General features: G+C 52.6%; 55 protein-coding genes and 1 pseudogene (2 of these 56 running past the window's edge). 22 read left to right on the top strand and 34 right to left on the bottom strand.

Annotated features, from left to right (window positions below):
* A protein-coding gene (locus tag EDF78_RS03255) for a LysR family transcriptional regulator (RefSeq protein ID WP_133822529.1) crosses the window boundary here: on the bottom strand, positions 1-254 show its beginning. 670 nt of this gene lie to the left of the window's left edge; only the first 254 of its 924 coding nucleotides appear in the window; the start codon lies at positions 252-254; its stop codon lies beyond the left edge, outside the window.
* 213 nt (positions 255-467) lie between these two features.
* On the opposite strand from EDF78_RS03255, the gene EDF78_RS03250 reads away from it, so the two are divergent.
* The 10 genes from EDF78_RS03250 (at position 468) to EDF78_RS03205 (ending at position 10,410) form a co-directional block, all read left to right on the top strand.
* On the top strand, positions 468-1,442 hold the full coding sequence (locus EDF78_RS03250) for a PDR/VanB family oxidoreductase (RefSeq protein ID WP_133822528.1): 975 nt from the start codon (positions 468-470) through the stop codon (positions 1,440-1,442).
* 20 nt (positions 1,443-1,462) lie between these two features.
* Positions 1,463-2,743, top strand: a complete 1,281-nt coding sequence (locus tag EDF78_RS03245) for an amidohydrolase family protein (protein WP_133822527.1) — start codon at positions 1,463-1,465, stop codon at positions 2,741-2,743.
* A complete protein-coding gene (locus tag EDF78_RS03240) occupies positions 2,733-3,203 on the top strand; it encodes a RidA family protein (RefSeq protein ID WP_131694138.1) in 471 nt (156 codons plus the stop codon). The genes EDF78_RS03245 and EDF78_RS03240 overlap by 11 nt, the downstream gene beginning before the upstream one ends.
* A 21-nt stretch (positions 3,204-3,224) precedes the next feature.
* Entirely contained in the window at positions 3,225-4,106 is an 882-nt protein-coding gene (locus tag EDF78_RS03235; protein ID WP_095925570.1) for a creatininase family protein, read from the top strand.
* A gap of 13 nt (positions 4,107-4,119) precedes the next feature.
* Complete coding sequence (locus tag EDF78_RS03230; protein ID WP_133822526.1) at positions 4,120-5,103, top strand: ABC transporter substrate-binding protein; 984 nt, start codon at positions 4,120-4,122, stop codon at positions 5,101-5,103.
* Entirely contained in the window at positions 5,100-5,927 is an 828-nt protein-coding gene (locus tag EDF78_RS03225) for an ABC transporter ATP-binding protein (protein WP_095925568.1), read from the top strand. Before EDF78_RS03230 ends, EDF78_RS03225 begins: the two co-directional genes overlap by 4 nt.
* Positions 5,928-5,931: 4 nt before the next feature.
* Entirely contained in the window at positions 5,932-6,747 is an 816-nt protein-coding gene (locus EDF78_RS03220; RefSeq protein ID WP_095925567.1) for an ABC transporter permease, read from the top strand.
* Between the two features lie 24 nt (positions 6,748-6,771).
* Positions 6,772-8,178 (top strand): FAD-binding oxidoreductase, encoded by a 1,407-nt coding sequence (locus EDF78_RS03215; protein WP_133822525.1) that lies wholly within the window; start codon positions 6,772-6,774, stop codon positions 8,176-8,178.
* Positions 8,179-8,328: 150 nt separating this feature from the next.
* On the top strand, positions 8,329-9,606 hold the full coding sequence (locus EDF78_RS03210; protein WP_133822524.1) for a TonB-dependent receptor: 1,278 nt from the start codon (positions 8,329-8,331) through the stop codon (positions 9,604-9,606).
* A 108-nt stretch (positions 9,607-9,714) separates the two neighbouring features.
* Complete coding sequence (locus EDF78_RS03205; RefSeq protein ID WP_133822523.1) at positions 9,715-10,410, top strand: DJ-1/PfpI family protein; 696 nt, start codon at positions 9,715-9,717, stop codon at positions 10,408-10,410.
* Positions 10,411-10,805: 395 nt separating this feature from the next.
* Here EDF78_RS03205 and EDF78_RS03200 read toward each other — a convergent pair whose 3' ends face one another.
* From EDF78_RS03200 to EDF78_RS03180, 5 genes are all read right to left on the bottom strand, one after another.
* On the bottom strand, positions 10,806-11,282 hold the full coding sequence (locus EDF78_RS03200) for a DUF1348 family protein (RefSeq protein ID WP_095925564.1): 477 nt from the start codon (positions 11,280-11,282) through the stop codon (positions 10,806-10,808).
* A gap of 57 nt (positions 11,283-11,339) precedes the next feature.
* On the bottom strand, positions 11,340-11,909 hold the full coding sequence (locus tag EDF78_RS03195) for a TetR/AcrR family transcriptional regulator (protein ID WP_095925563.1): 570 nt from the start codon (positions 11,907-11,909) through the stop codon (positions 11,340-11,342).
* Between the two features lie 281 nt (positions 11,910-12,190).
* The gene (locus tag EDF78_RS25915; RefSeq protein WP_095925562.1) at positions 12,191-12,838 is read right to left on the bottom strand and encodes a TetR/AcrR family transcriptional regulator; all 648 of its coding nucleotides are present in this window, start codon (positions 12,836-12,838) and stop codon (positions 12,191-12,193) included.
* Between the two features lie 49 nt (positions 12,839-12,887).
* On the bottom strand, positions 12,888-14,873 hold the full coding sequence (locus EDF78_RS03185) for a CocE/NonD family hydrolase (protein ID WP_208294457.1): 1,986 nt from the start codon (positions 14,871-14,873) through the stop codon (positions 12,888-12,890).
* Between the two features lie 134 nt (positions 14,874-15,007).
* Positions 15,008-16,015: an NAD(P)-dependent alcohol dehydrogenase gene (locus EDF78_RS03180; protein WP_095925561.1), complete on the bottom strand. Its 1,008-nt coding sequence runs from the start codon at positions 16,013-16,015 to the stop codon at positions 15,008-15,010.
* A 79-nt stretch (positions 16,016-16,094) separates the two neighbouring features.
* Here EDF78_RS03180 and EDF78_RS03175 point away from each other — a divergent pair, with 79 nt between their 5' ends.
* Entirely contained in the window at positions 16,095-16,475 is a 381-nt protein-coding gene (locus EDF78_RS03175) for a helix-turn-helix domain-containing protein (RefSeq protein ID WP_095925560.1), read from the top strand.
* Positions 16,476-16,489: 14 nt separating this feature from the next.
* On the opposite strand, the gene EDF78_RS03170 is transcribed toward EDF78_RS03175, so the two are convergent.
* Complete coding sequence (locus EDF78_RS03170; RefSeq protein WP_133822522.1) at positions 16,490-17,638, bottom strand: MFS transporter; 1,149 nt, start codon at positions 17,636-17,638, stop codon at positions 16,490-16,492.
* A 117-nt stretch (positions 17,639-17,755) separates the two neighbouring features.
* Here EDF78_RS03170 and EDF78_RS03165 point away from each other — a divergent pair, with 117 nt between their 5' ends.
* Positions 17,756-18,505: an IclR family transcriptional regulator gene (locus EDF78_RS03165; protein WP_119824610.1), complete on the top strand. Its 750-nt coding sequence runs from the start codon at positions 17,756-17,758 to the stop codon at positions 18,503-18,505.
* Positions 18,506-18,599: 94 nt separating this feature from the next.
* Here the strand turns inward: EDF78_RS03165 and EDF78_RS03160 are convergent, their stop codons facing one another.
* A complete protein-coding gene (locus EDF78_RS03160) occupies positions 18,600-19,496 on the bottom strand; it encodes a LysR family transcriptional regulator (protein WP_133822521.1) in 897 nt (298 codons plus the stop codon).
* Positions 19,497-19,606: 110 nt separating this feature from the next.
* On the opposite strand from EDF78_RS03160, the gene EDF78_RS03155 reads away from it, so the two are divergent.
* Positions 19,607-20,821, top strand: coding sequence for an MFS transporter (locus EDF78_RS03155; protein ID WP_133822520.1), 1,215 nt, complete (start codon positions 19,607-19,609; stop codon positions 20,819-20,821).
* 66 nt (positions 20,822-20,887) lie between these two features.
* Here the strand turns inward: EDF78_RS03155 and EDF78_RS03150 are convergent, their stop codons facing one another.
* Entirely contained in the window at positions 20,888-21,421 is a 534-nt protein-coding gene (locus EDF78_RS03150) for a GNAT family N-acetyltransferase (RefSeq protein WP_133822519.1), read from the bottom strand.
* A gap of 488 nt (positions 21,422-21,909) precedes the next feature.
* Between EDF78_RS03150 and EDF78_RS03145 the strand changes: the two genes are divergently transcribed.
* Entirely contained in the window at positions 21,910-22,455 is a 546-nt protein-coding gene (locus EDF78_RS03145; RefSeq protein WP_119824616.1) for a cysteine hydrolase family protein, read from the top strand.
* Positions 22,456-22,628: 173 nt separating this feature from the next.
* Here EDF78_RS03145 and EDF78_RS03140 read toward each other — a convergent pair whose 3' ends face one another.
* Positions 22,629-23,048 (bottom strand): helix-turn-helix domain-containing protein, encoded by a 420-nt coding sequence (locus EDF78_RS03140; protein ID WP_233432938.1) that lies wholly within the window; start codon positions 23,046-23,048, stop codon positions 22,629-22,631.
* A gap of 87 nt (positions 23,049-23,135) precedes the next feature.
* Between EDF78_RS03140 and EDF78_RS03135 the strand changes: the two are divergent.
* Positions 23,136-23,951, top strand: a pseudogene (locus EDF78_RS03135) (SDR family oxidoreductase); the annotation flags it as partial.
* Between the two features lie 603 nt (positions 23,952-24,554).
* Here the strand turns inward: EDF78_RS03135 and EDF78_RS03130 are convergent.
* The 3 genes from EDF78_RS03130 to EDF78_RS03115 all read right to left on the bottom strand — a co-directional run bounded on the left by EDF78_RS03130 (position 24,555) and on the right by EDF78_RS03115 (position 26,977).
* Entirely contained in the window at positions 24,555-25,070 is a 516-nt protein-coding gene (locus EDF78_RS03130) for a GNAT family N-acetyltransferase (RefSeq protein ID WP_133822518.1), read from the bottom strand.
* A 111-nt stretch (positions 25,071-25,181) separates the two neighbouring features.
* Positions 25,182-25,634: a GNAT family N-acetyltransferase gene (locus tag EDF78_RS03125; RefSeq protein WP_205948433.1), complete on the bottom strand. Its 453-nt coding sequence runs from the start codon at positions 25,632-25,634 to the stop codon at positions 25,182-25,184.
* A gap of 425 nt (positions 25,635-26,059) precedes the next feature.
* Positions 26,060-26,977, bottom strand: coding sequence for a LysR family transcriptional regulator (locus tag EDF78_RS03115; RefSeq protein ID WP_133822517.1), 918 nt, complete (start codon positions 26,975-26,977; stop codon positions 26,060-26,062).
* 104 nt (positions 26,978-27,081) lie between these two features.
* Here EDF78_RS03115 and EDF78_RS03110 point away from each other — a divergent pair, with 104 nt between their 5' ends.
* Positions 27,082-28,290: an MFS transporter gene (locus EDF78_RS03110; protein ID WP_133822516.1), complete on the top strand. Its 1,209-nt coding sequence runs from the start codon at positions 27,082-27,084 to the stop codon at positions 28,288-28,290.
* Positions 28,291-28,485: 195 nt separating this feature from the next.
* Here the strand turns inward: EDF78_RS03110 and EDF78_RS03105 are convergent, their stop codons facing one another.
* From EDF78_RS03105 to EDF78_RS03045, 14 genes are all read right to left on the bottom strand, one after another.
* The gene (locus tag EDF78_RS03105) at positions 28,486-28,938 is read right to left on the bottom strand and encodes an alcohol dehydrogenase catalytic domain-containing protein (protein WP_095925551.1); all 453 of its coding nucleotides are present in this window, start codon (positions 28,936-28,938) and stop codon (positions 28,486-28,488) included.
* Positions 28,939-28,972: 34 nt separating this feature from the next.
* A complete protein-coding gene (surE, locus tag EDF78_RS03100) occupies positions 28,973-29,887 on the bottom strand; it encodes a 5'/3'-nucleotidase SurE (protein WP_243839412.1) in 915 nt (304 codons plus the stop codon).
* On the bottom strand, positions 29,841-30,110 hold the full coding sequence (locus tag EDF78_RS03095; protein WP_095925549.1) for an HPr family phosphocarrier protein: 270 nt from the start codon (positions 30,108-30,110) through the stop codon (positions 29,841-29,843). The genes surE and EDF78_RS03095 overlap by 47 nt, the downstream gene beginning before the upstream one ends.
* Before the next feature lie 39 nt (positions 30,111-30,149).
* Positions 30,150-30,989 carry a class II aldolase gene (locus EDF78_RS03090; protein ID WP_095925548.1) on the bottom strand — a complete coding sequence of 280 codons (840 nt, stop codon included), beginning with the start codon at positions 30,987-30,989 and terminating at the stop codon, positions 30,150-30,152.
* A 5-nt stretch (positions 30,990-30,994) separates the two neighbouring features.
* On the bottom strand, positions 30,995-31,738 hold the full coding sequence (locus tag EDF78_RS03085; protein WP_133822515.1) for a GntR family transcriptional regulator: 744 nt from the start codon (positions 31,736-31,738) through the stop codon (positions 30,995-30,997).
* A 180-nt stretch (positions 31,739-31,918) separates the two neighbouring features.
* Positions 31,919-32,953, bottom strand: a complete 1,035-nt coding sequence (locus EDF78_RS03080; RefSeq protein ID WP_095925546.1) for a zinc-dependent dehydrogenase — start codon at positions 32,951-32,953, stop codon at positions 31,919-31,921.
* 3 nt (positions 32,954-32,956) lie between these two features.
* Positions 32,957-34,453, bottom strand: coding sequence for an FGGY family carbohydrate kinase (locus EDF78_RS03075; RefSeq protein ID WP_133822514.1), 1,497 nt, complete (start codon positions 34,451-34,453; stop codon positions 32,957-32,959).
* 84 nt (positions 34,454-34,537) lie between these two features.
* Positions 34,538-35,941, bottom strand: a complete 1,404-nt coding sequence (locus tag EDF78_RS03070) for a PTS transporter subunit IIC (protein ID WP_133822513.1) — start codon at positions 35,939-35,941, stop codon at positions 34,538-34,540.
* Between the two features lie 14 nt (positions 35,942-35,955).
* Complete coding sequence (locus EDF78_RS03065) at positions 35,956-36,237, bottom strand: PTS sugar transporter subunit IIB (protein ID WP_095925543.1); 282 nt, start codon at positions 36,235-36,237, stop codon at positions 35,956-35,958.
* A gap of 49 nt (positions 36,238-36,286) precedes the next feature.
* Complete coding sequence (locus EDF78_RS03060; RefSeq protein WP_133822512.1) at positions 36,287-36,751, bottom strand: PTS sugar transporter subunit IIA; 465 nt, start codon at positions 36,749-36,751, stop codon at positions 36,287-36,289.
* A gap of 230 nt (positions 36,752-36,981) precedes the next feature.
* Entirely contained in the window at positions 36,982-37,155 is a 174-nt protein-coding gene (locus tag EDF78_RS25530) for a hypothetical protein (RefSeq protein ID WP_165772370.1), read from the bottom strand.
* A 251-nt stretch (positions 37,156-37,406) separates the two neighbouring features.
* Positions 37,407-38,879, bottom strand: a complete 1,473-nt coding sequence (locus EDF78_RS03055) for an aspartate aminotransferase family protein (RefSeq protein ID WP_133822511.1) — start codon at positions 38,877-38,879, stop codon at positions 37,407-37,409.
* 18 nt (positions 38,880-38,897) lie between these two features.
* Positions 38,898-40,280 carry a diaminobutyrate--2-oxoglutarate transaminase gene (locus EDF78_RS03050; RefSeq protein WP_207391101.1) on the bottom strand — a complete coding sequence of 461 codons (1,383 nt, stop codon included), beginning with the start codon at positions 40,278-40,280 and terminating at the stop codon, positions 38,898-38,900.
* Positions 40,281-40,794: 514 nt separating this feature from the next.
* Entirely contained in the window at positions 40,795-41,208 is a 414-nt protein-coding gene (locus EDF78_RS03045) for a hypothetical protein (protein WP_229921219.1), read from the bottom strand.
* Between the two features lie 321 nt (positions 41,209-41,529).
* On the opposite strand from EDF78_RS03045, the gene EDF78_RS03040 reads away from it, so the two are divergent.
* Positions 41,530-42,519 (top strand): aldo/keto reductase, encoded by a 990-nt coding sequence (locus EDF78_RS03040; protein ID WP_133822510.1) that lies wholly within the window; start codon positions 41,530-41,532, stop codon positions 42,517-42,519.
* A 48-nt stretch (positions 42,520-42,567) separates the two neighbouring features.
* Here EDF78_RS03040 and blaRAHN read toward each other — a convergent pair whose 3' ends face one another.
* The 7 genes from blaRAHN to EDF78_RS03005 all read right to left on the bottom strand — a co-directional run bounded on the left by blaRAHN (position 42,568) and on the right by EDF78_RS03005 (position 51,429).
* On the bottom strand, positions 42,568-43,455 hold the full coding sequence (gene blaRAHN, locus EDF78_RS03035; protein ID WP_133822509.1) for an RAHN family extended-spectrum class A beta-lactamase: 888 nt from the start codon (positions 43,453-43,455) through the stop codon (positions 42,568-42,570).
* A 125-nt stretch (positions 43,456-43,580) separates the two neighbouring features.
* Positions 43,581-45,251 (bottom strand): methyl-accepting chemotaxis protein, encoded by a 1,671-nt coding sequence (locus EDF78_RS03030; RefSeq protein ID WP_133822508.1) that lies wholly within the window; start codon positions 45,249-45,251, stop codon positions 43,581-43,583.
* A gap of 204 nt (positions 45,252-45,455) precedes the next feature.
* Positions 45,456-47,042: an ABC transporter ATP-binding protein gene (locus tag EDF78_RS03025; RefSeq protein ID WP_133822507.1), complete on the bottom strand. Its 1,587-nt coding sequence runs from the start codon at positions 47,040-47,042 to the stop codon at positions 45,456-45,458.
* Positions 47,039-47,863 carry an ABC transporter permease gene (locus EDF78_RS03020; protein WP_133822506.1) on the bottom strand — a complete coding sequence of 275 codons (825 nt, stop codon included), beginning with the start codon at positions 47,861-47,863 and terminating at the stop codon, positions 47,039-47,041. Before EDF78_RS03020 ends, EDF78_RS03025 begins: the two co-directional genes overlap by 4 nt.
* An 18-nt stretch (positions 47,864-47,881) precedes the next feature.
* On the bottom strand, positions 47,882-48,820 hold the full coding sequence (locus tag EDF78_RS03015; protein ID WP_131694168.1) for an ABC transporter permease: 939 nt from the start codon (positions 48,818-48,820) through the stop codon (positions 47,882-47,884).
* A gap of 94 nt (positions 48,821-48,914) precedes the next feature.
* Complete coding sequence (locus EDF78_RS03010) at positions 48,915-50,456, bottom strand: ABC transporter substrate-binding protein (RefSeq protein WP_205948439.1); 1,542 nt, start codon at positions 50,454-50,456, stop codon at positions 48,915-48,917.
* Between the two features lie 61 nt (positions 50,457-50,517).
* Positions 50,518-51,429 (bottom strand): homocysteine S-methyltransferase family protein, encoded by a 912-nt coding sequence (locus EDF78_RS03005; protein WP_133822505.1) that lies wholly within the window; start codon positions 51,427-51,429, stop codon positions 50,518-50,520.
* A 601-nt stretch (positions 51,430-52,030) separates the two neighbouring features.
* On the opposite strand from EDF78_RS03005, the gene fhuE reads away from it, so the two are divergent.
* The 5 genes from fhuE to pqqC form a co-directional block, all read left to right on the top strand.
* On the top strand, positions 52,031-54,253 hold the full coding sequence (gene fhuE, locus EDF78_RS03000; protein ID WP_243839411.1) for a ferric-rhodotorulic acid/ferric-coprogen receptor FhuE: 2,223 nt from the start codon (positions 52,031-52,033) through the stop codon (positions 54,251-54,253).
* Between the two features lie 685 nt (positions 54,254-54,938).
* Positions 54,939-55,976 carry a dipeptidase gene (locus tag EDF78_RS02995; RefSeq protein ID WP_133822504.1) on the top strand — a complete coding sequence of 346 codons (1,038 nt, stop codon included), beginning with the start codon at positions 54,939-54,941 and terminating at the stop codon, positions 55,974-55,976.
* A gap of 169 nt (positions 55,977-56,145) precedes the next feature.
* Positions 56,146-56,217, top strand: coding sequence for a pyrroloquinoline quinone precursor peptide PqqA (gene pqqA / locus EDF78_RS02990; protein ID WP_013578120.1), 72 nt, complete (start codon positions 56,146-56,148; stop codon positions 56,215-56,217).
* Between the two features lie 57 nt (positions 56,218-56,274).
* Complete coding sequence (pqqB, locus tag EDF78_RS02985) at positions 56,275-57,186, top strand: pyrroloquinoline quinone biosynthesis protein PqqB (RefSeq protein WP_133822503.1); 912 nt, start codon at positions 56,275-56,277, stop codon at positions 57,184-57,186.
* Between the two features lie 12 nt (positions 57,187-57,198).
* Positions 57,199-57,671, top strand: the 5' portion of a protein-coding gene (gene pqqC / locus EDF78_RS02980) for a pyrroloquinoline-quinone synthase PqqC (protein WP_133822502.1). Its footprint extends 295 nt past the window's final position; only the first 473 of its 768 coding nucleotides appear in the window; its start codon is at positions 57,199-57,201; the stop codon falls past the right edge of the window.

Genomic DNA, 57,671 nt, shown 5'->3' with positions numbered 1-57,671 from the left:
TCGAGCTGTTCCAGAACGCGCGAAAAATCCTTTTTCCAGTTACTGGCGGCATGCAGCAACAGCTCACCGGCCGCCGTCAGCCGCAATCCGGTGGGGTGCCGTTCAAACAGCGGCATGGCGAGTTCTTTTTCAACCCGCAGTATCTGCCGGTCAATCGACGATGCGGCAACGTGCAGGGTTTCGGACGCCTTACGAAACGATCCCTGGCGGGCAACCTCAGTGAAGTACAGCAGAAACCGGGAGAATGCGAACATAGTGAGTGCTCTCTTTTATGCAACGGGACGTGCGAATCAAAGCGCTGGACGCAACAGTTTTATAACAATAACGTAGCTTTCATTGCAACGGGAACAATCGTTTCACCGCTCATCAGGCTGACTCTGCGCAGTAATGCGCGTTAAGACAGCGGGTTATGCGGCAAACCGGGGGATCCCCCTTTTTATGAATGTCTCATTCAGCAAATACGGTAAATGACGATGAAAGATGCCGGATCCATTCCTGTCACGATAAAATCAATGGAAATAAACGGAACAGGGAATATTTCATTGCAGCTTGTTCCGCAGCAGAACGGGTTATTACCGCCTTATTTACCCGGCGCGCACATTGACGTTTTCATTCCGGAAACCGGCCCGCGGCAATATTCACTTTGCAGTGAAAACAGCAACGGCGAATATTATGAAATCTGCGTAAAACTGGCGGATAATTCGACCGGTGGCTCACACTATATTCACCATCATTTCCGCCCCGGCGATAACCTGACCATTTCGCCTCCGCGCAATCATTTCCCGTTGCCCGACGCCGGTAAATATCTGTTCTTTGCCGGTGGCATTGGCATCACGCCGCTGCTGGCGATGGCTGAAGAGATTGCACATCAGGGTATTGAATTTGAACTGCATTACTCTGTTTCAGACAGTGAGCAGATCGCGTTTCTGCCGCGCTTAACGGCGCCTGCCTTAGCGAAAAATGTCTTTATACATGACAGCGGCGCAAACGATTCCCTGCGCCATCACACACCGCTGAGCTTATGTCAGCCGGATGAGAATACGCGGGTAATGGCCTGCGGCCCGGACGGATTTATTCAACGCCTGCAGGAAATTATGCGGACCCATCACTGGCAGGAAAATCAATTATCTTTCGAGCGGTTCAGCAATACGGGAATGAATAATGACACCGCCGGAAATGAATTTCACATTCAGCTCAGTTCTACCGGCCAACGTTATTTAGTGGGCCGCGACCAGACCATCGCCGAAGTCTTATTAAGCGCCCGGGTCGATATTATGCTGTCGTGCGAACAGGGTATTTGCGGCTCCTGTATTACTGATGTGTTAGACGGTATTCCCGATCACCGGGACTGCGTGCTGACAGATGCAGAGAAAGCGGAGAATACGCAGATAACGCTGTGCTGTTCGCGATCCAAAAGTCCTGTTCTGGTCCTCGACCTGTGATGTCAACGCGGAGCGACACAATGAACCTACCGGATCCCACCACACCGCTGAACGGCATTGCCAACGCTCGTCTGCCCGCGTGGCTGCTTCCCGCCGGATGGCCTTTGCAGGCAGGCGAACCGGTTACGGCAGATCTGCGTTTTGACGCAGGCATAATTGCATCCGTGACGCCTGCTCAGCCGGATCAGGCTGACCTGTGGAACGCGCACGGCGCGCTGGCATTGCCGGGGCTGACGGAACCCCACGCGCATCTTGATAAAACCTTCACCCTCCACCGCAGCCGTCCGCCGAAACCCGGTCTGCTGGCCGCCATTGAAACGCTGCATCAGGACCGTCAGCACTGGACCGCCGATGATCTTCGCCAGCGCGCTGCAAAAGGCATGGCGTGGGCGTCGGCTAACGGCGTGACCCACTTGCGCACCCACATTGACTGGTTCGATGTGGTTCCGCCGCTGGCCTGGCGGGAGCTGGCCGATATTGACCAGCCGGGCGTCACGCTGGAGCGCGTCGCACTGGCACCCCTGAGTGTTTTTGCTGATGAACACGCGGCAGACCGCATTGCCCGTGCGGTCGCAGAAAGCGGGAAACACTGCCTGCTGGGTGGATTTATCCACTCCTCAAACTGGGATCCGACGGCGATGACCCATCTGATGCGCAGCGCCTCACGCTGGCAGCTGAATCTGGATCTGCATATCGACGAGGAGCTTTCCCCGGTGGCACACGGTCTGAGCTGGCTGGCGGATTACCTGACAGAGAATACATTCAGCGGTCACATCTGTTGCAGCCATGGCTGTGCGCTGGCCTCCGGCAGTGAACAACAGGCCCGGGACGTGCTGAGTGTGCTGGCGGCGCAGCGCGTTACGCTGATTGCCCTGCCGATGACCAATCTGCTGTTGCAGGATGCGGTGACCGGCCGTACGCCGCGCCAGCGGGGCATCACCTTGCTCAAAGAAGCGCAGACGGCGGGTGTTCCGCTGCTGCTCGGCTGCGATAACGTGCAGGATGCCTTTTGTCCGGCAGGCAGTTATGACCCGCTGGATACGCTGACCTGCGCCCTGTTCGCGCTTCAGCTCGATAACGTCTTTGACCGGCAGTCGCGGCTTATCTGCGATGTCGCCGCCCTGACCGGTGATGATCAGGGCGGACTGCCGCTCGCCCCCGGCAGCGACGCCAGTCTGGTGATCTTTCCCGGCAGCGACAGTCTGACCTGGCCTTTACACAGCGCGGCCCGCCTGGTTATTCACCACGGCAGGCTGATGCATCAACGTACCTGGAATCAGGAGTTATCCCATGAGTCTTGAAGCGGGAGCGGGAAAACCGCTCGCCAAATATGCCGCGTGGCGTCGCGCCGGTGATTTCGTGTTTCTCTCCGGCATCATCCCCGTCAACCCGCAAACGGCAACCATCGTGCGCGGTTTTCAGGACATTCCCGCCGAAGCGCGTCTGCTGCTGGGCGAAACCGGTGAGTTTTCCACCGACGCCAAACAGGGGCCGATCCTCGCCCAGAGCTGGTATGTACTCGAAAGCATCCGCCACACCATTGAAGACGCGGGCGGGCAAATGAGCGATGTGATCAAGCTGGTGCAGTATTTTCGCAACCTTGATCACTTCCCGTATTACAGCCGGGTCAGGAAACTCTTTTACGCCGGGCAACCGCCGGTCTCCACGGTGGTGCAGGTCAGCGAGATGCTGCCAAGCGCCGACGTGCTGATTGAAGTGGAAGCCACGGCCTGGTTACCGCAATCCCGCTTAACCCAATAATGTCCGACCACGAGGCACAGCATGATTAACGGCTATCTTCCCGCAGACCGATTTCTCCCTTTCCTGAGCTGGACAGCCATTGCTGCCCTGCCCGATAAAGCCAATACCGTGATCGTCCTGCCGACCGGCGCGATTGAGCAACACGGGCCGCATCTGCCGTGCTCGGTGGACAGCGTGATCTCTTCCGGCGTGGCAGGTCATGCGCTGGCGCGTTTGCCAAAAGACATTCCGGCTTACGCCATTCCTCCGATCACTTACGGCAAATCGGACGAACATCTGAATTTCCCCGGCACGCTGACTTTAACCGGTGACACCCTGTTGCAAACCGTTTTGGAAATTGCCGAATCCCTGTACCGCGCCGGATTTCGCAAGTTGCTGATGATCAACGGTCACGGCGGACAGCCGCAGGTGCTGCAAATGGCCTCGCGTGAAATGCGCCTGCGTCACGGTGACATGATCATGATCCCGCACGACGTATTCCGTGTGCCAAATGTCGAAAACCAGTTCCTGAGCGCACAGGAGCAAAAAATGGCGATGCACGCCGGTCACAGCGAAACCGCAGTGATGCTGGCGCTGGCACCCGAATGCGTGCACATCGAACACGCAGTCGCCAATTATCCGCCGGAATTCCCGTGCCCGACGCTGTCATCGGGTCGTCCTGCCGCCGCCTGGGCGTCTTATGATTTTGGCCCGAGTGGCGTCATCGGCGACCCGACCGGCGCGACCGCTGAACAGGGCCACGCGATCCTCGATTCGCTGGCGGCGAGCTGGGCGCAGGCCATCACCGAAATCCATCACATGGAATGGAAAGTCCGCAGCGAACCGACATGGGGAAAACACCACTGGAACGGTTTTGTGCAGACCAGCTTCACTCCTCCTTCGTCTTCTCTGGCCTCTGAATAAAGGAATTCTCACCATGAAAAAACAGCGTCCCTTCACTTACAGCCTGCTGGCCGTGCTGCTGGCCGGGGTTTCTACCACCAGCATGGCGGAAGAGAAATTTACCTTCCTGACCAACTGGTACGCGCAGGCGGAGCATGGCGGCTTTTACGAGGCGCAGGCCAAAGGGTTGTACAAAACCGCCGGTCTGGATGTCAGCATCAAAATGGGCGGCCCGCAGGTCAACGTGATGCAACTGATGGCGGCCGGACAAGCTGACTGCACGCTTGGCGATAACGGCCAGGCGCTGGAAACCTGGCAGGCGGGCGTACATGCGGTGACCGTCGCAACGGTGTTCCAGCATTCGCCGACGGTGTTTATCAGCCATGACAAAGTGGAGAAAGGTCAGGAGCTGAAAGACAAAACCTTCCTGCTGGCCACCGAGGCGTACACCTCTTTCTGGCCGTGGGCGAAGAGTGAACTGGGTCTGGCGAGCGCCAAAATCCGCCCGTACACCTTCAGCGTACAACCCTTCCTGGCGGACAATAATCTGGTGCAACAGGGTTATGTCACCTCCGAGCCTTTCTCTGTCGAAAAAGGCGGCAAACCGTTCTACGTCTACATGCTCAGCGACTGGGGTTATCCGCCGTACGGCAACTCGATTATTTGTATGGCCGACACCGTTAAAAAACGCCCGGCGGCGGTGGCTGCGTTCGTGAAAGCTTCGATGCAGGGCTGGAAGGAATACCTGCAGGATCCGACGGCGGGCAACGCGCTTATCACCAAAGACAACCCGCGTATGGGTGCCGATCAGATTGCTTTCGGCATCGCGCAGATGAAGAAGTATGAGCTGGTCACCGGCGGTGACGCACAGACCGGCGGTATCGGCATCATCACTGAACCGCGTCTGAAAAAGACCTGGGACATGCTGGTGAAAAACAAGCTGATCGACGCGGACAAAGTGCCGTTTGAACAGACTTATACCCTCGACATGATCAAAGACGCGAAGGTTATGCCATGAATTCAGCCCCTAAACTGACCGTGATGAGCGATATCCGCTCAGCCAATCCTCCGCCGGTTCCGGCTATTGAAGTGCTGTCGGCGGAGAAAATTTACAGTAACGGCACGCGCGCTCTTTTGCCGGTCAATCTGACCATCAACCAGGGGGAATTCGTCACCCTGCTCGGCCCGTCCGGCTGTGGCAAAAGTACCTTGCTAAAAATGGTCGCCGGGCTGACAGAACCCAGCGACGGCAAGCTGGTGCTGTGGCGTCGCGACAGCCGTGAAAAAACGCAGGTGCCGCTGTCTTTCGTGTTTCAGGAAGCCACGCTGATGCCGTGGAGCAATGTGCAGAATAACGTGCGTTTGCCGCTGGATCTGGCGGGCGTGCCGCGTGCCGAAGCCAACACCCGGGTCACCGAGGCGCTTGAACTGGTCGGGCTGGGGAAGTTTGCCCACGTCCTGCCGCGCGAGCTGTCAGGCGGCATGCAGATGCGTGTGTCGATTGCCCGCGGGCTGGTGACGCGCCCGAAACTGTTGCTGATGGATGAACCCTTTGGCGCACTCGATGAAATCACCCGCAACAAACTCGACAGCGACCTGCTGCGCCTGTGGCGGGAACAGGGGCTGACGGTGGTATTTGTCACGCACTCTATCCACGAAGCGGTGTTTCTGTCGCAGCGGGTGATCATGATGGCTGCCCGTCCGGGACGCGTGGTGGAAGATATTGCCATCACTGAGCCTTTCCCGCGCAGCGAAGATTTCCGCGTCAGTCCGGCGTTTTCACGTTATGCGAAGCAGTTGCAGGACAGCCTGCTGCAAGCCAGCCAATCAGGCAGGGAGTAACAGTATGCAAACTCAAAAATCCGTTCCGTGGATCAATAACCCAACGTTCCGCAAGGTGCTGTATCCGGCCGTGGTCGCCGTGGTGGTGATTTTACTGTGGCAGGGCTGGGTCAGTTATTTCAAAATCCCTCAGTTTCTGGTGCCTTCGCCGGGTGTGATGCTGCAAAGCCTGTGGACCAATTTCGGTTCGCTGATGATGTCGCTGCTGTTTACGCTGAAAATCACCCTGATTTCGTTTTTACTCTCGATTGTTATCGGCGCTGCCGTGGCGTTCGTGCTGGTGCAAAACCGCTTTGTCGAAACCGCGCTGTTCCCGTACATCGTGTTTTTGCAGGTGACGCCGATTGTGGCCATCGCGCCGCTGATCATTATCTGGGTCAAGGACACCACGCTGTCGCTGGTGGTGTGTTCGACGCTGATGGCAGTGTTCCCGATCATTTCCAATACCACGCAGGGCCTGCGCAGCGTATCGCCGGGTCTGCTGAGTTATTTCCAGCTTAACCGTGCCAGCCGTCTGCAAATCCTGATCCGCTTACGCATCCCTTCTGCCCTGCCGTATTTTTTCGGGGCGCTGCGCATTTCCAGCGGCCTGTCGCTGATCGGTGCCGTAGTCGCTGAATTCGTGGCGGGCACCGGCGGCAATAACACCGGTCTGGCCTATCAGATATTGCAGGCCGGATATCAGCTGGACATCCCGCTGATGTTTGCTGCGCTGCTGCTCATTTCACTCACCGGTATCGCGCTGTTTGGCGTGATGTCGTGGATTTCGCGCCGCGCCCTGAGCGCCTGGCATGAAAGCGAAGCCGTGCAATCTCATTAACCTCATCACTCAGGCAGGAAAAATATGGACAGTGAACAACGTCAACACGCGCTTGCCCTGATACAGCAGGCGCTCCCTGATCTCGACTGGACGTTACAGGCGCCCAAAGTGAAACGCCTCTCACGCGACTTTCACTGGTTCAGCCCGGTGCTGAAGCGGCAACTGGAAGATAAACAGGCCGACGCCGTGGTCAAACCGCGCAGTGAAGAAGAGCTGAGTTTACTGGTGCAGGCCTGCGTTAAACACCAGTTACCGTTGATTTTACGCGGCGGCGCGACCGGCAACTACGGCCAACTGGTCCCGCTGGAAGGCGGAATTCTGGTGGATATGACCGGCTTTAATCAGGTGTGTGAACTGGGCAACGGCGTGGTGCGGGCACAGGCGGGGATCCGCCTGGCCGAGATTGAAACCCTGACCCGTCCGGCGGGCTGGGAACTGCGCTGTATGCCGTCAACTTACCGGCTCGCCAGCCTCGGCGGCCTGTACGGCGGCGGCTTTGGCGGCATCGGCTCGATCAACTACGGTCCGCTCGGCGCGCCGGGCAACGTGCTCAGCGTCAAGGTCATGACTATGGAAGCCGAACCGCGCATTCTGCACGTTCCGGCTCCGCAGGCGCTGTTACTGCATCACGCCTATGGCAGCAACGGCATTGTGCTTGAGGTCGAACTGGCGCTGGCACCGGTTCATCAGTGGATTGAACGGCTGGATGTATTCGATGATTTCACCGATGCGCTGGATTACGCCAACGCCTTTGCCCGCTCGCCGGGGCTGGTGAAACGGCAGCTTGCGCTGTTCGCCGCGCCGATCCCATCATATTTCAGCCATCTGAACGGACATTATCTTGCCAGTCAGCACGCGGTAATCAGCGTGATTGCGCAGGAAAGCGAAGGGTTTTGCGCCCCTCTGCTGGAAAAATATCGCGGGCACAGCGCGGTGCGTCAGTTTGCCAGTGAAGCACGCGAGGCCAATGCTTCACTGATGGAATATTGCTGGAACCACACCACGCTGCACGCGCTGAAAATTGACAGCACGCTGACCTATCTGCAAACGGCGTTTAATTATACCCATTATCGTCAGCAGATTATCGATATGGCTGAAATGTTTGGCGACGAAGTTATTTCTCATATTGAATTCCTGCGTGACAATGACGGTAATATCACCGCCAGCGGTTTGCAATTAGTACGTTATTCCACCGAAGAAAGACTGAACGAAATAATGATGACCTTCCGTGATAATGACGTAAAAATAAATAACCCTCATGTCTTTCAGATAGAAGACGGCAAGCAGGGAGAAATAAAGCCCGACGTTGTTTCCGTCAAAAAATGTCTTGATCCCAGCGGGTTACTTAACCCCGGCAAGCTGCGCGGCTGGGATATGCGCGACACGCTGGAATTAGACAGCGATCCTCTTTTATTGACGGGTAAATATTGACTGTAAAATAAAAATAACTATTATCCTCCCCGCTTATTGATAACAACAAAATAAACGGGAAGGCAGCCGTTTGCGTGCGCCCTCATAAAAACAATTAACGGCAGTTTTGCTGCCGGAGAAACTTATTACATTTTTGACAGGAAGAGATTAATGAAAAGTAACACCTTCAACTTTGCGCTCACGTTAAGCGCAATTGTCGTGTCACAAGCGTTATTCATGAACCACGCGGTTGCGGCCATACCGGTCACGTCTGACTGCGGCACAGGCGCGGCAGATTCCCTGACCGAAATGTTCACCTGCGGCACGGTCAGCGGCAGCCTGCGCACCCTGTATTATTCCACCCATAATGCGTATTTCGTGCCGGGCTATTCTCAGGACACGGTCAGCTACGGCGGCAGCGTGAAATACGCCACGGCAGAATATTACGGCCTGAGTCTGGGCGTCAGCGGTATTCTTCAGCGCGGAATTTCACACAACGACGACCATCTGATCACCGAACTGGGTTCTAACCAGACCGGCGTGGGCGAAGCTTATCTGAGCTACCACTATCAGGACTTCCGCATCACCGCCGGTGATCAGCGTATTAATATTCCTTTCATCGGCGACTATGACTGGCGCATCACGCCGATCCTGTTCCGGGGTATCGACAGCAGCTACGGCGACAGCGACAACTTCCTGCATGCCACCAAAATCACCCGTTATAAACCGTGGGGCGACGATGAGTTCCTGAACACTACCGCTTATACCGACGCCGACGGCACCACCAACGGCATGTGGGGGATTGGCGGCGGCCGCGCCCTTAAATTTGATAACCAAAAACTGAACAGCCAGTTGTGGTACGAGGAGTATCACAACTACACCAAAATGGTGTACGCCGACAGTTTCCTGTCGTGGACGGACAGCCCTGCTCAGCCGAAGATCGGCATTCAGTTTATTCGCGGTGTGAGCGAAGGCAAGGCGCTGGCGGGCAACGTGAACAGCACCAGTTACGGCGCGCAGTTCGCGATGAATTTCACGCCGGTGCTGAAATGGTCACTGAATTACAACCATATTGCCGCCAATGGCGATGCTTACGGCAACGGCGCACTGGTGACACCTTACGCACATAACACCTCTTCCGGCCCGTACTTTGCGCAACCCTTCTTCACCAGCACACAGGATCTGGGCAGCGGCAACGCCTATTCAACCGATCTGAACTGGAGCGCGACCGACAGCATCTCTCTGGGCAGCCGTTATTCCTTTATGGATTTAACCCCGTCCAAAGGTGCCTCAAGCAGTAATCAGTCTGAATATCTGGTGTACGGTACCTACAGTTTCGGCGGCGTGCTCAAAGGGCTGAGCCTGACCGACTTTGCCGGTGTGCAAACCACCTCCACCTCCGACAAATCCTTCTGGCAAAACCGTCTGGCGCTGGAATATGATTTTTAAATAACGCTCAGCTTGCCTGCAAAACAAGGTGCACGTCTCTCCGCTCAACAAATGGTTGCCTTTGTTGAACGGAGAGACATTATATCCTTTTAAGGTTAAAGGAATTTTATGAGTGATTCTGCATGCACATCAATCGGGCTGCTCCTGTTTCCGGCTCTTACTCAGCTTGATCTTACCGGCCCTTATGAAGTTTTCGTAAGAGCGCCAAACACAAAGGTTCATCTCATCTGGAAAAACCTGGACCTCGTGGTTTCTGATCGTGGTATGGCTATACAGCCAACAACCACATTCAACGCATGTCCCGAACTGGATGTCATTTGTATCCCGGGTGGTCCAGGGCAGATTGACCTGATGGAGGACGAAGAAGTCCTTTCGTTTATCCGGACTCAAAGTCAACATGCAAAGCTGGTGACTTCGGTATGCACCGGGTCGCTTGTGTTGGGCGCAGCAGGGCTTCTGAAGGGATACAAAGCCACTACGCACTGGGCATCTCTGGATCAGCTCGCTTTGTTAGGTGCCGAGCCAGTAAGTGAGCGTGTAGTTCGTGACCGAAACCGTATAACTGGCGCAGGTGTGACTTCAGGTATCGATTTTGCTCTCAACGTCGTGTCAGAAATCTACGGATGTGATATCGCTCAGAATATTCAGCTGCATATGGAATACGACCCCGCACCTCCCTTTACCTGTGGCTCACCCCGCACGGCCTCTGAAGAACAGCTAAAAAAAGCACAGGAACAGGCTGCGCCATTTATTGAAAAAAGGCGGCAGGCTACTTTAAGAGCAGCAGCCAGACTTCAGAAATAAGGGCATAGCGGAAAAAGGTTATTTTCCTCTTCATTTTTCAACTTTTGACTTTGGCTGTGAGTTTAACCGATGGATGCAACACACTGATTGAACCGCTCAGCAGATTATTCAGCAAGGCATAAATAGCGGTGAGTTTAAAATAAAGAATGCTGAGATTGCAGCAGGAGTTGTACGTGATGCGGTAACCCTATTTGTCCATCCTGCATGAGTTGCTGAAGCTTCTCGTGCAGGTCTGAATAGGGAACGTCCACTGAAATACGTAATGAAAACGTTGATTATAGTTTTTACTCAGGGTTTAACTTATTGAATTTTCCGGGGTAATCGGGATAGCTTTTGAGTCAAAAAACCCAAGCTAAGACAGTAGCCCTGGGCTTCTGGCGAGATAATCGTCAAATTTACAGACCCAGCTCCGACAGACCCGGATGGTCATCCGGGCGACGCCCCAGGGGCCAGTGAAACTTGCGGTCACCTTCTTTGATAGGCATGTCATTGATACAGGCGAAGCGACGGTGCATCAGGCCATCTGCTTCAAACTCCCAGTTTTCATTCCCGTAAGAACGAAACCAATTACCTGAGTCGTCACGCCATTCATAAGCGTAGCGAACAGCAATGCGGTTGCTACCGAACGTCCACAACTCTTTAATGAGACGATACTCAAGTTCTTTGTTCCACTTACGTGTGAGGAATTCTTTGGCTTCTTCACGATTATTTGCAAACTCTGTTCGGTTACGCCATTTGGTCTCCATTGAGTACGCCAGCGATACTTTTTCGGCATCGCGGCTGTTCCAGCCATCTTCAGCGAGCCGAACTTTCTCAGTCGCCGATTCGTAAGTGAAAGGTGGAAGTGGCTGGCGAGTGTGTGTATCGGACATGGTAAAGCCTCCCGTAGAATTGGATATATAAATAGAAACAGTTGTGTTACTCAGGACTTAAGGAGAGACCTGTTCCAGCAAACGTTCCGCAACTTCCCTTGCACTGTCGGCGGCGCTGCTATCGCCCATCACATAGGCTATGGTGATTGCGCCCTCTATCAGAATCAGCAACTGTTTGGCCAGAACGACAGGTTGCTCAATGTTTAATTGCTCCGTGAGATCGAGCGTGTAATCCAGCAATTTTTGTTTATGCAGCTTTGCTATCTGACGAATGGGGTCGTTATGATCACCAACTTCTCCGGCTGTATTTATAAAAGCACAACCACGAAAGCCTTCTGAATCAAACCAGCCCCTGAGCACACTGAACATATTCAAAATGCGCTTCTGAGGAGTATCACCTTTATCAGATTCAGTTCTGAACCAGTGCATCCAGCGTTCATCACGTTCATTCAACGCGGCGGCTGCCACGTCATCCTTGTTCGCGAAATAGCGATAAATACTTTTCCTTGCTACGCCTGAGGTCTTGACCAGAAGGTCCATGCCTGTGGCATGAATTCCATTCCGATAAATCAATTGCTCAGCGGTAGTCAGGATTTTTTCGCGGGTATCTGTTGGCTTCTTGTTCATGAGACGAAGGTAGAACGATCGTTCTTCATGGTCAACAGTTTTCTTAAAAACAGGTATAAAAATGAAAAATACAGTCTTTGGGGGTTAAAGAACGGGTACCCATTTATGAATAAAGCGTGATTTGAAAATGTACCCTTTTGGCACAAAACTGCCCTGGCACCAGATAGGGCAGTATTGAGCGAGGAGCAGACCGTCACCAGAGGCTTGATTCCAGCAGCCCTGGATGGGCTATAAACTGCCGATAGCGCGCAACCGCTGCACTTATGCGACAGGTCATTGGTTCAGGAATGTTCAGAGACGACGAACAGACGTATAGCTTCATCAGCAATATCAGAGGAAAGAGAGGTGGATTGAGGGGCATCTGGATCGATCAGACCGGGAGTGATCAAAGGCAACGAAATTGCTGAAATCATCAAAGCAAAAGTCAGTGAGGGTTGATGACTTCTGATGATGCCTTTCTCCATCGCCAGTCTGATGACAGGCAGGCAGCTGTCACGAAACGGCGTAACCAGATGCAGGAGAAGGTATTCAAGCCGTTCGTCGCCCCTCGCCGCCTCGTTCAGCAGCAGCGAGGGAAACTCTGGAATTTCCACGCTGATAGCGGTCAGGTGACGGATAAACCGGCGAAACCCTTCGGCAGGATTGATACTGAACGAGTGTTCAATTGCACTAATTTCTTCAAGATGATGCCGTTGCTTATCCAGCAGATGTTCAAGAACCGCATTCCAGAGATCGGATTTTGAACCGAAAAGGCGCGCCACCAAAGCCATATCCACACCGGCTTCAGCTGCGATTTTTCGTAAAGATGTGCCGTCATAACCGTTTCGGGAAAAAAAACGTGTAGCGACGGGAAGAAGCGCTTCCCGCCCTGAAACTGCCCCGCCGGGGCGGCGCCCCCGTACTGAAGGTCTGTTGTCTTGTGAGCTCATGTGATTCCATTTTTGATAAGCATCGGACCGGACCGGTGCTTTTTACTGATCAAAATACCATGCCCATTTTACTCACAACCGGGATCTGAAGATAACTGTCATATTTTCCACCAAAATGAATGATATGCCGGCCTGCATTCCGGCTCACCGGGGTAGCTACCTGCTGTTCACTGACAAATGGCAGAAGCGTTGACGCCGGACCGCCGAGGGAAATACGTTTAATTTTCTCACCTGGCATAAAGGTTCCTCCGGAAGCTGGCAGTTCAATGACGGCAGAGCCAAACCCCATGTCAATACTTGTGGGTATTGGGCGGTGAGCGGCAATGGTCAGCACCAGTTTTTCACCTGCATGATAAAGCATGCTCATCGGCCAGATACCTATTTCCACAGGTACAATCTCCCCAGCGTGCAGCTTCTCTTCACGGATGTGCGTGTGGAACGGCTCTGTTTCAGTTGACAGCGTGGGATCAAGCGCGCGCTGGGAAACCCTCAGTAGACCTGATGCGACCACCGGTCCCTTCACGCCTTCTCCCAGCAGACGTTCAAACGGTTTTCCGTCTTTACTTCGTTTCTCAACGCCAATCTCAAGCTCCATATCATCAGCCCCCTGGGCTTCCACCCAGAGCTTCAGTTTCATGTAGCCTGTGAGCTCTGTATCCTGCGTGAAGGTAAAGTGAAGCTCCGTTTTTCCTTCACCGGAAACGTCATAGGACAGAGACGCCGGTATGTTCTGACCCAGAGGGCTGAGCTGCGCGCCGGAAGTAATAAACATTTTTTTCAGCTGAGTATGGGGCAGTGGCCAGCTGTCTTCAGTCCGGTCAACAATATCTGTACCGCCATCATCCAGAACGCAGATACGCACGCGGGGGGTGTTTTCCCAGCCGTTTTTTTGGCCCTTGAGATAATGGTCAAAAAACGCCAGAAGTTCCTGCGAATAGGCGGGCGTATAAAAATCCAGCCATTCGTTTGTGTTATTAACCCGCAGCCATTTTTCTTCTGAAGCTATCTGACGGTAACCGGCAAACGATCCGTGGGTATGAGCGTGATTGGTATAGCTTGCGACAACGTACGCCGGGATGCTGATACGCTCAAGCTTTACCTTTTTGTCTTCCCAGTAGCCATCCATCAGCTGTTTTTCCATAATCATCCGGGGCTGATCTTCGACAAGGTTCTCGCCGGCGAAAGATTTCAGTATGACTTCAGGAAATGCCGGCGCAGGTATTCCTCCGCGATTACCCGTTTCTCTGAAATGATCGACAAACCCTTCCCAGGGCGCGATAGCCGTGAGATGGGGAGGCTGCTCGGCTGCAATAAACCACTGCGAGACGGCAAGCCAGGAGTTCCCCGCCATACCCACTTTTCCACTTGACCATGACTGCTGCGCGGCCCATTCAATAAAATCATAACCGTCTTCAGCCAGCTGCCGCCCCCAGTAAGAGATATCACCTTCAGATTTATAAGCCCCACGTGGATCTGGATTCAGAATAACGTAACCTTCATTGACCCAGAAGGCCGGATCGGGGCCTTCAAACTTCTGAAGTTCTGAGACCCACTCCAGCGGCACGCCGGAGCGCTCGTGTATATCATCCAGCCACTGACCGCCTATCTCTTTTCCATAGGGACTCCATGCTACCAGAGCCGGGTATTTTCCTTCCGCTACCGGCCGAAAAACATCCGTATAAATGGTTGTTCCATCACGCATTTTAAGAGCCACGTCCTGCTCAAAGATGATGTCGCAGGGCAGTGGTTTTGCCCCTTCACGCCGGACGGTCCCTTTTTTGAGCAGAGTCGTGCCCGGAGCAAAACCGGGATAGCGAGCGCGGGGAGCATTAAGAGGCAGCGGACGCCGATACCAGACAGGATAAGCGCTGTCGCCATAAATTTTTGTATTTTGCACGATACGATTCCCGTTTGTACTGCCGCTCTGAGCAAATGCCAGTCGCGGCAACATCATATGTGTCACGGCCATTCCCACTGCACCCGCCAGTAGCGAGCGTCGTGAAACTTCCAGGCCAGCTGGTTTCATTTTATTCATCACACTCCCCATAAATCATCAGTTGATGATTTAATTTTAAAGCGCATTGTCTACAAGTCAATCTGCTTGGTGCCGGAACACGACGAGACCGCATTTTGTGCAAAAAAAAAGCCAGCTTCCGCTGGCCTGACTTGTTAAATCTCTATGACAATTTTACCCGTGTGCTTACCGGCAAGCTGATGCCGGAATGCGTCCTGCAGCTCCCCGAGCGGCAAAACTTTATCAATAACGGGACGTACATCAGAGGCTTCAAAAGCGCGGATCATCTCTTTCTGATGTTCACGACTTCCAACGGTGATGCCCCGGACGGTTAGCTGCTTGCCCATTATTGCCGCCGTAGGGACTTCTCCGGCAATGCCGGTAAATACGCCAATAAGCGTAATCTGGCCGCCTATGCGCGCTGCGGCAATTGACTGAGCCAGCGTGCCGGGGCCGCCAATTTCAATGACATGATCAACCCCCCGTCCACCGGTGAGCTCGAAGACTTTTTTACCCCAATGCGGCTCTTTACGGTAATTAACTACACCGGCAACACCCTGATCACGCAGCCAGGCCATTTTTTCTTCAGAGGAAGACGTGCCCCAGACCCGGGCTCCGGTCATTTTTGCCAGCTGCAGGGCAAAAACGGATACGCCCCCGGTGCCCAGAATAAGAACATCTTCCCCCGGGCGCAGATTGCCTTCGGTAATCAAAGCCCGCCAGGCCGTCAGTGCTGCGGTAGGGAGCGTTGACGCCTCGGCATGCGTCCATCCTGCGGGGGAATGCGTGAAGAAACGGGCGGGACGGACAACGTATTCCGTGGCATAGCCATCAATGCCGTCTCCGGGCGTTCGGCTGAAACCGGCGAGTGGGCACTCTCCTTTGTCCCAATCCGGAAAAAATGTTGATACCACCGCATCCCCGGGTTGAAAATCTGTGACGCCTTCTCCGACGCTTTCGATGGTTCCAGCGCCGTCAGACATCAGGATACGACCCGCCTGCGCGGGCAGGATACCCGCAGCGACGTTGTAATCGTGAAAGTTAAGCGAGACATTATGAATGCGGACGCGTATTTCACCTTTGCCTGGCTGGCCCGGATCGGTAACGTCTGTAAAGGCGATATTATCTACGCCCGCTTCATTGCCAAGGAGTACAGCTTTCATCGTGAAGGTTTTCCCCGTATCCGATAGAGTAAACTATGACTTTAGCCTTCTTTAACGTCCAGGATAAGTACCTACAAAAATGTCTGTATTCTCTGAATCTGCTGATGTAAAAAAAAATGTGCTGGCGACCCGGTTACGCAACGGAGAAACATTTGATGCGACGTGTCCTTCCAGAAGGCTGCTCAGTCACCTGACAAGCCGGTGGGGAACCCTGACGCTGATAACTCTCATGGATGGTACTCATCGTTTTGGGGAGCTGAAACGTAAAATGGGCGGAATTACCGACAGGATGTTGATAAAAACGCTGCAGGAACTCGAAAGCGCGTCCCTGGTCCACAGAAAGGTTTATCCCGTTTTACCGCCTCATACTGAATATGCGCTCACCGCTCCGGGACGGGAGGCTGCGGCACATATTGAAAGGCTGACCGACTGGATCAGTAACCACATTGACGGCACATGAAGCCGGACGGTGAGTTATGTATAGGGTGCGACTCTGGCCGGCGCGCGAAATTTTATAAACACTGAAAATAACGCACCGATTACCGCAGCGGATAAAAATACGTTTGAAGTGGTACCCGGAAGATAAGCCATGAACGCGGACAAAAACTGCCCAAGAAAGATAGCCATTGATAGCCGTGCCAGATTTCTTCCGCGCACAGCGTTACTGCTGAGTTCGACAATAAGGTGATTTACCAGGGGAACGGAAAAACCGAATCCCAGTCCCAGTGCGATTCCCCCGGGGATAAGGAAAGGCATGGAAGTCGCAAAAGCAAAGATCAGATGAGCAAGCGCGTAAAAGCCGAAAGCAATGGATAAGGTTGAAAAATCACTGTAACGGCTTACCAGCTTGGGCATCAGCCAGGCCCCACAGACGGCAACCAGAGAAACAAATGAGAGAAAATATCCCGTCTGAGACTCGGTGTTTCCCATTTTGTGCAGGTGCAGGGGTAAGACAACAATGGCGGTAAAGAAGACAATCATGGACATCAGCGCGGCTGCCCAGGTCATCAGAACGGCTGGTGAAGTGGCACCGTGGCTGACATCCGTTTTAATCTGTTCAGACTCCGCTCTGTTGTCAGGTCGCGGAACAAACATCAGTACCATCAGCAGCATCAGCCAGGCAAATAAATAGAGCGCGAACGGCCAGCGCCACCCTGCAGCGGCAAGTAACCCGCCGATAAACAGGAATATGACGCCGCCCAGCTCAATCGACATACCCTGCCGCGCAATCATCTTCATACGTTCTGGCCCATTATAAAATACTGAAATCAGACCCGTTCCTGCAGTCATGATCAGCGCCGTCGCCCCTCCCAGCAGGAAGCGATCGGCAAAGACTGTAATGTAACCGGAAAGAAATGCACCGGCTGAACCTAACAAGCCGTACAGGAAAAGCCCGAGGCACAGTGCCCTGTAAAGCCCCGCCCGTTCCATGAATTTACCGGCAAGTGGTCCAAGCAGCACCACTCCCAGAGACGGTAGGGTAACAAGCCAGCTCTCTGCACCTTTCACGTTCAGCGCATCAGAAATACTGGTCAGTCCCGGCACGATTACGCATCCCACCATAATTGTCAGGCAGGCCACGGCCAGAAGCGTAACCCCCCCAATTTTATTTATCTGTAACATAAATCGCTCCATAATGACCGATATTCGGACGATAGCGTCCGACATTCGGATATAGTATTCTGGCTTCTATCCGATGATGTCAATGCGCAAAATGTAAGTTGAAAGTAAGGAGTCTCCATGCCGGCCAAATCTGCTGATTCAGGTACAAGTGTTATCGTTCGGGCAGCTCTGCTGCTGCGGACGCTTGAAGAACATCCTCGAGGGCTGACGATCGCCGCTTTGTCGCGTTATACCGGAATGCCGCGTACGACGGTACACCGGCTGGTCAGTTCACTGGAGGCTGAAGAACTTTTACTGAGTGCGGCAGGTTTTATCCGGCTGGGTCCTGCGCTGACAAGACTTGCGGCTTCAGCGCATACGGATGTGGTTGCTCTGGCGCGTACGCCTATGGAAATGCTGGGACGCCGGACGCGGGAAACCGTCGATCTCAGCGTTATGCGTGGTGCCCATGCGCTGCTCATCAGCCAGTATGCTTCCGATCAGGAGTTGCGTGTCATTTCACCGGTTGGAACAGCCTTCCCTGGCCACTGTACTGCTCCGGGAAAAGCGCTGCTTGCCCGTCTGGAAGACGAGCAGATAGTATCGTTTTATAGCCATACGCCTGAAATCAGGACGCAAAAATCATTAAGCAACGTGGAAGATATTCTTAATGAAGTCGCCAAAGTTCGAAAGGCGGGACATGCGGTAGATTATCAAGAACATGCGCAGGGTGTATGCGGCCTCAGCGTTCATATACAGTCTTCTCTGAGCGAGTTGTATGCTGTCTCCGTTGCCGTGCCGTCCCTGCGGTTTGAGGAAAAAAAGGAGTTTCTCATCGTATCTCTGATGAAATGCAAAGCGGAAATTGAAGCTATGATTTCAGGCTGATTATTTTATATAAGAGTGTCAGTAACGTCCGCTACTGGCACTAAGAGGACGCGCAGGCCAGGTCCGCTATAAGCGAAATTGGCACACCTTTTTATCAGCCATTTGCATTGTATATCGCTAATTCATTCGCGATAACATCGATCAGCTTTGTTACCCGACGAGGTTGAACGGGGGCTGGCGAGTAAACGATATGCAATGCAGTGGGTGAAGGGGCGTAGGCCGCCAAAACTTCGACGAGCCTGCCACAAGCAAGATCATCCTCAACATCCCAGATGGACTTTTTACACAGCCCATGTCCCTGCAATGCCCACTGTTTGATTAACTGGCCATTGTTGGTTGTCCGCTGTCCGTTAACTGAGACGGCATAGGGTGCTCCATGGTTTTGAAATGACCAAGTACGCTCGATTCCCTGCGTAAAGCGCATCATGATGCATTCGTGATTTAAGAGATCATCGGGGTGTAATGGAATGCCTTTACGGCTCAAATAATCGGGAGACCCGCAAATCAAACGACGATTTACCCCAATCGGCCTGGCTTTGAGTGTGGTGTTAGAAAATGTTCCATAACGTATGGCGAAATCGACTCCCTGACTCACCAGATCAACAAAACTGTCGGTCAGGTTGAGATCAAGGGTGACATCGGGATGACGGGCAAGGAACCGATCGAGAATGGGCACAACACGGGTTTGTCCTAAATCGACGGGCGCGGTGATTTTGATCGGGCCAGATATTTTTTGTGTTCCTGATTTGATGCGGCTTTCAAGTTCATCGGCCTCGGCCAGCAGTCGGCGTGCACCTATCGCGAAAATTCTTCCCTCTTCAGTAAGGCTTAACGAACGGGTCGTTCGCGCCAGGAATCTCGTCTCGTAATAAGACTCCAACATCATCAGACGTTCAGACACAGAAGCTGGAGAAAGTCCAAGTTCACGTCCTGCTGCTGACAGGGTGCCCTTTTCAACAATCATAAGGAACAACTTCAAATTTTCTAACATTATTCGGAATTCTCGAAATATACATTCGTTATTGCACCACTTATCAATAATTTCCGCAAGGTTTACACTCATTCTCCTTAAGAAAAAATTGAATAAGATTGGGACATGATTTGACGACACAAACGACGCTGCACCCTGACACTGCCCCCAAAATGGCAAGCTTAAAGACTTCCACTGTCATCCTGTTTGCTTTTGCCTGCGGGGCCACTACCGCGAATGTTTATTACTCGCAATCAATCGCCGGATTGATTGCAAGCAGTATGCATCTCCCGGCGAGTCTCGCGGGGCTGATTGTCACTACCACCCAGCTTGGCTATGGCATGGGTCTGTTTTTTCTGGTTTGCCTGGCCGATTTGATTGAGAACCGTCGGTTAGTATTGATGACCACCGCGGGTACTATCGTTAGCCTGATTGGCGTAGCGATCAGTTCTGGTCCCGCAGCGTTGGTGGTCACTTCGTTTTCGCTTGGAGTTTGTACCGTAGGCAGTCAGGTCCTGGTGCCGCTTGCGGTTCATCTTTCGCCGGAGCCTAAACGAGGGAAAATTATCGGCAATATCATGTTCGGATTGGTCTCTGGCATTATGCTGTCTCGCCCCTTAGCGAGTTTTTTGGCAGGCTATTGGGGATGGCGATCCATCTTTGTCTTCTCAGCGGCTTTGATGCTCGGTACCTTCGTGCTAATGATGCGCGCGTTACCGCAATGGCATCCTCAATCGAAGCGAAATTATTGGGCTACGCTGCGCTCAATGCTTAACTTACTGATAACTTCCAGAACTCTGCAACGCCGGGCGGCCTATCAGGGTACGATGTTCGGCATATTTAATATGTTTTGGGCTGCCGCTCCTCCCATGCTACATCTGCGTTTTGGTCTCGCCCAAGCGGGAATTGCTGCCTTTGCGCTGGCGGGAGCGGCAGGCGCACTTTCAGCTCCCGTGGCAGGTAAAGTTGCAGACCGTGGGGGGGCAAAAATCGGCACCGGTGTAGTGATCGGTTGCGCGGGTATTGCGCTACTGATGAGTGGCTGGGGGCACGCGGAAGATTCATTGATGATTTTGGTCTTCGCCGCAATAATTCTCGATGCCGCAACACAGGCGAATCAGGTCTTTGGCCAGCGAGCCATCCAGAGTCTGGATACCGGGGCGCGGGGAAGGCTAAATGCGGCTTATATGACCGTCATTTTCATTTGTGGTGCAGTGGGTTCGGCGCTGGGTTCATTTACTTTTTATCATGGCGACTGGAGTGCGATCGCGGTGGTCGGAGCATGTTTGGCAATGGCAATTCTGCTGGTCTTTATGACTGAACTGCTCGCAAGTAAATCTGCATAAATCTTGACTCTGCTATTGTCAGCATGCTGATTTTCTATAAAAGCGCAGATTGGCTTAAAGAAAGGCTCAGCGGGTGCTAATAACAAGCTGAGCGGCATTTTCCCAGCTGATTCTGAATACAGGGGCATTATCTGATGAAGGCATATCAGATACGGTATGCTCGGTAATAACTCCGCCCAGCCTTTGGTAAAAACTGGTTGCCCTGACGTTATCTTCAAAAACCCACAGGTAAAGCGGTGACTTAGCATCTTCGCTGCATACCCACTCTGCTGCCTGATGGAGCAATTTTTTTCCTGCACCCTGGCCTCGCAGTGCAGAACTGACATGCAGGCTGTCAATGTACGCCCCCCATTGCGTATCCTTCTTTAGCATTACACATATAAACCCTTCAATGTTCTCTTCATTTTCTGCGACAAAGACAGCCACATCTCGGTTGCTCTGATTCAACAGAGACTGCCAGTGGCAAAAGCGCTCATTTTGCGCATGATTTTCGAGAAAATCTGAAGACATCACATTTCCATAGGTATCACGCCATCCGGCTGCGTGGAGATGTGCAATTGCCCCGGCGTCACTGTATTGAGCTTCTCTTAACTGAATCACGTATGTGCCTTGTCTGAAATCATTATGAGGAAAAAGCGATTATGCCCTGGCAATTAGATGAATATTTATCGTAGAAAACAAGACGTAATTACCAAATTGTCACCATTACGGGAACGTCCGTTTCTGTCACAGGGCTGATGTTGCAGCCCTGATAACTTAAATTGCTTTCCTTTGCGGGTCAGTGGGTGCCAACAAAGCCCGGCAACATTCAGGAAACATATTTGTTGAATCCGGTAAATCTCAGTGCTAAAACAAAAGAACAGTTTTTTAAGATTCGTTGTGTTTCCTGTTCCTGATACCCAACCCATAAGAGACACTCAGAAAATGATTAAGTCAGTTCATCCAGCGACAACCGTTACCACCACCGGAACTTTCGGCGGCGTGGGCGTATCTGTGACTGGCTCCTGACAAAACAGACTCTCACTCCCCGCCAAACCGGACGGGGAAGAAAACTTCTCCGTTCATGACTTACTGAATGGAGATACATCATGATTTCATCTGGAAATGCGCTTTTAGTTATCGATATGCAGCAGGGACTTTTCCGTGGCCCTGCCTCACCGTATTTTGCAGACTCGGTTCTGTCTAACATCTGCCTGATGATTGAAAAAGCGAGGCAGGCGAAGGTGCCCGTATTTTTTGCCCGCCACACCGGACCTGATGATTCTCATTTCTCTGAGCAAAGTCCGTTAACACAACTGATACCCGAAATGAATGTGAACGCTGAGCACGACGTCGTGTTTATCAAAAAGTACCCCAACTGTTTCCGGGATACGAACCTGCAGCATCAGCTCAGCCAGCGAGGGGTTAAGGAACTGGTTATCACCGGGATGAAAACAGAATTCTGTGTGGACACTACCTGCCGGGCAGCACCGGAACTGGGATTCCGCACCGTGCTGATTTCAGATGCGCACACGACAATGGATAACAATTACCTGTCCGCAAATGAAATCATCAGCCACCACAACGTCACTCTGGCTGGCCCGTTTGTGTCGCTCGCGACAGCAAATGACTGGACCTTTCACTCTGAGAAATGAGTTGAGATTGAGAGCCGCCCTTAGGGCGACTAAGGTGCTTAAAGTCCGCTTCTGGCACTAAGCGGACATTTGTCTGCGAATTGCACGACAGGCTGGCGTGCAGTGCGAAACCGTTCCGGTGAGCGCCGCCCCCCATTTAATGGCCAATGCCTCGACCGCCATCTGCGACTCAACTAATCGTTTTCATCGTATCGCTCGCGATTCTCATGGATCAGCGAAATGTGCAGGCGTGCCCATTGGGCCAATTGGCGCACGGGTTCTGAAAGTGACTTTCCAAGATCGGTAAGCGCATATTCCACTTGTGGAGGAGAAGTAGAGCAGACTGTGCGCAATATCATGCCATCACGCTCCAGGGCCTTCAGGGTCCGCGTCAGCATTTGCTGCGAAATATTACCTACTTGACGCTTGATGTCGTTAAAACGCCGCGGCTGCTCCTGAAGTGTCACGACTACCTGCATAGTCCATCTATCACCCACGCGACTGAGAACTTCATTCACCCTACGGCAATCTGTTTGAGGATCTAACGGTGCGGTCACACTCATATGACTTAGTCCTAAAAATATGCGTTTTCGCTGTTCAACGGAAAATAACATACTTAAATCCGGTCAACAATTCTGACTGCGGTGCGACGCTTTACCAGGTACCGGACGTTATGAAACTACAACCTAGAAGGAATAAGCATGATTGCCATTACTGGAGCCAACGGTCAATTGGGCAAGCTCGTTGTTAAGGGGCTACTGAACGTCATCCCAGCCGATGAGATTATTGCGGCTGTCCGCAATCCTGAAAAATCCGACGATCTGCGCGCTTTGGGCGTTCAAGTTAGAGAAGCCGATTACGATCGCCCTGAAACATTGCTAAAAGCCTTTGAGGGGGTAGATAAGGTATTACTGATCTCTGCCGTAGTACCCGGGGAAAGGCTGCGTCAGCACAAGGCCGCTATCAGCGCCGCCAAACAGGCTGGAGTAGGCGTTCTTGCATATACAAGTATGTTGCGTGCCGATACGTCACGCATGACGCTGGCGGTTGAGCACAGAGAAACCGAACGATACCTAAAGGATTCGGGCCTGGATTTCATCATACTGCGCAACGGTTGGTATCTTGAGAACAACACCGGAGCACTTATTCCAGCGATTGAGCAAGGGGCGATTATCGGTAGTGCCGGACAGGGCCGCTTTGCCTCTGCTGCGCGTGCAGATTACGCGGCGGCGGCGGTCAGTGTACTTACTCATCCCGGACATACAAACAAGACCTATGAACTCGCTGGAGATGAATCTTTCTCAATGTCCGAGTTTGCAGAAGCGGTCTCAAAACAGGTGGGACGGACTATCGCTTATAACGATATGCCGCCAACCAAGTATGAATCAATCTTGCTTAGCTTCGGCCTGCCGAAAATAATTGTCGATGTCATCATTGATGCAGACGTTAAGTCATTGAGCGGTGAACTGAATAGTTCCTCTAATGACCTGTCTCAGCTCATTGGCCGAAGCACGACGACCCTTTCAGACGCTATCCAGGCGGCACTTACGGTTCAGCCCGCGGTCCCGCCTAAAGAGGGACTACCGGTCATTGAAATTGTAACCTTTACACTGAAACCCAGTGTGACTGCTGCCCAATTCATACTTGTCGATCGCCTCATTGAAGCCGAATATGTATCAAAATGTCCGGGTTTCCTGTCCCGCGAGTCGGCTCCAGGCCCCAATAATACCTGGCTGGCCATCATCCACTGGCAATCGGTGGGCAGTGCTGACGCCTCAATGAAAGGCATTGTGACGGCCCCTGGGGCGGATAAATTAATGTCGATGATTGTTCCCGAATCTATGGGGATGACTCTATACGGCTGGTAAAAAATCGACTATCCAAGCCAGGCGTAACCCCCGTGTGGCAGGTTCTCGTATGGGGGTTTTTTATTGCAAAAAAAACGAAGCACCTCTGGCTCTCGATGCAGAAGGGGGCCGTTTGGAAAACGGAAAAATGACCTACGCTAAGACTATTTCTTAAGCAGTATGACAGGCAATTTCGAACGAAGAGCGGAAGTTCAGAATAGTCATCGCCATTGATTATGCTCTAATGACCTTCCCATGTTACGAGGCAAGCGCTCAGGCCTTCCCCTTAGAAGATATCGGCATGCCCATTTCCAGCGCACGAACTTCAAAACCAAACTCCTCGTACAAGCGGATTGCTGCCTTGTTGAAATGCCAAACAGCCAGTCTGAGTTCCTGCGCGTTACGTGCCAGAGCCCATTCACGCACTCTGTTCATCAATACCTTACCCACTCCTTGCCCTCTGTGTGTTTCAAGAACACATATTGAGCAAATCCTGCAACCTGGGACTGGCTTCAGAAGTGGACTTGTGGGTATTGATATGTTCGCTGCAATAAACCCGATGGGAAGAGAGTCATGCAGGGCTATAAACGCAACATGATCATCAGTTTCAATAAATTCCATCCAATGGGATTCATCTGCTCCCTCATTCAAAGTCACATCAGCATAAATATCTGGCCGGGCTTTATGATGGATGATATTTAGCTCGCGAGCCAAATCACTCATGATCGCAAGATCAGAACGGATTGCTTCTCGGATACTGAGTTCCATATCCAAATTTTTAATCTCCAATAAGGATCCTCAACCATGCCTGTCAGCCAAATAGCCAGCCAGCCAGCCGGATTAACTATAAAAGCAGTTACGACGAGGATGCATTACAGCACGTTTGCACTTTTCGTTGAGTTAGTCTGGGGACCTGCATATGTTCATCCCCTTACTCAGAAGTAGTACGGTTTTATTGTAGTTACTCAGGCACCACTCATGCTTTTTGATAACCGCCGCTGGGACTTTCTCTATATCCTTGACGGGACCAAACCCCATTGATCCGTAAAAGCCTTGCAGCTCAGCAAAAGGCAAACAATAAAGAACTGAGAGACCTGAGTTCTTAATCAGGAAATCTACCACCTTACGGGCGATCCCCAGACCTTCATTGCCGGGAAAAACATAAATTCCGCCAAGCTCGCCGCATTCTGTATCGATTGTTACAACTCTACCTTGACCAACAATGTTATCGCCATCAGTCGCCAATACGATGAGTTCCCCAGCATGTGACGGAACAAAATCAATCTCAGCATAGCGCTCGTTAACGATGGCGAGATCAGCGTTGGTGGCGATTCTTAAAGAAAGTTGCATCATTCTCCCTACACCTTTTATCTGTAATTTTCAGCTTTTAATTTTAAATCCTAAAATTTTCAGTAAATATCAAATGATAAAGATCAAGAAGAATAGTAGATATAACCTAAATGTTTGAATATTTTCTGATAGATTTCACGCAATTCGAACCTAATTTATTTTTAATAGTGAATGCTAACGATGAATATATTTCCGGCCACAGGGGATCATAAGCAACGACCGCAACATTCTCAATCGGAGGAACACTATTAACAAAAAAGCTGTCCTGGGGATTGGCAATATAATGTTCCATTATTTCTTTTGCACTAAGCATAAACTAATCCCTATCGCCCCTATAATTTAGGCATGATAACGTACAGAAGATGAGATGTCTCTCAAACGTCAGTTTTTGGCTGTGAGTTCAGTTTGTTGTGGCTCTTCAATGCGGCCTACGGTACCAGAGGTTTATGGCTCAACTTCTGATATATAAAATCAATAAGTGCTCTTGTTTTCGCGGGTAAGTAACGTCGATTGGAATAGAGTGCGAACAACTGCAATGGGGCCGCCGACTGTTCAAACTCAATCTCAATGAGTCGCCCATCGTTAATATAGGGCTGGCAGGCTTGTTTCGAGAGAATTGCAAAACCTACGCCTGATAATGCCGCCCGTCCTGCCATCTCTCCGCTGTTTACCCGATAATGCCCTTTAACTGTAATTGTCTCGAACCTACCTTTTGCACTGACGAACTGCCAGGGTGTCCCTTTCAGTGCGCTTACTGTTGTAATGCAGGGTAATTCTTCAAATTGCTGGATATGAGAAGGGGTACCATAACGCTGAATGATTGAGGGAGATGCAACAATGGTACAAGGGATAGTTACCAAATGACGGGCGATATAGTCACTGTCATCCATCTGACCACGGCTAACAATGATCGCTAAATCAAGATCATCTCGCAGAGATTCTAAACCTGACAAATTTGTGACACAGCTTATCTCGACATCTGGATACTGACAGGCAAAATCGGCAATAACAGAACCCATCAATGCAGGACCTATTTCGTTGGGAATGCAGATGCGTAATGGACCTTTGAGTTGGACCTGTCCCTGCATTAATTCAGACTCCGTTTGTTCAAGCGCTTCAAGCAGCGGTTTTGCTCTCGCATAGAGTAGTTGTCCCGCCTGGGTGATCTTCATATGGCGTGTGCTGCGCTCGATAAGCTGAAGATTCAGTTTTTCCTCTAATTGAGAAATACAACGGCTCACATTTGATGTCGGCATTTCGAGGGCTTTAGATGCTCCAACGAAACTTTCGCTATCAACCACGGCGAGGAAAACTTTTAGGGTATTAAAGTCGAGTGCCGGACGCATATAAAATCCCACTTTTGATAACAATTTACGCCATTTTTACCATCTTATGCCGATTATTGATAGCAGATAAACTCTGAGCATCTTTCACTTATAGACTGCTTGCTATGTCACTGGTCACTCAGATGTTCAATCATAAAACCCTGATGCGGATAGCCATCATAATTGCCTTTATCCAGTTTACTAATGCGCTGGAATACATGGCATTAACTCCTGTTTTTTCCTTTATGGCAGAAGCGTTTTCTGTTCCGGTTTCATTTTCTGGATATGTCTCCGGTATGTACACCTTAGGTGCAGTTCTTTCTGGTGTTGCTGCTTTTTATTGGATAGACCGATTCAATAAAAAGCGATTCTTAATCCAGAACATGCTGCTGCTTGGAACACTAACGTTTGTATCCACATTTACAACAAATTTTGACACGCTATTGGCTCTTAGATTTTGCGCAGGTTTGGTGGGTGGTACAACAATGGGGGTGGGGACGAGTATCTTGATAAATTATTCCCCTGTTAACATGCGCGGGAAAATGCTGGCCACGGTAATTGCATCATTTTCAATGGTGAGTATCGTTGGTATGCCATCAATATTATTTCTTTGCACACACTATGGCTGGCATATTTCTCTGTGGTCAATCAGTTCTCTGTGTCTGCTGTCTTTACCGCTAATAGCCCTTTTTATTCCCAGGGATGTAGCTCAATCACGCGCTAAGGGCAAACTCTCTATTGATGCTCAGACCCTGCTTTTCGCCTCTTGTAATGGGGTGGTACAGTTTAGCCCAATGCTGATCATCCCCATTTTGCCCCCATTAATGACCTATCATTTAGGGGCACAACAAGACCAACTGCCTTTGCTGTTCTTAAGCGGAGGGATTGCAGGTTATATGTCTACAAAAATAACAGGAGTTCTGACATCACGCTTTTCTGCGCTGATTCTGGCTACAGTTTCAACGCTACTTTTTGTGCTTAGTTTACTGGTACCTGCAATGGGCTATCATAACGCTGTTCTATTTATTACCTTATTCTTGGGTTCTTCATATAGTCGGCTGGTTTCATCATCTTCGGTTACGCTCCAGTATCCAGCAGATGAGCAACGTGCCAGTTTTTCTTCGTTACAGGCTGCGATAATGTCCCTGATAACAACTCTTGCATTCTTTTTGTCATCCTTGTTACTACCCGACAACGGTATAACAACACTGAACTTAGACCGATTACTGGTAGTCTGCGCATTAGCTGCGACTGGTTTTCCCCTGATGGTCATGGCACTGCAAAAAAAACTGGCTAAACGTATTCACCAACGCGACCACTTTGATATTGAGTAGCATAACTTCCGCTCCTGGCACCAATAAGTCTCTCAGCCCCTGGGCAGGATAAACGCCAATCCGCGACAAAAAATATGTCTAATCAATCAATAAAAAAGGTCGCCGTTTATGGCGACCTTAAACATTGAGAGTAAAGCGACGTGCCGCCCCGCCCGGAATGTCCCCCTGCTATGCGGGCGTACCGCGCATGCGCACTTAATCCTTCACCACGATGAGGAGGGAAAGTGCCAAGGGAGAAAAACCGAGACACACAAAGTCCAACGCCTTTTGCGTTTTTTTACCTGCTTCACCGCTTATTTCGTGAAGTGATCCCTGCAGTTGATTTACCTGGAGCGCCCGACAGCAATATTCACAATTCCAACAAGGAAAACAGGGACAAGCGACCATTCTGTCACCCGATTTAACCCTTAATACACTTCTCCTTATCGCGATTACAAGACCCGCAAACTCGCGTCCGCCCGTCAATCCGGGATTATAAGAACCGATTTTGCCAAACCGCGAAATGTCAGAGGCGCATATACCTGCTGTCTGCACACGGATAATAACTTCATTATCATGCTCTCGCTGGCGCATTGGCACTGTTTCAAATCTGACATCCTGAATGCCGTATAAAGCAGGATCCTGACATTGGGTGGAAGACAGAAACATTATGAAAATTACCCGTCCTGACGGACGGGTATTATCACTCTCCGATACCGTTTTGACTTAGCCGAGCCGACAACTCTGTCCAAACCTGTTGTGAGGTCCGTTCCCAGGTAAGCGGAGTTACTGAAATAAAGCCTGCTGCAACTGCGGATACCTCTGAGTATTCCGGTAAATCTGTGACGCCGTGTTCCACGCGCAACCAGAAGTAATCCTCACCATGAGGATCGGCCGTCGGGGTAACTGTAACGCCATTTACTTTGCCTATTCCTTGTCGGGTCACTCTGACCCCCTTCACCTGCCCTGGTGGCAGGTTCGGGAAATTAACGTTCAGGCAGCATTCTACAGGCAGGCCTGTTTCGAAGAGCTTATTCAACAACGGGAGACACTGCTCTTCAGCGGTATGCCAGTCCGGTTGATCTTCAGGCCGTTTGTCCTGACTGAGCGCCACTGAAGGAATACCGAGCAGGACGCCGGTAATAGCCGCCCCGACCGTGCCTGACAATACGGTTTCAAAGCCAATGTTTGAACCGCTATTGATACCCGACAGTATCAGGTCCGGAGGAGAATCTTTCATCAGGTGCCTCACAGCAACAGCCACGCAATCCGCAGGCGTTCCGTGAACGGCAAATCTCCGGACTCCACGCGCTTCAACCCGCACCGGTTCGCGCAGGCTGATGGAGTTAGAGACGCCGCTTTTGTCAGTGGCCGGCGCGACTATCCAGACTTCATCAGCAAAATTCTCTGCTACTGTTTCAAGGATCCGGATGCCAGGAGCATCCAGCCCGTCATCGTTGGCCAGTAAAACCCGGCGAAAAGGCTTTTGGGACATAATGAGTTTCCATTTTACGGACGTGTTTCGTCCTGAAGCAGTGCCTCGTTTTAATATCATCAGTGGATATTGAGGATTATTCTTTTTCGCCAAACCCGCTGGCAAATAATCCTTTAATTTCACTCATGGCATCCAGTTCATCTGCACCGTCAACGATAATATCAATATTTGAATTACCCTTGACGCCAGCACCTAATACGCTCATTAAGCCTTTAAGAATTACAGTCTTCTCACCATTAACAAGCGTTACTGATGACTCATACTTCTTGATTGCTTTAATGAGTGTGGTCGCCGGGCGCGCGTGGAGGCCCGTGCTGTTAACAACACGTATATTTTCTCTGATCATTTTTTAATCCCGATTTTGCAGGTAAGTTTCTTACTTATATCAGGATGCGCGATTCATCATCTGAATTTTACTGAATACATCGGCTTCAACAGCTGCTTTGGCACTGTTCATCACGTGTGCAAGGTTTGCTTCGTTATTATTTTCAGTCCAGGCTCTGCCGACGGATGTGATGAAGGCTTTACGCAGGTCACTGGCAATATTTACCTTGACCACATTATATTTTACGAAGCTACGGATGATTTCTTCATCAATACCTGAACCGCCGTGTATCACCAGTGGAACGGGGCAGATTGCTGCAATTTCTTTCAGTAATGGAATATCGATGCGAGGGATATCTTCCAGGCCGTGAACGTTACCTACTGATACTGCCAACATGCTGCAGCCGGTTTCCTGGACAAAGCGCAGCACCTGCTTAGGATCCGTTTTGCAATCCGCTTCACTGACGTGGTCGTCTTCTTTACCCAGGATGGCACCTAGTTCAGCTTCCACCGGCACGCCGAATGATTTGCAGAAATCAACGGCTGCTTTAGTAAACGCAATATTTTCTTCAAATGGAAGCTCTGCACCATCGATCATGACGGAAGTAAAGCCTGCACGAACCGCCTGTTTCACATCATCGAGTTCTTTACCGTGGTCAAGGTGCAGACTGACCGGTACATCCATAGTGGCCGCACGCTTTTTAACGATTTCGTAAATGTAATCGTAACCAGAAAGCTTGGCATTGGTCGGCGCAATCTGAATGAAGTTAGGCAGACCCGAGCGCTCAATAGCATCAAGTATCGAAATAGTGGTTTCAAGGTTAGTGGTATTGAACGCGCCGGCCAGAACGCGTTTTTCCTGGATGCTGCTCAGCAGAATATTACCGTTTACTAATGGCATAATTATTACCTCTCTCTTCGTTGAAGAACTGTACCTAAATAATATTTGTCGGATTTCAGCCAGACGTTACCGAATTCCAGTGGAATGTTATTCTCGAAGTAAACGATTTGCTCCAGATGCAATACCGGCGCATCTTCATGTACTTCTAAATAGTGACCCCGTTCGGCACCAATTATCTTTGCAGCGTAACGACTTTCAGATGACGCAATTTTTTTACCTGAAAGCCGTTCTACAGTAGGGAAAAGGTTATTGCTGTTAAAATCAATATCTTCAATACCCGGGCAGTGAGCTATGTTGATACGATTTTCAATCAGCATGACTCTTTCCCCCTCCACGCTACGAACGCGCTTCAGGTATAGGATCGGGGCACCCATCTCGATACCCAGTTTTGACGCGACCAGTTTAGAGGCGACGTCAATGCGAGATTCAATGACCTGAGTTTCAAAATTCAGATGCTGGCTTTCCAGTGACTCCGCAAAGGACAGCAGGCCTTCACCGAGGGAGTAAGAGATGTTTTCGCTTTTAACGAACGTTCCCTTACCTTGTACCTGAACCAGCATCCCTTCATTAACCAGCAAGGTAACGGCTTTTTTTACCGTGCCACGGCTGACGCCCAGCATATCCATAATCTGATTTTCTGAAGGGACACGATCGCCCGTCGTCAGGTCTCCCTTGTAGATGTTTTCACGGATCCACTCTGAAACCTGAAGATAAAGTGGCACTTCAGAGTCTTTCAAAACGGTATTCATGCGATGCTCCCTAAGTAATTAAGATCGTCTATGTACGACTATGCACAAGTAACGCCTGAACATAACCTGATTTCCCGGTATTCACAAACGATCTGCTTCACAAGATCTGCACCGTCAGGGTCCTGCCATACGGCGTCAAATCAGCGAGTATCGTAAAAAATAAGCCCTGAATGAGTCGCTCTATTCGTCCATCTTCATAATGACCTTCAGTACGTCATTATGCGGGTCGGAGGCAAACTCAATTGCTTCGCCTAGCAGTGACAGCGGATAGGTATGCGTGATCATGTCATCGACATTGATACGGTTCGTACGGATGATTTCCACCGCCTCCGGCATCTCGTAGGAAGACAGCGAATAGGTGCCAATTACTGAGATCTCATCACGGAAAAAACGCCCTGCATCGATGGTAACCATATTGTTATGATCAAATGGTGAGAAGACGACTACACGCCCTCCTCGTCTAAGCATATCAATTGCTTGCGGCAGAAGTGCAGAGACGCCCGCAGCAATGACCACCACGTCAACACCGAGACCTTCGGTGATATCGCTGATACGTGCTTCCAGATTTTCGCTTGACGGATTGATGGCATGGTTAATCCCCAGACGTAGAGCAAGGTCTAGTTTGAAAGGAGACAGATCGGAAACGATGACGTTGGATGCCCCCATCATAGCCGCCAACTGAGCACTTAACAGACCGATGGTGCCGGAACCCATGACCAGCACACTGCAGCCTGGAGTTATGACAGCCTGCTTAAGGCCGTGCAGACAGCAACCAATGGGTTCCACCATGGCCGCTTTTTCCCAGGAAACTCCTTCCGGAATTTTGTGGGTCAGGTGTTTGACGTGTAGTTCCGGCAGTCGAATATACTCAGCAAATCCGCCTGGCTCGATGTTGGTAGGCTTGAACTGCTCGCAGAGGGTGAAATGGCCACGATCGCAGTAATGACAGCTATAGCATGGTACGTGAATGGCGGTCACGACACGGTCGCCCGGCCGAAACTTTGTCACGCGATTGCCGACCTTAACCACTTCAGCGGCAACTTCATGGCCGAGCACAACCGGTCCTGTTACGGTCTGGTGCTGGGCTTTATGAATGTCCGTCCCGCACAGCCCGCAGCTTTTCATTTTTAACAGAATGTCGCCGCCCTCTATTTCAGGTAAGGGAACTTCTTCAAAGCGGATCTCGTTTTTACTGTAGTAAACGCTGGCTTTCATGATTTATGTCCTGCTCATTTGATTTTCAATCTGGATCTTGGTCTCGTAGAGATGCTTGTATATCTGGTGATATACAATGCTGAAGCTCTCTGCGGATTTAGCATCTGGTGTATAGCGTATCAGTGCGTCGCCGGGCAGACCGGAATTGTCCGGTTTATAACCCGCTCCTCTTGCGCCGAGTAATGCAGCGCCGCGGCTGACTGCTTCAGGGATCTGGCATGCCACGATCTCCCGGTTGAGAATGGTTGCTTTCAGCTGGAGCCAGTAAGGATTTTGGCAGGCAGCACCGATAACCATAACGGACTTCCAGTGATTGCCGGTCAGCGTTTCATAGGTTTCCAACAGATGGCGCAGCTCATAGCAGAGGCCGTGAAACACTGCTTTCAGCAACGCCTCCGAATCGGTCTGGTCTTCCACGCCATAAACCAGCCCTTTCGCATGGATAGTTCTTTTGGGTGGTCCACTGCCGCGCAGGTGCGGGATCAGGAAGCTGTCAGTTGGGGTCTCGGCCGCACCTTTATTCATGAGCCAGAGCGTCATACTGTTAAAATCAGCTGCCGTCAGGTCGAACAGATTTGAGAACCACTCAATTGCGTAACCGGCTGAAGGCAGTGAGGCGTAAAGCGTATAGGCATCACGCAGGACGTGATGACCGTTGGACACGCGCGACTGATAATACTGTCCGGTGACTGATGGCTGGTTACGCACGACCAGCAGCCCTTCGGTAGTACCGGTTGAGTTGAGGATCTGCCCCTCTTTCTTCAGGCCGACTGCCACAGACCCGACCATATGGTCGTGTCCGGAAATCGAAATTTTTGTTTGTGAGGAGATCCCGGTTGTTGCACTGATTTCTTTCAGCAGGTCGCCGGTCGGCTCACCGGCGGTGACCAGCGGGCTGAACAGCGAGAGCGGAATATCCATGGCCGAACAAATTTCCTCAGACCAGGTATTTCTGGTGATATCAAATGCCAGTGTACGTGAGGCAAGTGAGTATTCTGCGCGTTTCACACCGCTCAGACGAAAAGCAACATATTCCGCGATGCATAACCAGTTGACTGGCTTTTGATTTTCATTATTTTCCATCAGCCATAAAATTTTATTCAGGCTGTAATTACTGTGCGCGGGAATTCCCGTAATTTCGTAGAGACGATTTTCACTGATACGCTTTACCACACGCTCAAGCTGAGGCTGAGTGCGGGTATCATACCAGGTCATTACCGGGCCTATCACCTTATCGTCTGCATCAAGCAGTACGCCTGCCTCTCCTACACTGGCAACTGAAATACTGACAATATCTCCGGGGTCATTAACATTCTTAGCGATGCAGCCCAAACCATCAATAATACCGTGCCACAGTTTATTAATATCGAAGTCACTTCCATGTTCTGTAATTATTTTTGGCGTAATGAAACTGTGTTTTTCAATTAATTCTAGATCTGCTATCCGATATAAGCAGACCTTACAGTTAGTGGTGCCAACATCTATGCCAATCGCGTACATATCTCTCCCCTCTGGAAGGGAATAACATCAATCATTGTTAAATGAGGGAAATACTACGCAGCCTTTCCCTTTTTTTGCGTTGTTTTATAAAACCTGTCTGGAAAGTGCAGCTTGTTGCTCAGCAGCCACGTTCTCTTCCATTTCCTCACGCTTTAGCTGTCGGGTTGTCATGCGATACAACAATAAGCAGGTAATCAGGATGACCGGTATCAGTCCCAGCGCAATCATATTTCCTTCAAAGATTTTCACCATCCAGAAGCGGAATGGGTTACCGCCGTCAAGCAAACTGGATATTTCACTGTCCGTGTTAATTGGGAAGTGAATACTCTTAGCTACCGACGTCAGGATGGGAGCTGCGGCAGAGGCTACATATAAATTAACGATCAGCAGCGGAATACCCAGAATGAATGCTCGTGCAATGTTGCCGCGGCATGCCAGTACAACCATTGAAATCGGCACCCATATATTCGCAAGGTCACCCAGCGGCAGCAGGCGGTTGCCCGGGAGGATGACTGCCAGCAGTACACCCACCGGAATAAGCAGCAGCGCTGTGGACAGTACAGATGGGTGACCAACCGCCACGGCGATATCCAGACCAATATACAAATCGTCACGTTCTGGATATTTCTTACGAAGGAACTTTTTGACTGCGTCAGACAGTGGCAGCAGACCTTCCATTAGCAACTTAACCATGCGCGGCATAATCAGCATTACCGCACCCAGGCTCATCGCCAGTGTCAGAACCCCTTTAAAATCATAACGGGCCAGTAAACCGATCCCTGCTCCCAGGATTACACCTAACATCATCGGTTCACCGAAGATACCAAAGCGTTTCTGAATCGCATCCGCGTCGGCGTTCAACTTGTTAATGCCAGGAATCTTATCCAGCACCAGGTTACCCAGCAGGCCGAACGGGAAGAAGATGGCCGACGACAGCGTTGGCAGGGAAATACCCGGTAAGTTGAAGTATTTCTGTATCATCGGCGCACACCAGTCAGCCAGCAGCAGCGTGATGATGGAGGTCACCCCCGCGATCAAAATTCCGAACATAAAGCTGCCAGTGACGTTGTAAACCATGGCGCCAACCATCGAGAAATGCCAAAAATTCCACACGTCAATGTTAACGGTCCGGGTCCACTTCATAGTCAGCATCAGAACGTTAATACCGATAGTCAGCGGTACCACGAACGGTGCTACCTGAGAAGCCCAGGCAATTGCCGCCAGCGGTGTCCAGCCCAGATCCACCACCGGCAGGTTGATCCCGGTGTGCTTGACCATTTCTTTAGCTGCAGGGCCAAGTTGATCCAGCAACAGCCCAAAGACCAGGAAGAGACCGATGAAGCCCATACCAATGGTGAGTGCCGATCGCAATGCTTTGCTGAAGCCAGCGCCCAAACACAGGCCCATAATAAAGATGATGATTGGCAACATGATGGTTGGTCCGAGGGCCAGCATGTATTGAATTCCGCCGTAGAGTGTTTGCAGCATCTGCCTGTCCTCAGTTATTTCTTAAGAATTGCCACGATTTTTTCGAGGAGATCTTCTTCACCGAAACCGGTCAGAAGCGGCAGGCCATTCAGAACTGGCGTCTGTAGAGTCGTTTTCACGGCGGAGGTTACGATGATCAGGTCGGCCATACCATCCTGTGTCGCAATGGTACCGATGTTGGACTGGATGGGTTCAACATTGATGCCCTGCTCTTTGCAGTAGGTAACGACTTTTTCAGTAGCGACCGCTGAGGTAGCGATGCCGCTGGTGCAGGCGAAGATAATTTTCTTATTCATGTAGGACTCCGTTATATTTTTCGGATTTGTAAGGCACCGAGTTTGCGTTTTAGTCGAGATTTTTAGCCAGGATCTGCATGACTTCTTCTGTGGAAGTTGTGCTGAGCAGCTTTTCCATCTCACCTGTCTTTTGAAACAGAGAAATCAACTTCATAAGGAATTCGAGGTGCGCATCTTTTTCTTTAAGCAACAGGAAAAAAATGACGTTCACTTTCATTGTCAGTTCAGGGTCTTCCGCCTGGTTGAACTCAATGCCTTCCGGGCAGGTAACGACGACCAGCCGCTCCTCGAGAACATGTTCAACATCAACATGTGGGATAGCTACGCCCATGGTCTCCAGCTGCATCGCTGTAGGATGGTTCTGCTCACGCAAGATAAGGGCCTCACGGTAGCTTTCTTCAACAATCCCCTTAGCTAAAAGTTCATCGGTGATTTTTGTAAACATCCCATTACGATCCAGCGATGTCTGATGCAGATAGATAAGCTCGCTATCAAGTGATGTATTCAATGGCATCTTGTACCCCTGTCCTTCAAATTTAGTCGTATCGCCTCAACCTAAGTAACCAGCGTCATGCATAGTTGTCTATGTACAACCATGTTCAACCTGTGTGAACCCTACTCTTGTCACATGCCCGCGAGCAATGAACTCTCGGTGAATTTGTGCATTTGCTCACACAAAACTTTTTTGAACCCTACAGGATACTTAAGGGAAATAAAATTAACCACATGATATATAACGCAATATTACACGGGAATTTTTTGTTTTAGATGAATCTGGTTGAATGCGGCGGCATAGCCGGTTTCTGACGGGGCAGCCAAGGCTGAGGTTGTGGCGCTCAGATCGCCGAGCCTGTCGGCCCAGGCACAGGTCGCAGAAGCGCCCATCAGCAAAGATGAAATCAGCAGTCGGGTTAACATCGGGGTATCTCCACACAGTTATTTGGTGTGTACAGAAGAACACGGCAATGTACAGGCGATGTGTGCAAAATGGCGGGTTATGCAACGGGATGTATGTATTCAGCAGGCAGATACACTGCGATACAAAAATAATGAAAAATTACCGGGCCGGAGATTAAAAAGTTCGATTTACCGCGTTTTGAGGCAATAAAAAAGCCGGTGACACTTTCGTATCACCGGCTTTTCGCTGCGCCTGAGCGCAGAACTCAACCTTACTGGTTCAGCAGTTGCTGCGCGGTTTTCTCAACCAGTGCCAGCAGCACTTTCACGTCTTCCAGCGTCACCGTCGGGTTCAGCAGGGTCAGTTTCAGGCAGGTGACACCGTTATGTTCGGTCACGCCGACGTTGGCACGGCCAGATTCCAGCAATGCGTCGCCGATTTTCTGGTTCAGCAGTGCGATAGCGGCATCGCTGCTGCCTGCCAGTTGCGCAGGACGATAACGGAACAGCACGCTGGCCAGTTGTGGTTTCATCACCAGTTCCAGCGAGGCTTCAGAGGTCACGTATTGCGCGACGTCCTGTGCCAGCGTCACGCCGTGATCGATGATCGCCGCGTACTGTTTCTGACCTAACGCTTCCAGCCCCATCCACAGTTTCAGTGCATCGAAACGGCGGGTGGTTTGCAGCGATTTGGACACCAGATTCGGCACGCCTGCAGCTTCGTCGAACTCAGAGTTCAGGTAAGCGGCCTGATAGCGCATCAGCTCATAGTGACGCTCTTCTTTGAGCAGGAACGCGCCGCAGCTGATGGTCTGGAAGAACTGTTTGTGGAAGTCCAGAGTGATGGAATCCACTAACTCGATGCCGTCCAGATAATGGCGGTATTTTTCGGACAGCAATAACGCACCACCCCACGCCGCATCCACGTGAACCCAAATCTGATGCTCTACCGCCAGTTCAGCAATGGCACGCAGCGGGTCGATAGCACCGGCATCGGTGGTACCGGCAGTCGCGACGATAGCCAGAATCTGATCACCGTTGGCCTGCGCCTGCGCCACTTTCTCGCGCAAATCGTTGAGATCCATACGGGCGAACTCATCGGTTTTCACCAGCGTTACGCACTGGTAACCGAGACCGAGCAGCGCCATGTTCTTCTGCACGGAGAAGTGCGCATTTTCAGAACATAACACTTTAATCTTACGCAGATTACCGACCAGACCATCCTGCTGGATGGAATGCCCCTGACGGGCGAAGAAGGCATCACGCGCCAGCATCAGGCCCATCAGATTGCTCTGGGTGCCGCCGCTGGTGAACACGCCCGCGTCGCCAGCCTGATAGCCGACCTGAGTACGCAGCCATTCGATCAGTTTCATCTCGATGATGGTCGCTGACGGGCTTTGGTCCCAGGAGTCCATGCTCTGGTTGGTGGCGTTAATCAGCACCTCCGCCGCCTGGCTGACCACCAGACTCGGACAGTGCAGGTGCGCCACGCATTGCGGGTGATGCACAGACAGGCTGTCTTTCAGGAAGTACTCAATCGCGCGTTCAATCGCGGCCTGGTTACCCAGACCGTTTGGATTGAAATCCAGGGTAATACGTTCACGCAGTTCAGCAACGGTTTTGCCCTGATACATCTCAGGTTGTTGCAGCCACTGCACAACAGCTTCGCTGCTCTGTGCAATGGCCTGCTGGTAGGCTTCAGTGCTGTGCGCTGAGCCTGCCAGAATCGGGTTTAACTCGGACATCGGTGTCTCTTACTCCGCTCAGGCAGGTTTGATGCCAGCCGCTAACAGCGCCTGCTCAAACTTGTCGAGGAAAATACCCAGCTCATCGTTGGTGATCAGCAGGGATGGCAACAGGCGCAGCACACAACCATTACGGCCGCCGCGTTCAAGGATCAGGCCCGCTTCGAAACATTTTTTCTGCAACAGCGCAGACAGTTCGCCGTCAGCCGGGTAGCAACCCATGTGATCCTGCGCTTCGTTCGGTTTGACGATCTCGATACCGATCATCAGACCCAGACCGCGCACGTGACCGATAACCGGATAGCGTTTCTGCATGTCAGCCAGTCTGGCTTTCAGCCATTCGCCCTGCGCTGCCACTTTCTCCGCGATCTTGCCGTCTTTCAGGATTTTCAGGGTGGTCAGGCCGGTCGCCATCGCCAGCTGGTTGCCGCGGAATGTACCGGTGTGGTGACCCGGTGCCCAGGCATCGAACTGTTTTTTGATACCCAGAACCGCCAGTGGCAGACCGCCGCCGACGGCTTTTGACATCACGATGATGTCCGGCTCAATACCCGCGTGTTCGAACGCAAACTGCTTACCGGTACGGCAGAAACCTGCCTGCACTTCATCAAGGATCAGCAGAATGCCGTGTTCCTGAGTCACTTTACGGATGCGCTGCAACCACTCAGCCGGAGCCGGGTTCACGCCGCCTTCGCCCTGCACCGCTTCCAGAATGACAGCCGCAGGTTTACGAACGCCGCTTTCCACGTCGTTGATCAGGTTTTCGAAATAATAGGTTAAAGCTTTCACGCCCGCGTCACCGCCAATGCCCAGCGGGCAGCGGTACTGATGCGGATAAGGCATGAACTGCACTTCCGGCATCATGCCGTTAACCGCTTCTTTCGGAGACAGGTTACCGGTCACCGCCAGCGTGGCGTGCGTCATACCGTGATAACCGCCGGAGAAGCTGATGATACCGGTACGACCGGTCACTTTTTTCGCCAGTTTCATTGCGGCTTCAACAGCATCCGCACCGGACGGGCCGGTGAACTGCAGGCAATACTCTTTGCCCTGTTGTGGCAATAAAGAGAGCAGATATTCAGAGAACTGGTCTTTCAGGGGAGTTGTCAGATCCAGTGTATGTAACGGCAAGCCGCTGGTAATGACATTTTGGATGCTTTGCAGCACGTCAGGATGATTATGTCCAAGAGCAAGCGTACCCGCGCCAGCCAGGCAATCAAGATATTGATTATCTTCAACATCAGTGATCCAAACGCCATTGGCCTTCGCAATTGCCAGAGGCAATTTACGTGGATAACTCCTAACATTCGATTCAAATTCAGCTTGTCTCGCCAAATAGGTTTCATTGTTTCCGTTTAATGAATTCGCACCTAAACTGTCAATACGGACTTTATCCGTCATCATATCTCTCCTACAACCGTGGGTTATTAGAACGCCACAATTGAATAAATTTGATTAAAAAAATGACTGCCATGGGAAAAACGCGGCCAATATATGGCTTTTTTGCCCCCACCTCAATAATTTATTTTGTATAGAATTGTTTATTCTTTTTTATACGAATCAATATGTTGCTGATTTAATGAACGATCGTGCTGACATAAGCCCGTTACACGGTCATTAATAAAGCACTAAAAAGCCCATGTACCCCGTAAAACAACGGGTAAACACGTGCGCTGAGGGAGCAAAACTGGCCGGTGACTGTGCCGTGCCAGCGGGGAAGAAAAACGCACTTCTCTATTATAGTCCCCGTGGTATTCAGTGAAGGGCGTAATAATCAAAACGGGCAGTAAATGGCTGAATAGTAGCCGGATAAAGATGTGTAAAACTATTACACGGATATCCCGTCGGGTTATTATCCGGTAATAGATGCTTGCTGACGATGATTTATATATCCCGTTTTTCAGAGATATTTCACTTAAATATCAGATTCCGCGATCCGGCCCCTGCGGTACAAATCATACAGCGCCACGTAATCCTGAAAGACCTGCACCAGAAACGGGTCGGATTCCGGCGGAAGCGACTGGCTGGTTTGCATCTGATAACGGGTTCTCACCGCATCCACCCACAACTTATCCGCCGCCGGACCCGGCTCCTGTACCAGATGCGCCAGCCAGTAGACGGTATTTTTTCGCACCGTCACCGCAGGCTCCGGGCAACGGCAACACCACCAGACAGGCTCGAGTATTTTATGAAACAGCACCGGGCTGGCGCTCCGCCAGACGGAAGACGCAAACGGCAGTGGCGTCCACGCGCGTTGCCAGTGCAGTGCCTGCCCCGTCAGGAGTGACATCATCAGCGCCTGCGCCGATCCTGAAAACGCTCTGGTCATATTTCTTCCTTTATTTCCATAAACAACTCGCCACAGGAAAAGTAGCGTATAACAGCCCGGACAGGGCATTTATTTTCTCAAAAGTGGTTTAAAAAGCAGGACTTTTTAACCACCGGCCTCCCCTGCCTGCCATCCCCTCTTCGCGATTTATGAATTCAGTTCATAAAGTCTTGCGGATAACAGCCTCTAATCTGATGAAAGAACAGCGGCTACTATTAACGCCATCTTGATACCTGCCGTGAAGTACATCCTGTAATCCCATCATCTTGTGATTATGTGATGACAGGATTTTTCGGCAACCACGCTTCAGAGGAGAATCACATGCAAAAACGTACGCTGGGAAAATCGGGCCTTGAAGTCTCTGCGCTGGGTTTAGGCTGTATGGGGCTGAGCCACGGTTACGGCCCTGCCACGGAAACCAGACAGGCGGTCGAACTGATCCGCAGCGCCGTGGAACGCGGCGTGACATTCTTTGATACCGCTGAAGTTTACGGTCCGTATCTCAACGAAGAAGTGGTCGGCGAAGCGCTGGCTCCCCTGCGCGATAAAGTGGTGATCGCCACCAAATTCGGCTTCACTTTTGGTGATGATAATAAGCAGCAAATCCTCAACAGCCGCCCGGAACATATCCGCCAGGCCGTTGAAGGCTCGCTGAAACGCCTGAAAACCGATGTGATTGATTTGCTGTATCAGCACCGCGTCGATCCGGAAGTGCCGATTGAAGATGTCGCCGGTACGGTGAAAGATCTGATCAGCGAAGGCAAGGTGAAGCACTTCGGGCTGTCCGAGGCTGGCGCACAAACCATCCGCCGGGCACATGCGGTTCAACCGGTGACCGCGTTACAAAGTGAATATTCCATGTGGTGGCGTGAGCCGGAGCAGGACATCATGCCGACGCTGGAAGAACTGGGGATTGGTTTTGTGCCCTTCAGCCCGCTGGGAAAAGGCTTCCTGACCGGTTCCATCGCCGCGGGTTCGACCTTCGGCAACGACGATTTCCGCAGCCTTGTGCCCCGCTTCTCGCCGGAAGCGCTGGCGGCCAATCAGGCGCTGGTCGCGATGCTGCATCAGATCGCTCAGGACAAAAAAGTGACGCCTGCGCAAATCGCGCTGGCCTGGTTGCTGGCACAAAAACCGTGGATTGTGCCGATCCCCGGCACCACCAAACTGCACCGTCTGGAAGAAAATCTCGGTGCGGCAGACGTGACGCTGACCGACAGCGAACTGCGTAACATCGCCACCGCGCTGGAAACCGTCAAGGTGCAGGGCGACCGCTACCCTGCCGCCTTACAGGCGCGGGTCGGGCGTTAACCGGAAACAAGAAAGGGTCCTTGCGGACCCTTTTTTTATCACCGCAAATCAATATCCCTGCGTGACAATTTTTGCAGCGGAAGCCAGCACATCGCGGCGGGATTTTGCGTCTTTCTCCGGCTGGGTGAAATAGGTGATCAGAATCAAGGGTGCCTTGTTATCCGGCCAGATCACTGCGATATCATTGGTCGTGCCGTAATCACCGCTGCCGGTTTTATCGCCGACAATCCAGGTCGCCGGTAATCCTGCGCGGATGCTCATCGCGCCGGTGGTATTGCCCTTCATCCACTCCACCAGTTGCGCACGTTGTGGTTCGGCCAGCGCCGTGCCCAGCGTGGCGTGTTGCAGACTCAGCGCCATGGCACGCGGTGACGTGGTGTCGCGATCATCGCCCGGAATGGCGGTGTTCAGCGTCGGTTCCGTGCGGTCGAGACGGAAGGTGTTATCGCCAAGTGTGCGGGCATACGCCGTCACTTTTTGCGGGCCGCCAAGCTGTTCGATCAGCTTGTTCATGGCGGTGTTGTCGCTGTACTGCAACGCGGCAGCCGCCAGTTCACCGATCGTCATGCCGGTGTCCAGATGCTTTTCGGTGATCGGGTTGTAATTCACCAGATCGGATTTTTTCAGGCTGATACGCCGGGTCAGCAGTTCCGTTTGCGTTTCGCTCTGTTTGAGAATTGCGGACGCGGCCATGAATTTACTGGTGCTGCACATGGCAAAACGTTCATCGGCGCGGTAAGCAATTTGCGAATTATCCGCCGTGTTGATCAGCATCACCCCAAGACGGCCGCCGCTGTCTTTTTCCAGCGCCGCCAGTTGTTGCTGGACGGACGTCATGTTGCTGGCGGTTTGCGCCCATGATGCCGCGCTGAAAGCAAGCAGGGGCACCACAGCCGCCGCCATCAGCACGGTTTTACGCAGGGTATTTTTCATCATCAAAGCCTTCTCCTTTTTATTGGCGAAGGGATTATGACAAAAGCGGCAGCAGAAAGTAAAAAACCCGACAAAAATTGTCGGGTTTTAGAACGGATACAGAACTATTTTCAGAAACTCAGCCGGATTTAGAACGTTTCCCAGTTGCCCTGATCCGCATTCCCCGCCGGTAAAGCCTGACGGTTTGACAGCAAGGCCGGTGTTTTGGCCTGAGCGGCTTTACGCACTGCCGCCGTCGCCGAACCGGCACTGACTTTAAAGATGCTGATCGCCTGCGATAAACGCTCCGCCTGCTCATTGAGTGAGTACGCGGCCGATGACGCTTCCTGAACCAATGCGGCGTTCTGCTGCGTGACTTCATCCATCTGGTTGATGGCTTTGTTGATCTCTTCAATGCCGGTGCTTTGCTCATTGCTGGCAATGGCAATCTCGCCGACGATATCGGTGACGTTTTTCACGCTTGAGACCACTTCTGCCATGGTTTCCCCGGCTTTGGCGACCAGTTGCGTACCGTTATCTACTTTCGCCACAGAATCGTCGATCAGCACTTTGATCTCTTTCGCGGCGCTGGCGGAACGTTGCGCCAGGTTGCGGACTTCCGATGCCACCACGGCAAAGCCACGTCCCTGCTCACCGGCACGCGCGGCCTCAACGGCGGCGTTCAGCGCCAGAATGTTGGTCTGGAAAGCGATGCCGTCGATCACCGCAATGATATCGACAATCTTACGCGAAGACGTATTAATGCCTTCCATGGTGTTCACCACTTCGCCCACCACTTCACCGCCCTGCACTGCAACACGGGAAGCCTGCGCCGCCAGCTGATTGGCCTGACGCGCGTTATCGGCATTCTGTTTCACGGTAGCGGTCATCTGCTCCATCGCCGACGCTGTTTCTTCCAGCGAGCTGGCCTGCTGCTCAGTACGGGAAGACAAATCCAGGTTCCCGGCGGCGATTTCGCTGGAAGCGCTGGTGATGGCGTTGGTGCCTGCACGCACTTCGGTGACGATTTTCAGCAGGTTTTCGTTCATGTTTTTCAGACCCTGCATCAGCTGACCGGTTTCGTCATGTGACGTCACCTGGATCTGCGTGGTCAGATCCCCTGCCGCCACATTTTCAGCCACTTTCACGGCAGTATGCAGAGGACGGGTGATGGAACGGGTCAGGAAGAAGCCCAGCGCGGCAGCGACTAAAATCGCCAGCGCGGAGAAAATCAGCGTCAGCTGAATGGCGACAGACCCGTCTGACACCGCTTTTTTGCCTTCGGCCTGCAACTGCTGATCCTGAGAGTTGGCAAACGCGGTCGCCAGATCCAGATACGCATTTTGCGAGGTGGTCAGTTTGCGCAGCACATATTCCGTTGCGCCGTCCATATCCCCGGCGCGGGTTAAGGCGACCAGTTGTTCTTTCGCCGCTTCAAACGTATCGCTCGCATCCTGCAAGGCTTTGATTTTTTGCTTGCCGGTCACAGTGGTCTGGATGGCGGCGATTTTATCCATCGCCAGATTGGTTTGTTTAACCGTGTCATCCAGTTGCAAATAACGCTTCTTATTTTGCTCCGGATTTTTAGTATCAATAACAATGCCGCGTAAATATTTAATCTGGTCATTCACGCCGTCACGGACATCAAATGCCAGCCGGACTTTCACATAACGATCGTTGACGATTTGTTCAATGCTGCTGTTAATGCTGCTTATTTTGGTTACGGCTGTCACGCTGACGATGATCAGCAGCAAGATGACGAGGCTGAACGCTGCACCCAGACGGGCGCCGACGCGCATATTGTTGATCAGTTTAAACATTTTATTTCCCTTATTTCCTGGCCAATAAAACAAATACAATGAAAAATAATTCAAAATATTGATTACATAGCGGAACCACTTTCTAATGATTAATTTATTTCAAAAGGGTTATCGGTATAAATAAGGGAATCTTTAGTGAAGAGAATATTTGGAAAGTGTAAAGAAGGATGACTATTTTGCTCCCCCTTCGCAGAGGGAGCGTGATCAGGAAAACATGTCCTCCAGCCAGCCAGTCCGCATTTCGGGCACCGAACGCAGCAACTCGCGGGTGTAATCGTCCAGAGGCTCTGCCAGCGCGGTGGCTGCCGGTCCCTGCCGTGCAATCACGCCCTGTCTGAGCACCGCGACGTCATCCGCCACTTCGCGCACCACCTGCAAATCGTGCGTGATAAACAGGTAAGCAATCCCGGTGTCATGCTGGATCTGGCGTAACAGCGCCAGCACATCGCGGGCGACCAGCGGGTCGAGCGCCGAAGTCGGTTCGTCGCAGACGATGATTTTCGGTTCCGCCGCCAGCGCCCGTGCGATACATACGCGCTGTTTCTGGCCGCCGGAAAGCGCAGCAGGAAAACGTTCCGCAATGTCCGCATTCAGCCCGACCTGTGCCAGCAGGCCACGCACCCGCGCCTCACGCTGGCTGCGGTTCAGGGAAGTAAAACATTCCAGCACGCGGGAAATCTGGTTAAAAATGCGTGCTTTCGGATCCAGCGCCGTATCGGGAATTTGATGGATCAGCTGCACATCGCGTAACTGCACGCGGCTGCGCTGGCGCAAGCTGGCGGGCAATACCTGCTGATCCAGACGGATGTCTCCGGCCTCCGGGGCCAGCAGTCCGCAAATCACTTTGCCAAGGGTCGATTTTCCCGAGCCGGATTCACCGATCACCGCCAGCGTGCGCCCGCGTGGCAGGCTCAGCGAGATATCCTGCAACACCGGCTGCGCATGATAGCGCGCACTGATATGGCGGATTTCCAGTGCCACCGGCGCATCGCCGGTTTGCGGGGTTTTGCTCCCGCCCTGCGCGTGCAACAGGCGGCGGGTGTAATCCTTCTCAGGCCGCGTCAGCAGTTGCGCGGTTTCCGCCTGCTCAACGGTTTTGCCGTGCTGCAACACCATAATGTGATCGCTGATCTGCGCGACCACCGCCAGATCATGACTGATGTAAATCGCCGCCACGCCGGAAAGACGGATCACGTCACTGATGGCTTTCAGCACGCCAAGCTGCGTGGTGACATCCAGCGCCGTGGTCGGCTCATCGAAAATCAGTAACTCCGGTCCCGCGCACAACGCCATCGCAATCATCGCGCGCTGTAACTGGCCGCCGGAAACCTGATGCGGATAACGCTGATAAAACTGCTGAGGATCCGGCAAACCGAGTTGGGTGAACAATTCAATGGCCCTCGCCTGCGCCTGCTGACGCGGAAGGATACGGTGCTTAAGCGCAGCTTCGATCACCTGCTCGCCCAGCGTGATTGCCGGGTTAAAGGCCGCACCGGCAGACTGCGCGACATAGGCGATATGCCTGCCGCGAACCTGTCGCAGCTGACGCTCAGACAGCGCGGTCAGTTCCTGGCCGTTGAAGCGGATACTGCCGGACTGAATGCGCATCCCCTGACGGCAATGGCCGGGGATCGCCAGCCCGATGGTGGATTTCCCTGCGCCGGATTCGCCGATCAGCCCGAGCACTTCGCCACGTTTCACGGTGAACGACACATCATCCACCAGCACACGGGGATTTTTCCCCTGCGACACCACGCGCAGGTTTTCGACCTTCAGTAAGTGTCCGTTCATGCTTTCTTCCCCCACGCGCGACGTTCACCGCTCATCAGCCAGTCCGCCACGGCGTTGACCGCCAGCGCCAGCACCGCAATCGCGCCACCCGGCAGCAGTGCCGCCCAGACGCCAAACAAAATGCCATCTTTGTTATCCCGCGCCAGCCCGCCCCAGTCGGCGGTCGGCGGCTGAATGCCCAGCCCGAGGAATGACAGCGCCGAGAGGAACAGCAAAATAAAGATAAAACGCAGGCCGAATTCGGCAATCAGCGTCTGCAACGCATTCGGCAAAATCACATGCCAGAGGATCCAGCCAAGGCTTTCACCGCGCAGACGGGCCACATCGACAAATTCCATCACGCCGATATCCACCGCCAGCGACCGCGCCACGCGCAGTACCCGGACCGACTCCAGCAGGCCGAGCACCAGCGTCAGCAGCAGAAGGGTTTTCGGCAAAACCGCCAGGACGATCAGCGCCAGGATCAGCGTCGGAATGGCCATCACGATGTCGTTACAGCGGGAAATCACCTGATCCAGCCAGCCGCCGCGCAGCCCGGCAATAAAACCGAGCGTACAGCCGACGGCAAAGGCCACCAGCGACGCCAGCGCCGTCACACCGAGAGAGACGCGGGTGCCCCAGATCAGGCGGGAAAGCAGATCGCGGCCGAGATTATCCGTGCCGAGCAGCGCATCCGGCCCCGGTAAATCCCACGACATGCCAAGAGTCTGATCCGGCGCGTGAGGTGCCAGCCACGGCGCAAAAATGGCGATAAGTATAAACAGACTCAGTACCAGCAGACCGAGTACCGAAACCGGTTTTAATGCAGGGAGTGCACGCATTGCAGCAATTCCTAAAATTCAGCGGTTGTGGCGTAAACGCGGATTAGCGACCAGCGCCATCACATCCGCCAGCAAATTCAGCAGGATATAAATCCCGGCCAGCAGCAGCGCGCAATCCTGCATCACCGGAATGTCGCGTTTGCTGATGCTGTCGACCATATATTGTCCCAGCCCCGGATAGACAAACACGTTCTCGACGATCACCACGCCGACCATCAGGTAAGCCAGATTGATCGCCACGACGTTAATGATCGGCCCCACGGCGTTGGGCAATACGTGACGCCATAAAATGCGCGACGGCGACAGCCCTTTCAGCAGCGCGGTATCGACATACGCCGAACTTTGCGCAGCAATCAGCGCGGCGCGGGTCATGTTGCTCATATGGCCGAGGATCGCCAGCACCAGCGTGGCGCACGGCAGGGAAATCGCAGAGAGTCGGGCGGCCAGCGGCATCTCCGCCGTGATACTGCTGTTGCTCGGCGCCCATGCCAGCGTAATGGCAAAAATCAGGATCAGCAGATAACCGGAGAAGAATTCCGGCAGCGCGACGGTGGCGCGGGTGATGGCGCTGAGCAGCGTATCAATGACACTGCCCTGATAACGCACCGAGATAAACCCGATCAGCAGCGCCAGCGGCACGGCAATCGCGGCGGTGCATCCGGCCAGAAACAGCGTATTCCCCAGACGGGTAAACAGCGGACCGCTGATGGCTTCGCGGGTGGAAAAACTGGTGCCGAAATCGCCGTGCAGCACGCCGGTCAGCCAGCTCAGATAGCGACTGACCGCCGGCTGATCCAGCCCGAGTTGCAGATTCAGCTCGCGGATGGCTTCCGGCGTGGCGCTCTGCCCGAGGATCGCCGTCGCCGCGTTGCCCGGCAACAGTTGCACACCGGCAAAAATCAGCATGGAAACCGCCAGCACCACCAGCACGCCATAAAACAGGCGAACCAGAATCATGCTTAGCAGCGAAGAACGAAAGTGCGAAAAACGGCCCGCAGGCCGTTGAGTCGCTTTCTGTTGTGCAGATAAGTCAGACATATTTTTACCCGGTTCAGCCTTCGATCCAGACTTTCTCCGCCGCACGGTTACCGCTCAGCGGCATGCCCGGCACAGACGTGAACCCTTTGATTTTGGCGGAACACCCGTCCAGCGCATCGGCGTACAGCGGAATGATTTCGCTGCCCTGATCGACCAGCATCACCTGAATATCATGATAAATCTGTTTACGGCGCGCTTCGTCCGCTTCGCCGCGTGCGGCTTTGACCATCGCATCAAATTCCGGCACATGCCACGCCGATTCATTCCAGGAAGACTGGCTGGTAAAGACCAGCGAAAGCAGCGCGTCGGCGGTCGGACGGTTCGCCCAGTTCGACGACACAAACGCTTTCTTCTGCCAGATGTCGTTCCAGAACGCATCGTCCGGCACGCGCACCACATTCAGGTTAATGCCCGCTTTGGCAGCGGATTGCTGATAAAGCTGACCGGCATCGACCGCGCCGGGGAAACCGGCATCCGCCACATTGAGCGTCAGCGGGCCGCTGAAACCGGATTTCTTCCAGTGGAATTGCGCTTTTTCCGGATCGTACGGACGCTGCGGAATGTCTTTTGCGAAGTAACGGTTCGACGGGAAGATCGGGTTGTCGTTCGCCACGCTGGCGTAACCGCCGAGCACGGTGTCGATAATTTTCTGGCGATCAATGGCGTATTTCAGCGCCAGACGGCCATCGACATTATCGAACGGTGCCAGATTCGACAGGCCGGGGAAGGTGTAAATCATGCTGTCTTTGGCGCGTACCAGTTTCAGGTTCGGCATACGTTCGATGCGGCTGACGATGCGCGGATTCACGCGGTTAATCAGTTGCGCCGACCCGCTGACCAGCGCCGCCACGCGGGCGGTGGAGTCGTTCATTGCCAGCGTTTCGACGGAATCCACATGGCCGCGTTCGCTGTTCCAGTAATTCGGATTGCGTTTGGTCAGCGTGGTCACGCCCGGCTGGAATTTCTCCAGAATGAACGCGCCGGTGCCGATGCCTTTATCAAAGTTTTCATTTTCAGCGGTAATGGCGAAATGCACGGCGCTCAGCAGCCAGACGAATTCGACGTCCGGCGCGGTGAGTTTAATCGTCACTTCGTGATCGCCGGTGGCTTCTATCGAACTGACAGCATCCAGATAGCCTTTCACCGGCGAAGTGGATTTCTCACCGCGATGGTGATTCAGGGAATAGACCACGTCTTTCGCGCCCAGCGAGCGGCCATCGTGGAACTGCACGCCCTGACGGATTTTCAGCACCCAGGTTTTGCTGCCATCAGTGGAAGCCCACGACTCGGCAAGTGACGGTGCCAGTTTGGCGTTTTCATCGATTTCCACCAGATTGTTAAACATCTGCGAACCGACGAAATACATGTAGGTTTCGAACCAGAATGCCGGATCCAGACGGTCTGTGCTGGAGGCGTTATCCACGCCAACCACCAGATGCCCGCCCTTTTTCGGTTTTTCTGCCTCTGCGGCAAAGGCATTGCCCAGCCACAGGGAATGGGTAGCCGCAGCCACGGAAAGTGCCCCCGCACTTTTAATAAACGAACGACGATCAATCATGTGTTTTCCCCTGTCTCCGAAGGATTAACCTTCTGAATGGATATGCGTTTTATTGTTTTTATGAATGCTCTTTGGCGAAAGCCTGTTTCAGCGCGGCAATGTGTTCCGGCCCGATGCCGCAGCAACCGCCGACCATGGTCGCGCCCTGTGCCACCCAGTCTTTCGCGAAATCAAGGTATCCGGCCGGATCGGTGTCCTGACGCATTTTGCTCAGCCCTTCATTGGCACCGCGCGTATTGTCGGAAGGCTCGAAGGCGTTGGCGTACACGCCAATATCCAGCGCAGAACCCTGCGCCGTCAGCGCGTCACGGGCGGTTTTCACCGCCGTCGCCATCACTTCCGGACGGCTGCAATTGAACAGCACGGCACCGGCAGAAATCCGCAGCGCGGCGCTGACCGCCTGTTCCACAGACTCACCGGAGCGCAGCAGCGCGTTGCCCTGTGGGTCGAGATTGTCCTGCAAAGTGAAGGACAGCCACAACGGACGCGGGTCATCGCCCAGCACATCACGCACCGCTTCAACTTCCGCCACAGAACTCTGTGTTTCTGCCAGCCAGACATCGACGTGATCTGTCAGATTCTCCACCAGCACCCGCAGCAGTTTTTTCGCCGCCACCGGCTCGAACAGATCCGGGCGATAAGACCCCAGCACCGGAGGCAGTGAACCCGCGACCCGCACCTTAGCCGGTGCCGCGTCCGCCGCTTCGCGCGCGAGCTTACCGGAAAGCGCGATCAGCACCGCGCCCTGCTCCGCAAACACTTCTTCCCCGACGTGGAACGGCACGACGGCGTAACTGTTCGTGGTGATCACCTGAGAACCGGCGGCAATAAACGCGTCATGAGCAGCACGCACATATTCCGGTGCCTGCATCAGCGCCAGCGCAGACCACTCCGGCTGACGAAAAGGAGCGCCCATCCGGGCCAGTTCGCGGCCCATGCCGCCATCGAGGATTTTAATGTTACTGATCATTGTGTCGCCGCCATCGTATTTTTCTTAACCGAATCAATTATTAACTCAGCAGGTGGCGTCCACTCTACAAAACGAACGTTTAGATGTCTAGATTTCTTAATGGCTAAAAAGTGGGTTTTTAATTGCAAATTGTTCTCACTTGCCCTGAAGGGTGAAAGGGTTTTTATCTTTGCTCCTCACCCTGCGAAGGGGTGGGAGCTAACTGAGCACTTTCTCAGCAACGTCTGGCGGCCAGACCGGGGCGGTTTTTGGCTCCTCCCCCTGCGAAGGGGGAGGTTGGGAGGGGGTTTTAAATACAAAGCAATGAGTTAAAGCACACTTTGAATTTAGTTTTTGACCTTAATACCCCACCCCAGCCCTCCCCTTCGCAGGGGAGGGAGCTATGCGACAACCCCCCACTCCTCCCCCGTCTGTAATACTTATTTACACCAGTAAACCCAATGCGTATTATTCTCATTCGCTTTATTAACCTGATATGTATTTCCTTTTTCCAGCCTTCGTTCCGGGGGATCCTGGCGGGGATATTCATGCTGATAAAGCCGTATTAATACAAAAAGGCAGTGGCTTAAAAAATAATAAAATAACCGTGTGGAGAGTATTTATGTCAACCGTTTCAGGGAATTGCGCCTTCATTGTCAGGAAAGACACACATCATCATTCAGGAAAAAAACTTTCACTTTCAGTTATCGCACTGCTCATTTCGTCGTCTTTGCATTCTGCGTATGCGGCAGAAACCACTGCACAGAAAGCGGCGGACGATACGCTCGTCGTCACTGGCGAGAACAGTTCTGCAGGCGCAGCGGATACCGCCGCGACCGATTACAGCGTGCCGGTGACCACCGCCGGAACCAAAATGGCGCTGACTGCCCGCGACATTCCGCAGTCCGTCAGTATTATCAGCAAGCAACGTATGCAGGATCAGCAGTTACAGTCGCTCGGTGACGTGCTGAGAAACACCACCGGTATTCAGGAAAGCGTCTCGGATCTTGACCGCCGCACTTATTACGCCCGTGGTTTCCTGATCGACAATTATATGGTTGATGGCATCCCGACCTCCTTCGACCCGCGCTGGGATCTTGGCGATGCACAGTCAGACACCGCCATTTACGACCGTATCGAAGTGGTGCGTGGTGCCACCGGTCTGATGACCGGCCCGGGCAACCCGTCAGCCTCGGTCAATCAGGTACGCAAACACGCCGACAGCAAAGAGTTTACCGGCAATGTTTCCGCGACTTACGGCAGCTGGAATAAACAGCGTTATGTGGCCGATTTGTCGACGCCGCTCAACGCCTCCGGCAGCGTGCGTGGCCGTCTGGTCACCGGTTATCAGGATAAAAACAGTTACGTTGAGCGTTACGGCGCGACCAAAAAATTCGTTTACGCCACCGTCGATGCTGATCTGACCGAGTCGACCCTGCTGTCCGCAGGCTACGAATTCCAGCAAACCAACACCGACAGCCCGACCTGGGGCGGTATGCCGCGCTGGTATCTGGACGGCAGCAAAACCGATTACCGTCGCGGATTTAACTCGGCACCGGACTGGGCATACAGCGATAAAGAAACCACCAAACTGTTCACCACCCTGAAGCAGTCCTTCGATAACGGCTGGCAGGCAACGCTGAACGGCACGCATACCGAATCCCATATCGACAGTAAAATGATGTACATCGACGGGACATTCGATAAAACCACCGGCGTGGGTGAATCCATGTATGCCGGTTATCCGGTCGTGGGCGGAACGGGCTATAACACCGGTAAACGTAAAGTGGATGGCGTGGACGCTTTCGCCAGCGGCCCGTACAACCTGTTTGGCCGTCAGCATGAACTGATGACCGGCGTCAGCTACAGCAAACAGCAAAATACCTATTACAGCTCTTTCGCCAACATCACCACCGAAGAGCTGGGTAACTTCAACGATTTCAACGGTCAGTTCCCTGAAACCGACTGGGGTCCGCGTTCTCTGGCGGAAGATAACACCATCCGTCAGAAATCTGCGTACATCGCCACCCGTTTGTCACTGGCTGATCCGCTGCATCTGATCGTCGGGGCGCGTTACACCAACTGGAATTCACACACGCTGACGGATCAGATCGAGAAGAACAACATCACGCCGTACGCCGGTCTGGTGTTTGATATCAACGATACCTGGTCCACTTACGCCAGCTACACCTCGGTGTTCCAGCCGCAGACTTACCGCGATATCAATGGCGGCTATCTGTCACCGGTTATCGGCAAAAACTACGAAGCGGGCGTGAAATCCGACTGGTTCAACAGCCGTCTGACCGCCTCCGTGTCCATCTTCCGCGCGGAACTGGATAACGTCGCGCAAAGCACTGGCCGCGTTATTCCGGGCACGACCGATACCGCTTACGAAGGTAAGAACGGCACCGTCAGTCGTGGTGTCGAATTCGAAGTCAACGGCGCACTGACCGATAACTGGCAGATGACGTTCGGCGGCACCCGTTACATTGCAGAAGATGAAAACGGTGATGCGGTCAACCCGCAACTGCCGCGCACTCAGCTGAAATTGTTCTCCAGCTACCGTTTGCCGATGTTGCAGGATCTGACCGTCGGCGGTGGCGTGAACTGGCAGACACACGTCTGGGATACCGTCCCTGGCCCAAGCGGCAACGGCACCCGTTACGCTGAGCAAGGCAGCTATGCGCTGGTCAATCTGTTCAGCCGCTATCAGGTTACGAAACAGCTGGCCGTGCAGGGCAACATCAATAACCTGTTCGACAAAGAATATGACACCAGTGTGAACCAGTACGTGGTTTACGGTGAACCGAGAAATGTGTCGGTGACGGCGAGTTATAGTTTCTGATTTGCTGAGGCCGCAGCAATTGCGGCTTATCACTTGCAGTGAGGGCTCGATCGAGAATATTTCGGTTTCTCAAGTGCCGCGGTCACAAGACGCGCTGCGCCGAAACCGACCAGAGGGGAAAGGCTTTTCCCCTCTGAACTCCCCTCGCTTTTTCAATACGCGCTCCGCTCGCTGGCTATGTTTCAGGTATCTCCGCGACAGGCTGGAAATCTTGCCGCTGCGCGGTGCCCTCTCTCGGTCCTGAAGCCTGAGGTCTTCAGGCCGCTCCGTTCAGCAAGATTTCTGAATCGCCCGCACGATCTTAAATTCAAAAGCAGAGCTGTTTCATCTTTTAAAAATGTTGATTGGCGTGCTCAAAAATGGCACCGAATGAACGGTTCGAGACCTATGGCTCGAAACCTGAAATTCGGGAATCGCGCAGCGATGACATTTTGCGCCACTTACAATAGCCACGAAACATGTCCATCGTCCCAGCGGTAGCGCGCAGTAAAAGAGCCCGGGGGGTCTTGGGGGGTGGCGGCGACAGGCCGCCCCCCAAGTCGGTGTGGGCCGACGCCCACGGTCTTGACCTTGACCTGGAAATTGATTTTTAAAATCGCCCCCTTTGCGCCGATCCGTGCAAAAAAACCAAAACTTACATAATTCTTCATGTTTCAACATGACTTTATAAAGTACCATTAACATCATGAACACCATCCCTCATCTCCCTGTCTTTGACGGTCACAACGACCTGTTACTCCGCCTTTGGCTGCATGATGCAGCAGATCCTGCTGCCTTGTTTCTTGATGGCTCGCTGGAAGGACATCTCGACTTCAGGCGCTGTCGTCTCGGCGGCTTCGCTGGCGGGTTATTTGCTGTTTTCGTACCACCTGCTTCATATATGCCGCAACTGAAGCCCAACTCCCCTGCTGTGCCGCATGACGCTTTTGCCATTACTCAGGCACAGATTTCACTGCTGGAACGCCTCGAAATGCAATCCGCAGGACGGGCAAAAATCTGCCGTTCTGTGAGTGAAATTGAACACTGTATCGCCCGGGGCGTGCTGGCAATGGTGATGCATATCGAGGGAGCGGAGGCGCTTGGCGATGACCTCTCGCGGCTGGATCTGTGGTATGAAAAAGGGCTGCGCAGCATCGGGCCGCTGTGGAATTTACCCAATCAGTTTGGGACCGGCGTAAAGGGCGACTTTCCGGGATCGCCGGACACCGGTGACGGTCTGACGCCCGCCGGGCTTGACCTGCTGCGCGAATGCAACCGGAAGAAAATTCTGTTCGATGTCTCGCACATGAATGAAAAAGCCTTCTGGCAGACAGCGAAATTCAGCGATGCGCCGCTGGTTGCCACCCATTCCAATGTGCATGCGTTATGTCCGCAGCCGCGTAACCTGACCAACAAACAACTGGCCGCCATCGCCGAAAGTGACGGCTTTGTTGGCGTTAATTTCGGCACCGCGTTTTTGCGGGCTGATGGCAAACGCCATGGCGATACCCCGGTCACCGAAATTGTTAAACATCTTGATAACCTTCTTGCTAAACTGGGCGAAGAAAATGTCGGTTTTGGTTCGGATTTCGACGGTATCAATGTGCCGGACGCGCTGGGTGATGTCGCCGGACTGCCGGTGCTGTTGCAGGCCATGTCCGATGCCGGTTACGGCGATGCACTGATCGAAAAAATCGCCTGCCGCAACTGGCTGAAAGTATTAAAGCAAACGTGGGGTGAATAGTTTTTCATCCGGCGTTTGCCCTAATCCCTGTGGCTTACAGGGCAATAGCGGTTTGGATCCATCGCAACATTTTTGTAGCCAAACCCGCGATATTTGACAATAAGCCGATCACCTGCCGCAATAAAAGGGGCAGTGAACTTACTACTGTTATCACCAAGAGGACGTAATTATGTGGACTAAACCTTCTTTCGAAGACCTGCGTTTAGGCTTAGAAGTGACCCTGTACATTTCTAACCGCTAAGCCCTTATGCCCACGGTTTACTGTGGGCATCTTCCTTCCCTTTCCCCTGGTTCTCACATGCAGATTATCGTACTTGGTTCCGCGGCAGGCGGCGGCTTCCCGCAATGGAACTGCAATTGCAGCAACTGTCAGGGTGTGCGCAATGGCACCATGAAAACGTCCGCCCGCACACAATCGTCGATTGCCGTCAGCGACAATGGCACCGACTGGGTGCTGTGCAACGCGTCACCGGACATTTGCCACCAGATTGCCGCCACGCCGGAACTGATTAAACACGACGTTTTACGCGGCACCGCTATCGGATCCATTATCCTGACCGACAGCCAGATTGATCACTGCACCGGCCTGCTGAATTTGCGCGAAGGCTGCCCGCATCAGGTGTGGTGTACGCCGGAAGTCCACGAAGACTTAACCACCGGTTTCCCGATTTTTACCATGCTTTCTCACTGGAATGGCGGCCTGCAACACCACGTTATCGAGCCGGAGAACAGCTTCTCCGTGGCCGTCTGCCCGAATCTGACGTTCACGGCTATTCCGCTGCTGAGCAACGCGCCGCCGTATTCGAAATATCGAGGCAAGCCACTGCCGGGCCACAATATCGCGCTGTTTATCGAAGACACCCGGACCGGCACCTCGCTGCTGTATGCGCCGGGACTGGGCGAACCGGACGATGAACTGTTGCGCTGGCTGAACAAAGCCGACTGCCTGCTGATTGACGGCACGCTGTGGCAGGATAACGAGCTGGCGACCACCGGCGTCGGCCGTAATACCGGCAAAGACATGGGCCATCTGGCGCTTGCCGAAGAACAGGGGCTGATTGCCCTGCTCTCTTCCCTTCCGGCAGAACGCAAAATTCTCATCCATATTAATAATACCAACCCGATCCTCAATGAATCCTCTGCCGAGCGGCAGGCGCTGACGCAACAAAATATCGAAGTCAGCCGGGACGGGATGCGCATCGAACTGTAGGGCAAAACGACCATGAGCATATCGACAACTCCGACGTCACCGATGACGCCGCAAGAATTTGAACAGGCGCTGCGTGCCAAAGGCGCGTTTTATCACATCCATCATCCGTACCACATTGCGATGCATAACGGTCAGGCGACCCGCGAGCAAATTCAGGGCTGGGTGGCGAACCGGTTCTATTATCAGACCAGCATTCCGCTGAAAGACGCGGCGATCATGGCCAACTGCCCGGATCCGCAAACCCGCCGCAAATGGGTGCAGCGTATTCTCGATCACGACGGTCATGGTGACAGCGAAGGCGGTATCGAAGCCTGGCTGCGTCTGGGCGAAGCGGTGGGTCTGGATCGCGACGTACTGCTTTCAGAAGAAAGGGTGCTGCCGGGCGTGCGTTTCGCCGTCGATGCGTACGTTAACTTTGCCCGCCGCGCCGTCTGGCAGGAAGCCGCGTGCAGCTCGCTGACCGAACTTTTCGCCCCGCAAATCCA

It is taken from the genome of Rahnella sp. BIGb0236, from assembly GCF_004364755.1.
Taxonomy (GTDB): Bacteria; Pseudomonadota; Gammaproteobacteria; order Enterobacterales; family Enterobacteriaceae; genus Rahnella; species Rahnella victoriana.
This window is presented reverse-complemented; position numbering and strand designations above follow the sequence as displayed.

What these genes read in the sequence shown, in the direction of transcription:
- EDF78_RS03070 (WP_133822513.1), bottom strand. Translation starts at nt 35,941, where the DNA reads ATGCTGCAAACACTCTACGGCGGAATTCAATACATGCTGGCCCTCGGA.
- EDF78_RS03050 (WP_207391101.1), bottom strand. Translation starts at nt 40,280, where the DNA reads ATGACGGATAAAGTCCGTATTGACAGTTTAGGTGCGAATTCATTAAAC.
- EDF78_RS25915 (WP_095925562.1), bottom strand. Translation starts at nt 12,838, where the DNA reads ATGAGCTCACAAGACAACAGACCTTCAGTACGGGGGCGCCGCCCCGGC.
- EDF78_RS03095 (WP_095925549.1), bottom strand. Translation starts at nt 30,110, where the DNA reads ATGATCAGAGAAAATATACGTGTTGTTAACAGCACGGGCCTCCACGCG.
- EDF78_RS03115 (WP_133822517.1), bottom strand. Translation starts at nt 26,977, where the DNA reads ATGCGTCCGGCACTCGACTTTAATACCCTAAAAGTTTTCCTCGCCGTG.
- EDF78_RS02995 (WP_133822504.1), top strand. Translation starts at nt 54,939, where the DNA reads ATGAACACCATCCCTCATCTCCCTGTCTTTGACGGTCACAACGACCTG.
- EDF78_RS03185 (WP_208294457.1), bottom strand. Translation starts at nt 14,873, where the DNA reads ATGAATAAAATGAAACCAGCTGGCCTGGAAGTTTCACGACGCTCGCTA.
- EDF78_RS03245 (WP_133822527.1), top strand. Translation starts at nt 1,463, where the DNA reads ATGAACCTACCGGATCCCACCACACCGCTGAACGGCATTGCCAACGCT.
- EDF78_RS03015 (WP_131694168.1), bottom strand. Translation starts at nt 48,820, where the DNA reads ATGATTCTGGTTCGCCTGTTTTATGGCGTGCTGGTGGTGCTGGCGGTT.
- EDF78_RS03055 (WP_133822511.1), bottom strand. Translation starts at nt 38,879, where the DNA reads ATGTCCGAGTTAAACCCGATTCTGGCAGGCTCAGCGCACAGCACTGAA.
- EDF78_RS03225 (WP_095925568.1), top strand. Translation starts at nt 5,100, where the DNA reads ATGAATTCAGCCCCTAAACTGACCGTGATGAGCGATATCCGCTCAGCC.
- EDF78_RS03045 (WP_229921219.1), bottom strand. Translation starts at nt 41,208, where the DNA reads ATGACCAGAGCGTTTTCAGGATCGGCGCAGGCGCTGATGATGTCACTC.
- EDF78_RS03090 (WP_095925548.1), bottom strand. Translation starts at nt 30,989, where the DNA reads ATGCCATTAGTAAACGGTAATATTCTGCTGAGCAGCATCCAGGAAAAA.
- blaRAHN (WP_133822509.1), bottom strand. Translation starts at nt 43,455, where the DNA reads ATGATGAAAAATACCCTGCGTAAAACCGTGCTGATGGCGGCGGCTGTG.
- EDF78_RS03240 (WP_131694138.1), top strand. Translation starts at nt 2,733, where the DNA reads ATGAGTCTTGAAGCGGGAGCGGGAAAACCGCTCGCCAAATATGCCGCG.
- EDF78_RS03140 (WP_233432938.1), bottom strand. Translation starts at nt 23,048, where the DNA reads ATGTTATTTTCCGTTGAACAGCGAAAACGCATATTTTTAGGACTAAGT.
- EDF78_RS03060 (WP_133822512.1), bottom strand. Translation starts at nt 36,751, where the DNA reads ATGCCATTGAATACATCACTTGATAGCGAGCTTATCTATCTGCATCAG.
- EDF78_RS03005 (WP_133822505.1), bottom strand. Translation starts at nt 51,429, where the DNA reads ATGATCAGTAACATTAAAATCCTCGATGGCGGCATGGGCCGCGAACTG.
- EDF78_RS03105 (WP_095925551.1), bottom strand. Translation starts at nt 28,938, where the DNA reads ATGTTTCTGTCTTCCACCCAATGTCAGGATCCTGCTTTATACGGCATT.
- EDF78_RS25530 (WP_165772370.1), bottom strand. Translation starts at nt 37,155, where the DNA reads ATGTTAACCCGACTGCTGATTTCATCTTTGCTGATGGGCGCTTCTGCG.
- EDF78_RS03210 (WP_133822524.1), top strand. Translation starts at nt 8,329, where the DNA reads ATGAAAAGTAACACCTTCAACTTTGCGCTCACGTTAAGCGCAATTGTC.
- EDF78_RS03230 (WP_133822526.1), top strand. Translation starts at nt 4,120, where the DNA reads ATGAAAAAACAGCGTCCCTTCACTTACAGCCTGCTGGCCGTGCTGCTG.
- EDF78_RS03170 (WP_133822522.1), bottom strand. Translation starts at nt 17,638, where the DNA reads ATGTTACAGATAAATAAAATTGGGGGGGTTACGCTTCTGGCCGTGGCC.
- EDF78_RS03250 (WP_133822528.1), top strand. Translation starts at nt 468, where the DNA reads ATGACGATGAAAGATGCCGGATCCATTCCTGTCACGATAAAATCAATG.
- EDF78_RS03030 (WP_133822508.1), bottom strand. Translation starts at nt 45,251, where the DNA reads ATGTTTAAACTGATCAACAATATGCGCGTCGGCGCCCGTCTGGGTGCA.
- EDF78_RS03125 (WP_205948433.1), bottom strand. Translation starts at nt 25,634, where the DNA reads ATGATGCAACTTTCTTTAAGAATCGCCACCAACGCTGATCTCGCCATC.
- EDF78_RS03205 (WP_133822523.1), top strand. Translation starts at nt 9,715, where the DNA reads ATGAGTGATTCTGCATGCACATCAATCGGGCTGCTCCTGTTTCCGGCT.
- EDF78_RS03200 (WP_095925564.1), bottom strand. Translation starts at nt 11,282, where the DNA reads ATGTCCGATACACACACTCGCCAGCCACTTCCACCTTTCACTTACGAA.
- EDF78_RS03220 (WP_095925567.1), top strand. Translation starts at nt 5,932, where the DNA reads ATGCAAACTCAAAAATCCGTTCCGTGGATCAATAACCCAACGTTCCGC.
- fhuE (WP_243839411.1), top strand. Translation starts at nt 52,031, where the DNA reads ATGTCAACCGTTTCAGGGAATTGCGCCTTCATTGTCAGGAAAGACACA.
- EDF78_RS03165 (WP_119824610.1), top strand. Translation starts at nt 17,756, where the DNA reads ATGCCGGCCAAATCTGCTGATTCAGGTACAAGTGTTATCGTTCGGGCA.
- EDF78_RS03080 (WP_095925546.1), bottom strand. Translation starts at nt 32,953, where the DNA reads ATGAAAGCCAGCGTTTACTACAGTAAAAACGAGATCCGCTTTGAAGAA.
- EDF78_RS03085 (WP_133822515.1), bottom strand. Translation starts at nt 31,738, where the DNA reads ATGAATACCGTTTTGAAAGACTCTGAAGTGCCACTTTATCTTCAGGTT.
- EDF78_RS03215 (WP_133822525.1), top strand. Translation starts at nt 6,772, where the DNA reads ATGGACAGTGAACAACGTCAACACGCGCTTGCCCTGATACAGCAGGCG.
- pqqB (WP_133822503.1), top strand. Translation starts at nt 56,275, where the DNA reads ATGCAGATTATCGTACTTGGTTCCGCGGCAGGCGGCGGCTTCCCGCAA.
- EDF78_RS03065 (WP_095925543.1), bottom strand. Translation starts at nt 36,237, where the DNA reads ATGAATAAGAAAATTATCTTCGCCTGCACCAGCGGCATCGCTACCTCA.
- EDF78_RS03145 (WP_119824616.1), top strand. Translation starts at nt 21,910, where the DNA reads ATGATTTCATCTGGAAATGCGCTTTTAGTTATCGATATGCAGCAGGGA.
- EDF78_RS03040 (WP_133822510.1), top strand. Translation starts at nt 41,530, where the DNA reads ATGCAAAAACGTACGCTGGGAAAATCGGGCCTTGAAGTCTCTGCGCTG.
- EDF78_RS03235 (WP_095925570.1), top strand. Translation starts at nt 3,225, where the DNA reads ATGATTAACGGCTATCTTCCCGCAGACCGATTTCTCCCTTTCCTGAGC.
- EDF78_RS03180 (WP_095925561.1), bottom strand. Translation starts at nt 16,015, where the DNA reads ATGAAAGCTGTACTCCTTGGCAATGAAGCGGGCGTAGATAATATCGCC.
- EDF78_RS03160 (WP_133822521.1), bottom strand. Translation starts at nt 19,496, where the DNA reads ATGTTAGAAAATTTGAAGTTGTTCCTTATGATTGTTGAAAAGGGCACC.
- EDF78_RS03195 (WP_095925563.1), bottom strand. Translation starts at nt 11,909, where the DNA reads ATGAACAAGAAGCCAACAGATACCCGCGAAAAAATCCTGACTACCGCT.
- EDF78_RS03075 (WP_133822514.1), bottom strand. Translation starts at nt 34,453, where the DNA reads ATGTACGCGATTGGCATAGATGTTGGCACCACTAACTGTAAGGTCTGC.
- EDF78_RS03110 (WP_133822516.1), top strand. Translation starts at nt 27,082, where the DNA reads ATGTCACTGGTCACTCAGATGTTCAATCATAAAACCCTGATGCGGATA.
- EDF78_RS03025 (WP_133822507.1), bottom strand. Translation starts at nt 47,042, where the DNA reads ATGAACGGACACTTACTGAAGGTCGAAAACCTGCGCGTGGTGTCGCAG.
- EDF78_RS03020 (WP_133822506.1), bottom strand. Translation starts at nt 47,863, where the DNA reads ATGCGTGCACTCCCTGCATTAAAACCGGTTTCGGTACTCGGTCTGCTG.
- EDF78_RS03175 (WP_095925560.1), top strand. Translation starts at nt 16,095, where the DNA reads ATGTCTGTATTCTCTGAATCTGCTGATGTAAAAAAAAATGTGCTGGCG.